The sequence below is a fragment of the Arenimonas metalli CF5-1 genome, from assembly GCF_000747155.1.
GTDB lineage: Bacteria > Pseudomonadota > Gammaproteobacteria > Xanthomonadales > Xanthomonadaceae > Arenimonas > Arenimonas metalli.
Map to the genome: position 1 here is coordinate 1 of NZ_AVCK01000024.1, position 41,054 is coordinate 41,054.

Below are 41,054 nucleotides of genomic sequence, written 5' to 3' on the forward strand. Positions count from 1 at the left end.
CGGGCCTGAAGGCCCTCCTACAGGGAAAGGTATAATCTCCGGCCCTTCCCCGAGACCCGCCTGCGCCCCGCGCGCGGCCAGCCCATGTCCGAGCACCTGCGCGAAACCCACCGCCGCCGCACCTTCGCCATCGTCAGCCACCCCGACGCCGGCAAGACCACGCTGACCGAGAAGCTGCTGCTGTTCGGCGGTGCGATCCAGATGGCCGGCTCGGTGAAGGGCCGCAAGGCCGCCCGCCACGCCACCTCCGACTGGATGGCGCTGGAGAAGGAGCGCGGCATCTCGGTCACGTCCTCGGTGATGCAGTTCCCGTACGAGGGCCACATCGTCAACCTGCTCGACACCCCGGGCCACGCCGACTTCGGCGAGGACACCTACCGCGTGCTTACCGCCGTGGACAGCGCGCTGATGGTGATCGACGTGGCCAAGGGCGTCGAGGAGCGCACCATCAAGCTGATGGAGGTCTGCCGCCTGCGCGACACGCCGATCATGGGCTTCATCAACAAGCTCGACCGCGAGGGCAAGGAGCCGATCGAGCTGCTGGACGAGATCGAGAGCGTGCTGGGCATCCAGTGCGCGCCGATCACCTGGCCGATCGGCATGGGCCAGCGCCTGCGCGGCGTCGTGCACCTGGTGAGCGGCGAAGTGCACCTGTACGAGCAGGGCCGCAACTTCACCCGCCAGGACTCCACCATCTTCCCGTCCATCGACGCGCCGGGCCTGGCCGAGCGCATCGGCGAGCAGATGCTGGCCGACCTGCGCGACGAGCTCGAGCTCGTGCAGGGCGCCTCGCATCCGTTCAACAAGGACGACTACCTGGCCGGCAAGCAGGCGCCGGTGTTCTTCGGCTCGGCGGTGAACAACTTCGGCGTGCAGCCGCTGCTCGACTTCTTCGTCGAGCACGCGCCGGGCCCGCAGCCGCGCGCCACGACCTCGCGCGAGATCGCGCCGGAAGAAGAAACCTTCTCCGGCTTCGTGTTCAAGATCCAGGCCAACATGGACCCGCAGCACCGCGACCGCGTCGCCTTCCTGCGCGTGTGCTCGGGCAAGTACGAGGCCGGCATGAAGTCCTTCCACGTGCGCCTGGGCAAGGAAGTGAAGCTGGCGAACGCGCTGACCTTCATGGCCAGCGACCGCGAAATCGTCGAGACCGCCTACCCCGGCGACGTGATCGGCCTGCACAACCACGGCACGATCTCGATCGGCGACACCTTCAGCGCGGGCGAATCGCTGGCCTTCACCGGCATCCCGAACTTCGCGCCGGAGCTGTTCCGCCGCGCCCGCCTGCGCGACCCGCTCAAGCTCAAGCAGCTGCAGAAGGGCCTGGCGCAGCTTTCCGAAGAGGGCGCGACGCAGTTCTTCCGCCCGCTGATGAGCAACGACCTGATCCTCGGCGCGGTCGGCACGCTGCAGTTCGACGTGGTGGCCTACCGGCTCAAGGACGAGTACTCGGTGGATGCGAGCTTCGAGCCGATCACCATCTCGACCGCGCGCTGGGTGAAGGGCGGCACGCCGAAGAAGCTCGAGGAGTTCCGCGAGAAAAACGCGATGAACCTGGGCCTGGACGCCGCCGGCCAGCTGGTCTACCTCGCGCCCTCGCGCGTGAACCTGCAGCTGACCATGGAGCGCTGGCCCGAGCTCGAATTCGCCGCCACCCGCGAACACGCCCAGACCCTCGCCCTCGAATAACCTGTAGGAGGGACTTCAGTCCCGAAGCCTTTCGCCGGAAAGCTTCGGGCCTGAAGGCCCTCCTACAGAAGGCGTACACCGATGACAGAGTACGAACACGACCACGAATCGCCGCGCGAGGAGCGCGCCAACGCCATCACCCACGGCATCGGCGCTTTGATGGCGCTGGTGGGCGGCACGGTGCTGGTGACCCTGTCGGCTACCTTCGGCAATGGCTGGCAGCTGGCCGGCGCGATCGTGTTCAGCGTGGCGCTGGTGCTGCTCTACAGCGCGTCCACGCTCTACCACGCCAGCCACGACCGCATCACCAAGGGCCGCTTCAAGGTCTTCGACCACTGCGCGATCTACGTGCTGATCGCCGGCACGTACACGCCGTTCACCCTGGTGGGCCTGCGCGAGGACGGCGGCTGGTGGCTGTTCGCGGCCATCTGGACCTTCGCGGTGGCGGGCGTGGTGTTCAAGCTGTTCTTCACCGGCCGCTTCAAGGGCCTGTCCACGCTGATCTACCTCGGCATGGGCTGGATGGTGGTGCTGGCGATCAAGCCCTTCCTGCGCCAGATCCCGATGGACACGCTGGCCTGGCTGCTCGGCGGCGGCCTGGCCTACACCGTCGGCACGATCTTCTACATGAGCCGCCGCATCCCCTTCGCCCACGCCATCTGGCACGCCTTCGTGCTGATCGGCAGCGCCTGCCACTTCGTCGCCGTCACCCACCAGGTCCTCCGCCCCTGAACCCCCATGTAGGAGGGACTTCAGTCCCGAAGCTTTTCGCCGGAAAGCTTCGGGACTGAAGTCACTCCTACATTCTTCACCTCCGAATTCCGAGGGATGGACCGCCCGGGGATCGCCATGCTTCGGGCATGCCTCCTCTTACCCACCGACATCGTCAGTCCGATCTTCGAAACGGCAGGCGCACCGAGCCGGGCCGGGCATACTTCCTCACCACAGTCACCCACACCCGCCTGGCGCTCTTCAGCGACTGGGAACCCGCAAGGCATATGAGCCGCTACCTGGCGGATCCCGGGGCATGGCCGGGGGCGGAGCTACTGTGTTGGGTGCTGATGCCTGACCATTGGCACGGACTGCTGATCATCGACGGAACGCGCACGCTGGCGAGTATCATGAAGGTCGCAAAAGGCGGTAGCGCTCGCAGCTTCAACCAAGCCATGGGAAGGACGGGCTCCGTCTGGGCCACAGCCTTCCACGATCATGCCGTGCGGCGCGAGGAGGACTTGCGCGAGGTTGCCCGCTACATCATCCGTAATCCAATTCGGGCCGGGCTCGTGAAATCTTGCGGCGACTACCCGTTCTGGGATGCCGCCTGGCTGAACCCATGGCCCGACATACTCTGAAGCTTGCATCTGTAGGAGGGACTTCAGTCCCGATGCTTTACGGCGAAGAGCTTCGGGACTGAAGTCCCTCCTACAGGGCTTATCGTCAGCTGGCGATGTATTGGTGGAGTTGGGCGATTTCCTGCTGCTGGTCTTCGATGACGGCCTTGACCAGGTCGCCGATGGAGACCATGCCGACCACGCGGCCGTCGTCGAGCACCGGCAGGTGGCGGATCTTGCGGGCGGTCATGATCTGCATGCAGGTGGCGGCGGTGTCGGTGGGCAGCACCGAGACCACGGGGCTGGACATGATCTGGCCCACCGGCGTGTCGGCCGAGGAGCGGCCCTGCAGGATGACCTTGCGGGCGTAGTCGCGCTCGGTGGCGATGCCGACCAGGTCGCTGCCCTGCATCACGAGCACGGAGCCGATGTGGTGTTCGGCCATCAGGCGGATGACCTCGAGCACCGGGGCTTCCCGCGGCACGGCGATGACGCCGCCGCTCCCCTTGTTCTCGAGGATCTGGTTCACGTTGCGCATGGGGCTGCCCTCCGGTGACCGTGGGAAGACTATAGACCCGCCCGGCCTGCGCTGCATCCCTGTGGGAGGGACTTCAGTCCCGATGCCCTTCGCCGGAAAGCATCGGGACTGAAGTCCCTCCCACAGGGGGCTGGCGCACGAAGGTGCGGATCAGGTACAGCGGCCGCTGCTTGGCTTCCATGTACAGCCGGCCGAGGTATTCGCCGATGATGCCCAGCGCCACCAGCTGCAGGCCGCCGAGGAAAAGGACGACGATCATCAGCGAGGGCCAGCCCTGCACCGGGTCGTCCCAGGCCAGGGTGCGGACGATGATCCACACGCCCCAGCCGAAGGCCGCCAGCGCGGTGAACAGGCCGAGGTAGGTGGCCAGCCGCAGCGGCACCGTCGAGAAACTGGTGATGCCCTCGAGCGCCAGGTTCCAGAGCTTCCAGTAGTTGAACGAGGTGCGGCCCGCCATGCGCGACTCGCGCTCGTACGGGAAGGACACCTGCCGGAAGCCCACCCAGGTGAACAGGCCCTTCATGAAGCGCTGCCGCTCGCGCAGGCCGCGCAGCGCGTCCAGCACCGGCCGCGACATCAGCCGGAAATCACCGGTGTCGCGCGGGATGTCGGTGCGCGACAGCCAGGCCATCACCCGGTAGAACGCCGCGGCGCTGAAGCGCTTGAACCAGGTCTCGCCGTCGCGCCGCGTGCGCGTGCCGTAGACCACGTCGTAGCCCTCGCGCCACTTCGCCACCAGCGCGGGGATCAGCTCCGGCGGATCCTGCCCGTCGGCGTCGAGCACCACCACGGCGTCGCCTTCGGCATGGTCGAGCCCGGCGGTGAGCGCCAGCTCCTTGCCGAAATTGCGGGCCAGGCCGATGACGCCCACGCGCGGGTCGGCCCCGGCGAAGGCCTGCAGCATCGCGAAGGTGCCGTCGCGGCTGCCGTCGTCCACGTAAAGCACGCGCGCCGCCAGGTCCAGGCCGTCGAGCACCTTCATCAGGCGCGGATGGAAGACCGGCAGCGCGGCCTCCTCGTTGTAGGCGGCGATGACGACGGTGATCGACTGCGGATTGGCCATGGCCCGAATGATAGTCCAGCCTCCCCCATGGGAGGGATGTGGGCGGGCCTTCGGGGGCTAGTCCAGATACGCGGGGCCGCCGAGGTTGCGGGCGTTGCGCTGGATCCAGGCCGCGCGGCGCTGCACGTAGGGCCCCGGGTTGCGGGCGCTGTATTTCTTCGGGTTGGGCAGTACCGCGGCCAGGCGGGCGCACTCGGCGGCGGTGAGCGCGCTGGCCGGCTTGCGGAAGAAGGCCTGCGCCGCGGCTTCCGCCCCATACACGCCGTCGCCGAACTCGGCGATGTTCACGTACACCTCGAGGATGCGCTGCTTGGGCCAGGTCAGCTCGATCAGCACCGTGTACCAGGCCTCCAGCGCCTTGCGGAAATAGCCGCCGCCGCTCCAAAGGTAAAGGTTCTTGGCCACCTGCTGGCTGATCGTGCTGCCGCCGCGCACGCGGCCGCCGCGGGCGTTGGCATCAAACGCCTTGTCGATGGCCTCGAGGTCGAAGCCGTGGTGCTCGGGGAATTTCTGGTCTTCGGCCGCCACCACCGAAATGGGAAGGTGCGAAGAAATCTGGCCGTAGTCGCGCCATTCCTGCCGCAGCTCGAAGCCCTTCTCGCCCAGGCCATCCACCTGCCGCCACAGCATGAAGGCGCTGGTGGGCGGGTCGATGAAGCGCAGCGGCGCCACCTGCAGGAAGGTGACGCCCACGAACAGCACCGGCAGCCACAGCAGCCGCCGAAGCCAGCGCCGCCGCGGCCGCGGTCGCGCCGAAGAGACCCGCACGGCCTGCGCCATGCTCAGCCGCCCGGCGCGGCCCCGGCGCCGCCCATGCGCTTGCGGGCGAAGTCGGCGAAGTGCTCGAAGCCCGGCTCGGCCAGCCACGCCGCCAGCAGCGCCGGCGCCGACTGCTTGCACAGCGCGGCGTCGGTGGCGCCGACCGGCGCCTGCCAGATCGCCACGCCCGCATCCATGTTCACGTCCCACTCGCCGGTGGTGGTGCGGATGCCGCCGCCGATCACCGGCACCGCGTTGCCCGGCAGCACCAGCACGTCCTCGGCGGTCACGGCCTCCTCGAACACGCTCTCGCCGCGCATGTCGCCCTTCACCCGCACGCAGGCCGACACGCCGCCGGTGTTGCGCACCAGGGCCAGGGCCAGGCCGGTCGACTTCTCGTCGAACACCACCAGCGGCACCGCGAACGCCTGGTCCAGGATCAGGCCCCAGCCGAGGTCGAGCTGCCGGCCGGTGAAATCCATCAGCTGCGCCATGTCGGACCGCGCCATGCCGCGCGCCACCAGTACGTTCTCCAGCGTCTCCTGCGCGGTCAGCGGCACCGGCCGCGCCTGCGCCGCGGGCGCCGCGGGCCGTGCAGAAGCCGCCTGCGCCGCCAGCGCCGATTCCGCCGAAACCAGCGCCAGCAAACCCAGCGCCAAACCCATCATCCCTCGTGCCATCGGTGCCGCCCTGCCTGAAAGTAAGGCGCCAACTGTACTGCCCCGGCGGGTTAAAATCGCGCCCATGGACAAACACCCCGACCGCGACACCCTCACCCGCTTCCTGCTCGAGCGCTCCGGCATCCGCGGCGTGGTGGTGCACCTGGACCAGACCTGGGCGGAGATCGCCGGCCGCGCCGAATACCCCGCGGCCATCGCCGCCCGCCTCGGCGAAACCTGCGCCGCCGCCGCACTGTTCACCGGCCACGCCAAGATCGACGGCCGCCTGAGCGTGCAGCTGCGCGGCACCGGCTGCCTGCGCACCCTGTTCGCCGAGTGCACCGCGGCGGGCACCCTGCGCGGCATCGCCCATTTCGAAGAACCCATCCCCAGCCCGCTGACCCCGCGCGCCTTCGGCCCGGGCTCGCTGCTGGCGATCACCATCGAATCCACCCCGCCCGGCGCCAGCGAGATGACCCGCTACCAGGGCCTGGTGGGCCTGGACGCCGACAGCCTGGCCGAGGCCTTCGAGGGCTACTTCCAGCAATCCGAGCAGCTGCCCACCCGCATGCTGCTGGCCAGCCAGGCCGAGCGCGCCGCCGGCCTGATCCTGCAGAAGCTGCCGGGCGCCGAGGGTGATACCGACGGCTGGGACCGGGTGAACGCCCTGTTCGAAACCCTGGGCCAGGACGAACTGGCCAGCCTGCCGGTGGACACGCTTCTCTGGCGCCTCTTCCACGAGGAAGGCGTGAAGCGGCTCGACCGCCGCCCCCTGCGCTTCGCCTGCAGCTGCTCGCGCGAGCGAGTGGAGGACATGCTGCGCAGCCTGGGCGCCGAAGAAGCCCGGGCCAGCCTCGAGGACGGCGTGGCCCAGGTGCACTGCGACTTCTGCGGCCGGGCCTACCGCTTCGAGGCTGAACAGATCGAGGCCCTGTTCAGCCTGGCCGTCCCCGCCCCCGGCTCCGACCGCCTCCAATAACCCTCCCACAGGGGGGGCTTCCCAGCCGGGCGACTCAAGCGTTAAATTCCTGTAAAATCCGCGTGCCACCCCCCACCCGGGAACTTCCCGGTCCGGCAAGGCTCCAACGGAGCCACGAGGAAAGAACATGAATCCGCTGCTGCGCCACGCCATCGTCCTGCTGCTCGCCCTATCGGGCGCGCAGGCGCTTGCGCAGGCGCCGTCGCCGCTCGTGGTTCCCGAGCAGGACGACGGCACCACCGCGCTGCCGATCATCCGCAACAACCAGGTGGAAGGCTTCCTGCTGATCGAGTCCGGCCTCGGCGCCGCCAACCCGGCGCGCAGCTCGCTAGATCGCCTGCTCGGCCGCAACGCCACGCCCAGCGTCGGCGCCGGCATCACCTTCCCGTTCGATGGTGGCCGCCGCCTGAGCACCAGCCTCGCGCTGGAAACCAACCCGACCATCGGCCTGCTGTGCAACGGCAACGCCGAGTCGCGCAGCTTCGGCGCACTGGCCCAGCACTGCATGGTGGCCAACCTCGCGCCCAGCCCCACCACGCCGATCGCGCTGGCCCGCCCCGGCGTGCGCGCCGAAGCGCGGCTGGACGGCAACGACGGCGCGCTCAGCGCCAGCCTCGGCCTCTCGCGCTTCGACGCCCAGGCGCCGCTGGCCCTGCCGGGCGCCGTGCCGCTGGCCGGCCGCGTCAGCACCGACCTGATGCTGTCGCTGCGCGGCAACGAATACGAACAGGAAGACATCGGCCTGCTGGGCGAACTCAAGGTCGGCGAAACCGGCTGGGTGAGCATCGGCGGCACCCTGGCCCGCGCCCGCATCGTGTCCGCGGCCCAGCTGCCCGGCGCACTGCCGCCGCAGTGGAACACCGGCACGCTCACCCTCAGTGGGGGGGTTGGCAACTTCGGTGGCGAAGTGATCGGCCGCGTGATCGAACTGCCCGGCACCAACACCCGCTACAGCGACGTGGGCCTGGGCGTCACCTGGCGCGCCCCGTGGCGCGGCCGCCTGAGCGTGGGCGCCGCCAACCTCAATGCCCAGGGCCAGAACCCCTTCTCGCTCGCGGACGAGGACCAGGAAGAATCCCGCGTCCCCTACATCCGCTACGAACAAGACCTCTAAGCGCCCCCCTGTAGAAGGGCCTTCAGGCCCGAACCCCTACTCCGGATAAGCCACCCAATTCCCGGCCTCCCGCACGAAGCGCACCTCCTGCGCCTCGTTGCTCTGCACCGCCTGCCCATCGACGGTGAACTTCACGTCCATCGCCACCGCGCACAGCACGCCCGGCCCTTTCCCGGGCTCGCGGCAATCGCTGAGGCTGAAGGCGGCGACCTCGGTCACCTTGATCTGCCGCGCCCCCGGCCGCTCCATCCGCACCACCAGCGCATCGCGCGCCTGGTCGGCCGTGGGCCAGGACGGCGCGCAGCCGGCCAGCAGGGCCAGGGGAACAAGGGCAAGGCAAGCAAGCAGGCGCATGGCGGACTCCTGAAGGGAGCCCGAGTGTAAAACGCTCAGTCCACCAGCCGCACGCGGAAACCCTGCGCCGCCAGCTGCCCGACCAGGGACACCATCTCCGCGCTCTCCACCCGCACTGACTGGCCGGACTTGAGCCGCGCGAAATACTCCTGCGCCCGCCCGGGGAAGAACACCTGCAGCGCCTGCAGCGTGCGCTCGGGCTTGTCGGCCAAGTGATAGTGGTCGAGCAATTCCACCGCCCGCGGCGATGCCTGCGGCGTGGCCGCGCGATAGTCATCCATGAATGAAACCCCTGTGAAGGCCGCCACCCTAAGCGCCTACACACCCCCCCACCACGCGAATCTTTCGCTCCCCCTGTGGGAGGGACTTCAGCCCCGATGCTTCAAACCTTGTAGTAATCCCGATACCAAGCCACGAACCGCCCCACCCCCTCCTCCACATTCACGGACGGCCGGTACCCCACGTTGGCAATCAGGTCCGACACATCCGCCTCGGTATCAGGCACGTCCCCCGCCTGCAGCGGCAGCAGCTGCAGCGTGGCCTTCTTGCCCAGGCACTGCTCCAGCACCTCGATATAGCGCAGCAGCTGCACCGGCTGTTCGTTGCCGATGTTGTAGATCCGGTACGGCGCCACGCCGCTGGTGGCCGGGTCCGGTGCCAGGCCGTTCCAGGCCGGCTCCTTGCCCGGCACGGTGTCGAGCGCGCGCACCACGCCTTCCACGATGTCGTCCACGTAGGTGAAGCTGCGCTTGTGGTGGCCGTGGTTGAAGACCTTTATCGGCTCGCCGGCCAGGATGGCCTTGGTGAATAGGAACAGCGCCATGTCCGGCCGGCCCCAGGGCCCGTACACGGTGAAGAAGCGCAGGCCGGTGGTGGGAATGCCGTAGAGGTGCGAATAGCTGTGCGCCATCTGCTCGTTGGCCTTCTTGGTGGCCGCGTACAGAGTGAGCGGGTGCTCGGTGGGCGAATGCTCCGAGAACGGCATCTTCAGGTTGGCGCCGTAGACCGAACTGGTCGAGGCGTAGACCAGGTGCTCAATGCCGTGGTGGCGGCAGCCTTCAAGCACGTGCAGGAAGCCGGTGACGTTGCTGGACACGTACACGTGCGGGTTCTCGGCCGCGTAGCGCACGCCCGCCTGAGCCGCCAGGTTCACCACGCGCTGCGGCTTGTACTTGGTAAAGACCGACTCGACCGCCGCCCGATCGGCCAGGTCGGCCGTGACGTGCGTGTAGCCCGGCAGCACCTGCAGGCGGGCCAGGCGGGCCTGCTTCAGGGTCGGGTCGTAGTAGTCGTTGAGGTTGTCGAAGCCGATAACCTCGTCGCCGCGGGCGAGGAGGACCTGGGCGACGTGGGAGCCGATGAAGCCGGCAGTGCCGGTGACAAGAACGGTCATGACTTATTGTTCAATCTAAGCTTCATGGAGAAAGCCCGGCCCGCACTTGTCCTAAAGTCGAGCATCGATCGCATCGCGCGGAAGGACGTGCTTGACATCATAAATCACGGAACCGGGCTTTCCGAATGCACGAATCCCATCAGCGCCGAGCAATCGGAACTGGTCATGCGCCACTGCCACGACGATCGCATCATAGGCCCCGGCTTCCGGCTTGGCCACAGGATTCAGACCGTACTCTTGCTTGGCCTGTTCAACGTCAACCCAAGGGTCGAAAACATCCACCTTGACGTTGTAGTCGACCAGCGTCTCGATGATGTCAACCACTCGCGAGTTTCGCAGATCGGAGCAGTTCTCTTTGAACGAAAGCCCCATGACCAATACCCTTGCGCGCACGGGATTCATCCCCTTGCGCAGCATGAGCTTGACAACCTGGTCAGCCACGTAGAAACCCATGGAATCGTTGGTGCGGCGGCCTGCAAGTATGACCTGCGGATGGTGCCCAATCTGCTGCGCTTTATGGGTCAAGTAGTACGGGTCGACACCAATGCAATGGCCGCCAACGAGTCCGGGGCGGAATGGCAGGAAATTCCATTTAGTCCCCGCTGCCTCCAGCACCTCGAGCGTGTCGATGCCCAGCTTGTTGAAAAGGATCGCCAAGTCATTGACGAGCGCAATATTCAGATCGCGCTGGGTGTTTTCGATCACCTTCGCGGCTTCTGCGACTTTCAAGCTGCTGGCCTTGTGAGTACCTGCCTTGATTATGCGGCGATACAATTCGTCCACGTAGTCGGCCGCCTGCGGCGTACTACCGCTTGTCACTTTCATAACGTCAGGCAGTCGATGGACCTTATCACCGGGATTAATACGCTCCGGACTGTACCCACAGAAGAAGTCCCGGTTGAATTCCAGACCCGATAGCGACTCCAGGATTGGTACACAAACCTCTTCGGTGCAGCCCGGATATACCGTGCTCTCGTAAACAACCACGTCACCCGGCTTCATTATCCGACCCACAGCCTCGCTTGCTCGCAAGAGCGGCCCCAAATCGGGACGCTTCGCAGAATCGATGGGCGTGGGTACGGTGACGATGTAGACATTACAATCCGCGATGTCAGTTAACAGCGCGGTGTAACGTAGGTGCGTACTGTCGGCCAATTCAGTGGCATCGCACTCTAAGGTACTGTCGCGACCTTTTTTCAGCTCGGTTACTCGGGATGCTTGGATGTCGTAGCCGACGGTCGGAAAATGCTTGCCGAACTCCACCGCGAGCGGCAGGCCGACGTATCCAAGGCCGATGACGGCGATTCGAACTTCTTGTGAATTGAACATGCCATGGGCACTCCGATCGAGGCCTACATGCTACTCTGAACCTGTTAGATACGGCCGCCCTGTGCCCCGACTTGCGGGGATCCCGTCGCGCCGCCAGGGTGCCGGCCGGAGGTTTCAGCCGTGCAACGCCTCAGACGCTGCGGCCGTAAACATCCTCGAACCGCACGATGTCGTCCTCGCCGAGATAGCTGCCCGACTGCACCTCGATCAGCTCCAGCGGAACCTTGCCCGGGTTCTCTAGGCGGTGCTTACTGCCCAGCGGGATGTAGGTGCTCTGGTTTTCGGCCAGCAGGAACACCTTGTCATCGCAGGTAACCCGGGCACTGCCGCTGACCACGATCCAGTGCTCGGCCCGGTGGTGGTGCATCTGCAGGCTGAGCGCGGCGCCGGGCTTGACCACGATGCGCTTGACCTGGAACCGGTCGCCGCTGTCGATGCCGTCGTAGCTGCCCCAGGGACGATACACCTTGCGGTGCACGCTGGCCTGCGGACGACCCTGCGATTTCAGGACTGAAACTATCTCCTTGACTTTCTGTACCTGGTCTTTCGCCGCGACCAGCAGTGCATCGTCGGTATCCACCACGATCACGTCCTGCAGGCCGAGCAGGCTGACCAGGCGGCGCCCGCCCCAGGCCAGCGTGTTGCGGCAGTCGATCGCGAGCACGTCGCCGTGGTGGGCATTGCCATCCGGATCCTGGTCGGCGATCTCCCAGAGCGCCGACCACGAGCCTACATCGCTCCAGCCGACGTCGATGGGCAGCACGGCGGCGTGCGAAGTTTTTTCCATCACCGCGTAATCGATGGAGTCGGACGGGCAGGCTTCGAAGGCCGCGCGGTCGAGCCGCAGGAAATCGGCATCGCGCTTCGCGCCGGCGAGCGCGGTCTTGGCGGCGGCGAGGATGGCGGGCGCGAAGGCGGCCAGTTCCTCGAGGTAGCGCGAGGCGCGGAACAGGAACATGCCCGAGTTCCAGAAGTAATCGCCGCTGGCGACGTAGGCCTGGGCCGTGGCCAGGTCCGGCTTCTCCACGAACCGCTCGACGACGCGAGCACCCCCTGTAGGAGGGACTTCAGTCCCGAAGCCCTTCGCTGAAAGCTTCGGGCCTGAAGGCCCTCCTACAGGGAGCGCGGCGGATTTGATGTAGCCGTAGCCGGTCTCCGGGCCCGTGGGCACGATGCCGAAGGTGACCAGCTTGCCGGCCTCGGCCGCGGGCGCGGCGGCCAGCACGGCGGCGCGGAAGCCGGCCTCGTCGCGGATCACGTGGTCCGACGGCAACACCAGCAGCAGCGGGTCGGCGCCGCCGGCCTGGGCCTGCATCGCGGCCGCGGCGATGGCCGGGGCGGTGTTGCGGCCCACGGGCTCGAGCAGCAGCGCGGCCGGGGTCACGCCCAGCTGGCGCAGCTGTTCGGCCACCATGAACCGGTGCTCTTCGTTCGCCACCACGATCGGCGCGGCCGCGCCGGGCATCCCGGCCAGGCGCCGCCAGGTCGCCTGCAACAGCGACTGCTCGCCCACCAGCGGCTGGAACTGCTTGGGGTGGGTCTCGCGCGACAGCGGCCAGAGCCGCGTGCCTGAACCGCCGGACAGAAGGACGGGGATGATCTGGGGCATGGGGATTTGCCGTGGAAAACACGCCTCCATGATGCCCTGCCCCGCCCGTTTGTAGGAGGGTCTTCAGGCCCGAAGCTTTACGCGAAGGGCTTCGGGCCTGAAGGCCCTCCTACAAGGTGTCCGCCGGGTGATAATCGCGGCATGACCCTGCCTACCCGCGACACCCTGCGCCTGGAGTGGACCCGCCAGGCCCTGGCCGATCCCGAAGCGAGCCTCGAGCGCGCCTCCAACGACGCCTCCTTCCGCAGCTACTGGCGCAGCCACTCCGCCGGCCGCAGCTGGATCGTGATGGACGCGCCGCCGGACCGCGAGGACATCCGCCCGTGGCTCGACGTGGCCTCGCGCCTGGCCCGCGCCGGCGTGCACGTGCCCGAGATCCAGGCGGCCGACCCGGAGCGCGGCTTCGTGGTGATGGAGGACCTGGGCGACCGCCTGTTCCTGCCCGAGCTCAACGAATCCACCGCCGACCGCCTCTACGGCGCCGCGCTCGATGCGCTGCTGGCGATGCAGCTGCGCGCCGACGCCGGCGACCTGCCCGCCTACGACGAGGCGCGCCTGGTCACCGAGATGGAGCTGATGCCCGAGTGGCTGCTCAAGCGCCACCTCGGCTACACGCCCGAGTGCGAGGAGTGGGACGTCATCGAATCCGCCTTCCGCGCGCTGGTGAACAACGCGCGCCTGCAGCCGCAGGTCTTCGTGCATCGCGACTACCACTCGCGCAACCTGCTGGTCACCGCGCGCGACAACCCGGGCGTGATCGATTTCCAGGACGCCGTGCGAGGCCCGGTCACCTACGACCTGGTGTCGCTGCTGCGCGACTGCTACATCGCCTGGCCCGAGGCGCGGATCAACGCCTGGGTCGAGGAGTACCGCCAGCGCCTCGTCGCCGAGGGCCTGACCACGGTGGACACCGCCACCTTCCTGCGCGCCTTCGATCTGATGGGCGTGCAGCGGCACCTGAAGGTGCTCGGCATCTTCTGCCGGCTCTGGTACCGCGACGGCAAGGCCGGCTACCTGCAGGACCTGCCGCTGGTGTGGCGCTACACCCGCGAGGTCGGCGCACGCTATCCGGAAACCGCGCCTCTGATCGCGTTGCTCGAGCGCATCATCGGCAACACCGAACTGACCCAGCCGCGCCCATGAAGGCGCTGGTATTCGCGGCAGGCAAGGGCGAGCGGATGCGGCCGCTGACCGACCACACGCCGAAGCCGCTGCTGCCGGTGCGCGGCAAGCCGCTGATCGCCTGGCACCTCGAGCGGCTCGCCGCGGCGGGCGTCCGCGACGTGGTGGTGAACATCGCCTGGCTGGCCGACTGCTTCGAGCCCGCGCTCGGCGACGGCTCGCGCTGGGGCCTGCGCCTGCACTATTCGCGCGAAGGCGCCGAACCGCTGGAAACCGGCGGTGGCATGCTGCAGGCGATGCCGCTGCTGGGCGACGCGCCCTTCCTCGCGGTGAACGGTGACATCTTCTGCGACTGCGATTTCGCCGCCTTGCCGCGCGAGCCGCACGGCCTCGCGCACCTGGTGATGGTGGACAACCCCGGGCACAACCCGCGCGGCGACTTCGCGCTCGATGCCGAAGGCCGGCTGCACGCCGACGGCGCCGCGCGCCTGACCTTCGCCGGCATCGGCGTGTACCGCCCCGCCCTGCTGGCGAACTGGCGCGACGTCATCGGCCCCGCCCCGGGCGCCGACGAGTCACCGCCGCGCTTCAAGCTCGCGCCCCTGCTACGCGCCGCCATGGCCCGCGGCGAGGTGGACGGCCGCCACCACCGCGGCGAATGGACCGACGTGGGCACCCCCGAGCGGCTCGCCGCGCTGGGCTGAGCGCTAGGCCGCGCCGTCCTGCAGCAGGGTGCGCAGGAAGGGAATGGTGATGCGGCGCTGCGCGGCCAGGCTGGCGCGATCGATCCGCTCCAGCAGTTTGGTCAGGCTGGCCAGATCGCGGTCGACGCGGCGCAGCAGGTAATCGAGCACTGCGTCGTCGAGCTCCAGTCCGCGGCGGAAGCCGCGCTGGCGCAGCACTTCGCGCCGGCCGGCGTCATCGAGCGGCTCGAGCGCGAAGCGCACGCACTGCCCCAGGCGCGTGACCAGATCCGGCAGCTGCAGGCCGAGCGCGGCCGGATTGCCGCGCGCGGCGTAGATCACCACGGCGCCGCTGGCGCGCGCGCGGTTGTGGAAATGGAACAGCGCTTCCTCGTCCTCGCGGCTGCCCGCGATGGCGTCGAGGCCATCGAGGCAGAGCAGCGCGCTGCCCTCCTGCGCGGCCAGGGCGTCGCCCAGTCGCCCGGCGAACGCGGCCAGCGGCAGGTAGGCGGCGCGCCGGCCGGCGGCGGTGGCTTCGGCGCAGGCGGCGAGCAGGAGATGCGTCTTGCCGCTGCCCGCCGGGCCCGCGAGGAACAGCCAGTCGCCCGCCTCGCCGCGCGCGCCGGCGCGCACCGCATCGCGCACGGCCGGCTGGCCATGGAAGGCATCGAACTGCTGGTCGGGCGGCGTGCGCAGCGACAGCGGAAGCTGCGGGGTACTCACGGCTCTTTGATGATCACCGACTCGTCGGCGCCGTAGAGCTGGCTGGCGGTGTAGCGCGCGTGGGCGTAGCGCAGCACCACCACCAGCACCGCCGCGAACGGCAGCGCCAGCAGCACGCCGAGGAAGCCGAAGAGCTGGCCGCCGGCCATGATCGCGAAGATCACCGCCACCGGATGCAGGCCGATCTTGTCGCCCACCAGCCACGGCGTCAGCCAGAAGCTCTCGAGCAGCTGGCCCAGGCCGAACACGCCCAGCACCAGCGCCAGGTGCATCAGGTCGCCGTGCTGCACCAGGGTGGCGATCACCGCCGCGCCCAGGCCCACGATGGCGCCCAGGTAAGGCACGAAGCTCACCAGGCCGGCGACGATGCCGATCAGGATGCCGAGGTCGACGCCGACCGCCGTCAGGCCGATCGCGTAGATCGCACCCAGCGCGATCATCACGCTGAGCTGGCCGCGGATGAAGCCGCCCAGCACCTGGTCGGACTCGTGCGTGAGCTGGGTCACCACCGGCTCGACCGGCCGCGGCAGCAGGTCGCGCACTTTCGCCAGCATGCCGGCGCCATCGCGCATGAAGTAGAAGGTCACCACCGGGATCAGCGCGAGGTTGGCGATCCAGCCCAGGATGGCCATGCCCGACTTCGACACGCCGCCGAACACCGTCGCCGCGACGCCGCCGGCTTCCTGCCAGTGCTGCTTGAGCAGTTCGATGATCGCGCTCGGATCGATGTAGCCGGCCAGCTCGATCTTGAAGCGCTGCTCGGCCCAGGGCACCGCGGTGCCGGTGAGCCAGGCCCCGAAACGCGGCAGCCAGTCGATGAACTTCGACACCTGGTTCTCGATCAGCGGGATCAGCAGCAGCACCGCAAGCACGATCACCAGCGTCATCAGCGAGAACACCAGCAGCACCGCGATCGAACGCGAGCGGCCGCCGCGCTCGAGGCGGCGCACCAGCGGCTCGCCCAGCCAGGCCAGCAGGGCCGACACCACGAACGGGGTGAGGATCGGCGCCAGCAGCCACACCAGCACGCCGACCGCGGCGGCCAGGGCCAGCCACTGCCAGCGGCGGCGGTCGCTGAACGGATCGGGCAGCGGTGCGGCGGGCGCGGTCACGGCAGCAGCCGGTAGGTGGGCACGCCGTCGGCAACGACGGGATCCCGGGCCAGCACGCTGCCGGCGGCCACGAAGCGGTCGAAGCCCTCCACGCCGACGGCCAGGTCGAGCTCCAGCGTCAGCGCATCGGCTTCGGCGCGCACCACGCGCAGGCCCTTCACCACCGCCAGCGTCTGCAGGTAGCCCATCGCGCGGGTGAAATCGGTGCCGTCGCGCAGGCCGGTCACGGCGACGGCGAGCTGGGTCGGCTCGCCGGCCTGCAGCGGCACGGCGTCGCGGCGGGCGATGGCGTCGGCGGCGCCGTCGGCGCCCGAGGCGATCGCGCGCTGCGGGCTGGCGTCGCTGAAGGACCAGCGCGAGAGCTCGGTCTCGCCGTCGCTCAGCACCCAGTCGGCGGTCCAGCCGGCGCCGGCGCGGTAAACGCGGCCCAGCAGCTGCACCTGCCCGCCGTAGCGCGCGGTCAGCGGCAGCATCGGCGCCGGGGTCTGGCTCCAGACGGTCTGCACCGCGGCCTGTTCGACCGCGCTGCCGGCCGGCATGCCGAAGCGCAGGCCGCGCTCGAGGCCGCGCTCGGCCAGCGGCTTCACCACCGCCAGCTGCTGGGCGTTGACCAGGCGCGCGCCGCGGCCGTCGTCGATCGCCAGCCACAGGATCGGCCGCGGGCGGCTGCCGCCCCAGTACTTCAGGCCGGCGGCGGCCACCAGCGCGTCCACGCCGTTGGGCTCGAAGGCGAAGCTCATCGTGGTCCGGTAGACCGGCACGCCGCCGATGGCGGTGTTGCCCTGCTGGTCGCTCGATTCGCGGGTGTCGCTGGTGGTGACGTAGGTCTGCGCGCTGGCCAGGGCCCGGCGCACCACCGGATGGTTGGCGGCCTGCGGGTCGCCGGTCAGCTTCACCACCACCTGGGCCAGGGCGCGGGCAGTGGCGGCGCGGCGCTCGCCGGCGCCCTGCGAGATCAGCGTCACCTGGCCCTGGTAAAGGCTCAGGTCGCGCTCGGCCGGCAGCCCGCCCGCCGGCGCATCGGCCAGCGGCCCCGCCACCGGCTCAGGCGCTGCCCCTTCCGTGGGAGGAACCGCGACCCCCACCGCAGCCCCTCCTGTGGGAGGGACTTCAGTCCCGATCGCCACGGCCGGCGCAAGCGCCACCAGGCAGGCCAACAGGCAGGTTTTGATCAGGCTCGTACGCATGGGGGGCTTCGCAGGAAACACAGGCCGCATGGTGCCGCATGGGGGGCTGGGGCGTCCAACCTCCGGGCGGGAAGCTTCGGGCCTGAAGGGCCTCCTACAGGGGCCGCGGGCCTGTAGGAGGGCCTTCAGGCCCGAACGCTCTTGCTAGAATGCCTCCCTTCCCCGCGCCCGGATGCCGCCCTTGACCACCCCCACCCCCCTCACCTACCGCGATGCGGGCGTTGATATCGACGCCGGCAACGAAGTCGTCGAGCGCATCAAGCCCCTGGTCAAGCGCACCTTCCGGCCCGAGGTGATGGGCGGGCTGGGCGGCTTCGGCGCCCTGTTCAACCTCTCCGGCAAGTACCGCGAGCCGGTGCTGGTCAGCGGCACCGACGGCGTCGGCACCAAGCTCAAGCTGGCCCAGCAGCTCAACCGCCACGACACCATCGGCATCGACCTGGTGGGCATGTGCGTCAACGACGTGCTGGTGCAGGGCGCCGAGCCGCTGTTCTTCCTCGACTATTTCGCCACCGGCAAGCTGCACGTGGACACCACGGTGTCGGTCGTCGGCGGCATCGCCAAGGGCTGCGAGCTGGCCGGCTGCGCCCTGATCGGCGGCGAGACCGCCGAAATGCCCGACATGTACCCGCCGGGCGAATACGACCTGGCCGGCTTCACCGTCGGCGCGGTGGAGAAGTCGATGCTGCTCGACGGCGCCAAGGTACGCGAGGGCGACGTGCTGCTGGGCATCGCCTCCTCCGGCCCGCATTCGAACGGCTACTCGCTGGTGCGCCGCATCTACGACCGCGCCGGCCGCCCGGCCGAGCTCGACGTCGGCGGCGTGAAGCTGGTGGACGCGCTGATGGCGCCGACCACGATCTACGTCAAGCCGATCCTGGAGCTGCTGGGCAAGCACGACCTGCACGCCATGGCCCACATCACCGGCGGCGGCCTGACCGAGAACATCATCCGCGTCATCCCGGACGGCCTGGGCCTGGACATCGAAGCCTCGGCGATCGCGCTGCCGCCGGTGTTCGAGTGGCTGCAGCGCGAAGGCGCGGTGCCGAACCCGGAGATGTGGCGCACCTTCAACTGCGGCGTCGGCTTCGTGCTGGTGCTGGCCCCGGGCGACGTGGCGGCGGTCTCGGCCGACCTGCAGCGCCTCGGCCTCGCCCACCGCGCCATCGGCCAGGTCGTCAAGGCCCGCGGCGAAGAGCGCGTCCACATCGGCTGACCCGCTGGAATGGCATCACTGCCGGACTTGCAGGCGGGCTGATGGAAGCTCTTTTTTGGCCACTGATGAACACTGATAAACACTGATAAACACTGATAAACACCGATAAAGCGTCTTTCAGTTGGGCACGGCGAGCGCGGAATGGCCGGGGCGTGCCACGGGGCAATCCAGGTTCTTTGCTCTATCCGTGTTCATCTGTGTTCATCAGTGGCAAAAAAAGCCTTCCACCTGATTCACCGCCGAGGGAATGAAGTTGCGCCCAGACGGTAAGCCAACCGAGGAATACAGGATCGCCGTACTGGCCTCGGGCCGCGGCAGCAACCTGCAGGCGTTGCTGGACGCGATCGAGGGTGGCTCGCTGCCGGCGCGCGTGGTCGGCGTGTTCTCGGACAAACCCAACTGCGGCGCGATCGCGCTGGCGCGGGAGGCGGGCATCGCCACCGTCGCGCTGCGGCCGCGCGACTTCGCCGATCGGGATGCGCACGATGAAGCGCTGTTCAGCGCCGTGGCGGCTGTTCAGCCCGACCTCATCGTGTGTGCGGGATACCTGCGCATCATCAGCGCCGCTTCGGTGCGACGATTCGAGGGCCGCATGATCAACATCCATCCGTCGCTGCTGCCCAAATACCCCGGGCTCGACACCCACGCGCGCGCACTCGCCGCCGGCGACGCCGAGCATGGCGCCAGCGTGCACGTGGTGGTGCCCGAGCTCGATGCCGGCCCGCGGCTGGCGCAGGTGCGCATCCCGGTGTTGCCGGGCGACGATGCCGCCGGCCTGGCCGCACGCCTGCTGCCGCGCGAACACGCGCTGCTCGCCGCCACTTGCAGCCTGCTGGCGACGCGGCGGCTGGATATCGGCGGCGGGCGCGTGCGCTTCGACGGCCGCGACCTGGCGGCACCACTTCAGCTCGACGCCCACGACCAGCTCCAGGAGGCCTGACCCATGCGCCTGTTCGCGATCGCCCTCGCCCTGCTGCTGCCCGCGGCCGCAGCCACCGCCGCCGCGCCGCCGGCCCCGTTCAGCGCCGACTACGCGGTGTACCAGGACGGCCAGCCGATCGGCACCGGCCGCATCACGCTGCACCGCCTGCCCGATGGCCGCTGGGAAATGGTGACGCGCAGCGAGGCCACCCAGGGCGTGGCCGCGCTGGCTGGCGTGCGCCGCGAGGAAACCTCGGTGCTGGCCTGGGGCACGGGCGGCCCGCAGTCCTTGTCCTACGACATGCGCCAGAAGGCCGCCTGGAACGAGCGTCGCGAAACCCTGCGCGTTGACCCGGCGCGCCGCACCGCCACCGCCACCTACAAGGACCAGCGCACCGACCTGCCCTGGCGTGCCGACCTGCTCGACCGCCACGCGGTCACCGCCGCGCTGATGGCGGAACTCACGGCGGGCCGCCGCGGGGAAATGGAGTTCGCGGTCGCCGACCGCCGCGGCGTGGAAACCCAGCGCTACCGCACCGCCGCCAACGTGCGCCTCAAGACCGCGCTGGGCACCGAACGCGCGATCCGCATCGAGCGCCTGCGGGACGACGACAGCGGCCGCGTGACCAAGATCTGGTTCGCCCGCAACCGCGGCTGGCTGCCCCTGCGCATCAAGCAATACGAATCCGACGGCAGCACCCTCGACCTCCGCATCACCGCGGTGCGCTGACCCGGGGCAAGGCTTTTTCGGATTGACAAGCCAAGGCGGTTTGCTACCGTCCCGCAACAGGGGCCTGCGTGGCATCGGATCGCGATCCACGCCGGAAGTCAGAGTTGCAATAAGTCCAGGGGCGGCAGTGACCACCGAATTTTCCGAGGCTGCAAGCCAGTCCACCGAAACCAATCCGCTTCGTGTCTCCAACTTCTTCCATCTAGGCCTCGGCGCTTTCAACCTGCTGGCGGGGGGCGTGCTCGCCTTCCTGCTCTCCAGGGAAGTCGAGGCGCTCAGGATCCAGATCTTCCCGATGGTTGGCATCGCCGGCGCGCTGCTGGTGCTGGGCCTCACGCAGGTTGGGCGTGCCTGGCGAGACGAGAAGTTCCGGTTCCACCCGGACGACATCGGCAAGTTCGCCATCACCGGAAAGGTGGCCAAGAGCGCCAGTCCCGACCAAGCCAGTTACGTCATCGACGTCCTCAACAACGGGGTGCTGCCGGAACCGACGCCGGACAACGCCCTGCTTAACAAGCTCTACAGCTGGCTGCCGAAACTCGAACTGGCGCCGCTGCTGATCCGCTGGCATGCCGAGACCCAGTCGCTCCGCATCGTCAACCTTGTCGTGGCCACGACGGGCTTCATCCTGACCTGGATCTTCGCCCGGCCCGAGGTGTTCGCATGGCTGGTGCCGGCCTACCTGCTGCTGGCGATTGACCCGCTGTCGGTCTGGCGAAACCTCACCAGTGGCGTCGCCGGGGCAAGGCAACTGGACCGCCCCGCCGCGCCCACGCCACACCGCTCGGTTGCCATCCTGCTGTCGTCGGTCTTCGTGCCGATCCTGCTCGGGCTGCTTCCGCCGGGCAGCCTGCCCCCGGCGCCCTGGGCCACATCGACCTTCGTCATCCCGACGGTATGCGCGATGGCGGTGCTGCTGGTCGCCAGCACGCTGTTCGTTTTCTCGCTGAAGTCGCAGACGCGTGACCTGAGGACCTCAGGCGTGGGCCATGACGTCCGCAAGGACCTGGACATCCCAAACCTCGGGACCGGCCTGATTGACCGTCTTGAGAACGACCTTCCGTTCCCGCGCTCGGTCCTGTCCCGCAACACAGGCTGGCAGAAGGACGGGAATTTCGGCGGCCATTTGCTCGTCGAGGCGCGGCAGCGCCTGAACGCCGTGGGCAGCGTCGGCACGCCGCTGGCTGCTCTGCGGGGCGCATGGAAGGACCCGGAGCAGAAGCCGCTGGTCGCGCTCGGCGCCTTCGGCGTCGCCACCGGGATCGCCGCCACGGTGCTGGCCTTCGTCGCGACCCGCACCGGGATCGGCCTGACCCCGATGCTGACGGCCCTGTCCCTATTCGCGGCGTCCCAGTTTTCGCTCCTGGCGGCGCGCGGCCTCTGGAACCGGGTTGACTTCACTTCGACCGTCTATCGCATTTTCTTCAAGGGCAGCTACGACCAGGCGCAGCGGGTGGCGGGCAACACCATCACCGGCGACGGCTCGCTGACCGAGAAGGCGATCCGCATCGAGCACGTGGAGTTCTGGGTTGCCGTGGCCAGGGTGGAAAGCGTCGCCTTCTCGCGCAAGGGCGACCGCTACATCCAAAGCCTGGACCGCCTTCCGGATGAGTGCGCCACGCAGTTCTCGCGCATCGTGGATTTCCACGAGGACCTGACGCGACGAAAGGTCAACAACTACTTGCAGGAAGGCGCAGTGCGGCAGCTCGTGCAGGGAGCAGGATCCGCGACACAGACGCTGCCTGCCGGGGCGAACACGCTGCTGGCCATGGCGGGCCAGCCCAGCCCGGCAACCGGCGACACTTCGGCTGGGCCGGACTGATCAAAGAACCGTGGGGTCGGCTGGCTCTCACCAAGCCGCTGGCCTTGCCCGCCTCAGCCACGCCCCTCCCTCGCCGGGACGGGCGAAATCAGCCCGGCAGGCGCCGGATCTTGGCGCCGAGGGTGCCGAGCTTTTCTTCGATGTTCTCGTAGCCGCGGTCGATGTGGTAGATGCGGTCCACGACGGTTTCGCCGTGGGCGACGAGGCCGGCCAGCACCAGCGAGGCCGAGGCGCGCAGGTCGGTGGCCATGATCGGCGCGCCCGTCATGCGCTCGACGCCACGGATGATCGCGGTGTTGCCCTCGACCCGGATGTCGGCGCCCAGGCGCTGCAACTCGTTGAGGTGCATGAAGCGGTTCTCGAAGATCGTCTCGGTGATCACGCCCACGCCCTCGGCCACCGTATTGAGCGCCGCGAACTGCGCCTGCATGTCGGTCGGGAACGCCGGGTACGGCGCCGTGGTCAGGTTCACCGCCTTCGGGCGGCGGCCGCGCATGTCCACTTCGATCATGTCGTCGCGGGTGTTGATGTGCGCGCCGGACTCCTCCAGCTTCACCAGGATCGCGTCCATGGTGTCGGCGCGCGCGCGGCGCACCGTGACCTTGCCGCCGGTCATCGCGCCGGCGACCAGGAAGGTGCCGGCCTCGATGCGGTCGGGCAGCACGTCGTAGTGGATGCCGGCCAGGCGGTCGACGCCGTGCACGACGATGCGGTTGCTGCCGGCGCCCTCGATGTGGGCGCCCATCGCGATCAGGCAGTTGGCCAGGTCCACCACCTCGGGCTCCTGCGCGCAGTTCTCGAGCACCGTGGTGCCCTTGGCCAGCGCCGCCGCCATCAGCACGTTCTCGGTGCCGGTGACGGTGATCATGTCGAACACGTAGCGGCCGCCGCGCAGGCGCTCGGCCCGGGCCTTGATGAAGCCATTCTCGACCGTGACCTCGGCGCCCAGCGCCTGCAGGCCGCGGATGTGCTGCTCCACAGGGCGCGAACCGATCGCGCAGCCGCCGGGCAGCGAGACCTCGGCGTGGCCGAAGCGCGCCAGCAGCGGGCCCAGCACCAGGATCGAGGCGCGCATGGTCTTCACCAGCTCGTAGGGCGCCACGGTGGAGGTGATGAAGCGCGGGTCGGCGGTGATGGTGAGCTTCTCGTCCACCATCAGCTGCACGCCCATCGCGCCCAGCAGCTCCATGGTGGTGGTGACGTCGTGCAGGTGCGGCACGTTGCCGATCGAGATCGGGCCGTCGGCCAGCAAGGTCGCGGCCAGGATCGGCAGCACGGCGTTCTTCGCGCCGGAGATCTGCACTTCGCCGTTCAGCGGCTCGCCGCCCGTAATCACAATCTTGGCCATGTTCTTCTTCTTGTGTTCTTTGTAGGAGGGACTTCAGTCCCGAAGCTTTTCGCCGAGAAGCTTCGGGACTGAAGTCCCTCCTACAGGGTGGGGGCGCGGGTCAGGCGGCTTCTTCGGGAGTCAGCGTACGCAGGGCCAGCGCGTGGATCTCGCCGCCCATGCGCTCGCCGAGGGTGGCGTAGACCATGCGGTGGCGGGCCAGCGGCAGCTTGCCGCGGAAGGCCTCGCTGACCACGGTGGCTTCGAAATGCACGCCGTCGTCGCCCACGACTCGGGCGCGGGCGCCGGGCAGGCCGGTTTCGATCAGGTTCTGGATGATGTCGGGGGTCATGGGAGACGGGGGCGCGGCTGGCGCGCAGGCCTTACAATGAGGCCCCGCATCATACCCCCAACGCCCCAGGCATGAACGATCCCACGCAGGCCCCGACCGTCACCGATGCCGCCTTGGCCGCCAGCGGCCGCGCCGTGATCGCCGTCGAGGCCGAGGCCCTGGCCGCGCTGCAGGCCCGGATCGGCGCTGACTTCGCCGCCGCCTGCCGGCTGATGCTGGGCTGCCGCGGCCGGGTGGTCTGCACCGGCATGGGCAAGTCCGGCCATATCGCCAAGAAGATCGCCGCCACCCTGGCCTCCACCGGCACCCCGGCCTTCTTCATGCACCCGGGCGAAGCCAGCCACGGCGACCTGGGCATGGTCACCGACGCCGACCTGGTGCTGGCCCTGTCCAATTCCGGCGAATCCGACGAAATCCTGGCCATCGTCCCGGCGCTCAAGCGCCAGGGCAACCTGATGATCGCCATGACCGGCCGCCCCGCCTCCAGCCTGGGCCGGCTGGCCGAGGTGCACCTCGACGCCAGCGTCCCGGCCGAAGCCTGCCCGCTGGGCCTGGCGCCCACCTCCAGCACCACCGCGGCGCTGGTGCTCGGCGACGCGCTGGCGGTGGCTCTGCTCGAGGCCCGCGGCTTCACCGCCGAGGACTTCGCCCGCTCGCACCCGGCCGGCAGCCTCGGCCGCAAGCTGCTGCTGCACATACGCGACATCATGCACACCGGCGACGCCGTGCCGGTGGTGCCGGCCGACGCCAGCACCACCGCGGCCCTGCTGGAAATGACCCGCAAACGCCTCGGCATGACCGCCGTGGTCGATGCCGACGGCGTGCTGCAGGGCGTCTTCACCGACGGCGACCTGCGCCGCGCGCTCGACGACGAACAGACCGACCTGCACGCCACCCCGGTGTCGAAGCTGATGGGCCGCACGCCCAAGACCATCGGCGCCGACGCGCTGGCGGTCGAGGCCGCGCACCTGATGGAAGAGTTCAAGATCAGCTCGCTGGTCGTGGTGGATGCGCAGCGCAAGGTCGTCGGCGCCCTGAACATTCATGACCTGTTGCGCGCACGCGTGGTCTGATCCGGCCATGATCCTCTCCGACAGCGACCTCCGCGCCCGCGCCGCCGGCATCCGCCTGGCCTGCTTCGACGTCGACGGCACGCTCACCGATGGCCGCCTGCATTACGACGCCGACGGCAAGGAATCCAAGGCCTTCCACGTGCTCGACGGCCAAGGCCTGCGCCTGCTCGAGGACCACGGCATCGCCGTCGCGCTCGTCACCGCGCGCGAAAGCGCCGCCGTGCTGGCCCGCGCCCGCGACCTGCGCATCGCCCACGTGCACACCGGCGTGAAGGACAAGGCCGCCACCCTGCGCATGCTCTGCGCGCAGCTCGGCATCGGGGCGCTGGAAACCGCGCACATGGGCGACGACCTGCCCGACCTGCCGGCGCTGGCGCTGGCTGGGCTGGCCGTGGCCCCGGCCAATGCCCATCCCTGGGTCGCCGAACGCGTGCACTGGCAGACCCGCGCCCGCGGCGGCGAAGGCGCGGTGCGCGAGCTCTGCGACCTGCTGCTCGAGGCGCGCGGCCTGCGCGCCGCCGTGCTCGCCCGCTTCGGCATCGAATGAGCCGCGCCTGGCTCAACGGCGTGCTCGGCCTGCTGGCGCTGGTGCTGGTGAGCCTGGCCGTGTGGCAGTGGAGCCAGCGCCAGCGGCCGCCGGTGGAGGTGCCGCAGCGCTCCGACTACATCCTGCGCGACTACGAACTGACCACGCTCGACAAGGAGGGCCGCGAGTCCTTCACGGTGCGCGGTCCCTACCTGCAGCGCGACGTCGGCGGCAAGAGCCTGAGCCTGGTCGAGCCGCGCTTCTCCTTTCCGGCCTCGCAGGGCGGGCGCTGGCAGGCCAGCTCCGAGGCCGCCTGGGTCAGCCCGGGCGCCGACCAGGTGCACCTGCTGCGCCAGGTCGAGATGGTCGGCCCGCCGTCCGAGGCCGGCCTGCGCGTGCGCTTCGCCACCGACCGCCTGCGGGTGCTGCCGGACGTGGACCGGGCCGACGCCGCCGGGCCCGTGACCGTCACCCACGGCGACTCTATACTCGTGGGCACCGGCCTCGACGTGGACATGTCGGCCAAGCGTTTCCAGCTGCTGAACGATGTCAAAGGACACTATGCGCCCCGCCGCAACTAGCCTGCTGATCCTCTGCCTCGCCGCCACCGGCCCGGCCTTCGCCCGGTCCACCGACCGCAGCCAGCCGATGGACATCGATGCCGACAGCACCGACGCGCTGCTCGGCGACGATGCCGTGACCACGATGAACGGGAACGTCCGCATCCGCCAGGGCACGCTCGAGGTGGACGCCGACCGCGCCGAGATCCATCGCGCCGGCGGCGACATCTCGCAGATCGTGCTCACCGGCGCGCCGGCGCGGCTGCGCCAGGTGTCCGATACCGGCGAGCCGATGGACGCCCGCGCCCAGCGCGTCGTCTACGACCGAACCAGCGAGATCATGGTGCTTACCGGCGCCGTGCTGATCGAGCAGCCGCGCGGCAGCGTGCGCGGCGAGACCCTGAAGTACAACCTCGACACCGGCCGCATCGAAGGTGGCGGCGACGGTCAGGGTATTTCCATGCGCATCCTGCCCAAGACCGCGCCGGCCAACTGATGCTGACCGCGGCGGGGCTGGCCAAGAGCTACAAATCGCGCCAGGTCGTGCACGACTTCGGGCTGTCGCTGCGCCCGGGCGAAGTGGTCGGCCTGCTCGGCCCCAACGGCGCCGGCAAGACCACCTGCTTCTACATGATCGTCGGCCTGGTCGCGACCGATTCCGGCCAGATCCTGCTCGACGGCAACGACATCACCGCACTGCCGATGCACGAGCGTGCGCGCCGCGGCCTGGGCTACCTGCCGCAGGAAGCTTCGGTGTTCCGCAAGCTGTCGGTGGCCGACAACATCAGCGCCGTGCTCGAACTGCGGCCCGAGCTAAACGCCGCCGCGCGCGAGCGCGAACTCGGCGCGTTGCTCGAGGAGCTGCAGGTCAGCCACGTCGCCGGCCAGCCCGGCGCCAGCCTGTCGGGCGGCGAGCGCCGACGCGTCGAGATCGCGCGCGCACTCGCGGCTGCACCGCGCTTCATGCTGCTCGACGAACCCTTCGCCGGCGTCGACCCGATCTCGGTCGGCGAGATCCAGCGCATCGTCCGCCACCTCAAGCAGCGCGGCATCGGCGTGCTGATCACCGACCACAACGTGCGCGAGACCTTGGGCATTTGCGACCGGGCGTATATCCTCAATGCCGGCCGGGTGCTCGCGCAGGGTTCGCCCGACGAGGTCCTGGCCAACGCCGACGTGCGTCGCGTCTATCTGGGCGATTCCTTCCGCCTCTGAGTGCCGCGCGCGTTCCGTCCCCCCGCGGAGTGCCATGAAGCCCACCCTCCAGACCCGGCTCGGCCAGCAGCTGTCCCTGACGCCCCAGCTGCGCCAGGCGATCCGGCTGCTGCAGCTGTCGGCGATGGAGCTCGAGGCCGAGCTCAACCAGGCGCTGGACGCCAACCCCCTGCTCGAGCGTGAGGAAGACGCCGAACCCGCCTTCACGCCGCCCGACGGCGACCGGCCCACCGACGCGCCCTCGGGCGAGGACGCCGGCGACAGCCCCGACAGCGGCGACTTCGACCCCGGCGAGCAGCCCGACTGGTTCGAGTCCAGCGCCGGCGGCAGCGAGCGCCGCGGCCAGGGCGACGACGACCACGACGAGTTCACGGCCGCCGCCCCGGTGGGTCTCCACGACCACCTGCTCTGGCAGCTCCAGCTCAGCCACCTGGGCCCGCGCGACATCGCCATCGGCCAGGCCCTGGTCGAGGCGATCAACGACGACGGCTACCTCGAGGGCCCGCTGGCGGACATCCAGGCCGCGCTTTTGCCGGAGATCACCGCCAGTGAGGCGGAGATCGAAACCGTTCTCCACATCATCCAGCACTTCGACCCGGTCGGCGCGGGCGCCCGCAGCCTGTCCGAATGCCTGTGCGTGCAGCTGCGCCTGCTCAGCGAGGACACCCCGGGCCTGGCCCTGGCCCGCGAGGTCTGCAGCCGGCACCTGGACGGCCTGGCGAGGCTGGGTGCGGGTAAGCTGGCGGCCCAGCTGCAGCAGCCGGCCGAGGCCATGGACCAGGCCGTGGCCTTGCTGCGCTCGCTCGACCCCAAGCCCGGCGCACAGATCGGCGGCGGTGATGCCGAATACATCGCCCCCGACGTGATCGCGTACCGCCAGGGCGGCGTCTGGAAGGTGGCCCTGGCCCCGGGCAGCCAGCCCCGCCTGGGCATCAACCGCCACTACGAGCGCCTGATCGGCAAGGCCAGCCGCGAGGACGACAGCTACCTGCGCGGCCAGCTGCAGGAGGCCCGCTGGCTGATCAAGAGCCTCGAGACCCGGGCCGACACCCTTACCCGGGTGGCCAAGGCCATCGTCCGCCAGCAGAGCGGCTTCCTGGACCACGGCAGCGTGGCCATGCGCCCGCTCACCCTGCGCCAGGTGGCCGAGGAGATGGGGCTGCACGAATCCACCATTTCACGCGCCACCACCCGCAAATACCTGCGCACCCCCCGCGGCACCTTCGAGTTCAAGCATTTCTTCAGCTCCGGCATCGCCACCGAGCACGGCGGCACGGCCTCGGCCACGGCCATCCAGGCCATGCTGCGCAAGCTGATCGACGCCGAGAACCCGCGCTCCCCGCTGTCCGACCAGCGCCTGGCCGAGATACTGAAGGGCGAAGGCATCCCCGTCGCCCGGCGAACCGTGGCAAAATACCGCGAAGCGATGAACATCTCCGCCTCCAACGAACGGCAGCGCCTGGCCTGAGGCCCCCCTCCGATGGCGATTGCCCGTCCACGCCCCCGCGGCGAAAAGTTCCCCACCCCTTTTGACATCGGTCACGGCGCGTTGCCCGTGGCCGTGTTTAGCTGTGCGTGACAACAACAGGAGGATCGTGATCATGCGGATCGACATCAGCGGCCACCAGATCGACGTTACCCCGGCCCTGCGCGACTACGTGCAGGACAAGCTCGCGCGCGTCGCGCGGCATTTCGACCACCACCTCGAAACCCGGGTCGTCCTCTCCGTCGACAAGCTCGACCAGAAGGCCGAGGCCACGCTCTCCACTCCCGGCAAGACCCTGCACGCCGAGGCCGTGGCGCCGGACATGTACGCCGCCATTGACCTGCTGGCCGACAAGCTCGACCGCCTGGTGATCAAGCAGAAAGAGAAGATGACCGACCACCACCGCGGCGAATCCGCCGCCCGTTCGGACAGCTTCGGCTGACATCGCCATGCACCTGCTGGACCTGCTCTCCCCGGCCCGCGTCAAGGCCAACGTCACCACCAGCGGCAAGAAGCGCCTGCTGGAGCAACTGGCGGCGCTGTTGGCCAACGGCGCCGACGGGGAGAGCGAACGCGGCATCTACGACGGCCTCTGCGGCCGTGAACGACTCGGCAGCACCGGCCTGGGCCACGGCGTCGCGATCCCGCACGGTCGCAGCGCCCGCCTGGCCAGCGCCACCGGCACCTTCCTCCGCCTGGCCGAACCCGTGGACTTCAATGCCCCGGACGGCCAGCCGGTGGACCTGGTGTTCGCGCTGGTGGTGCCCGAGCATTTCGCCACGCAGCACCTGATGCTGCTGGCCAACCTCGCCGAGATGTTCGGCGACGGCGATTTCCGCCAGCGCCTGCGCCAGGCGCCCGATTCGGCCGCGCTGTACGCGCTGCTCTCGGAGTGGCAGGCAGCGCACCCGGCGGCCGCCTGACATGACCGACCGGCTGCGCGCCCGCGAGCTGTTCGACGAACTGGGCGAGCGGCTGGAGCTGCGGTGGCTGGCCGGACAGCGCGGCGCCACCCGCGTGCTCGAGCGCGGCGAGCACCTCTCGCGCCGGCCCTCGCTGGCGGGCTACCTGAACGTCATCCACCCCAACAAGGTGCAGATCATCGGTTCGGCCGAACTCGCCTGGCTCGACGGCCTCGATGCCCGCAACCGCTGGGAAGTGCTGCAGAAGATCATGGACGCGCGCCCGCTGGCCATGGTCATCACCCAGAACCAGACCTGCCCCACCGACCTGCGCGACGCCGCCGAGGAGTCCGACACCCCGCTGTGGACCTCGCCGCGCCGCGGCTACGAGCTGCTGAACCTGCTGCAGTACCACCTTGCGCGCGCGCTGGCGCCGCGGGTCACGCTGCACGGCGTGTTCATGGAGATCTACTCGATCGGCGTGCTGGTCACCGGCGATTCCGGGCTGGGCAAGAGCGAGCTCGCGCTCGAACTGATCAGCCGCGGCCACCGCCTGGTCGCCGACGACGCGCCCGAGTTCACCCAGATCGCGCCCGACGTGCTCGACGGCACCTGCCCGGACCTGCTGCAGGACCTGCTGGAAGTGCGTGGCCTCGGGGTCATGAACATCCGCCAGATGTTCGGCGACACCGCGGTGAAGAAGAACAAGTACCTGCGCCTGATCGTGCACCTGGTGCGCGCGCAGGACCCGTCGGCCGAGGCGATGGCGCGCATCACCGGCGAATCCACCAGCCGCAAGGTGCTCGACCTCGAGGTGCCGGTGGTCGAGCTGCCGGTGGCCGCCGGCCGCAACCTGGCGGTGCTGGCCGAGGCCGCGGTGCGCCTGCACCTGCTGCGCAGCAAGGGCATGGACCCGGCCGCGGCCTTCCTGGCCCGGCACAGCGAGTTCCTGCTGCAGGGCGAAGCGCCGTGAGCGAGGCTGCGCGCCCGCTGCTCATCGTCGTCAGCGGCATGTCCGGCTCGGGCAAGTCGGTGGCGTTGAACACCCTCGAGGACCTCGACTTCTTCTGCACCGACAACCTGCCGGCCGAGCTGCTGCCGCGCTTCGTGCGCTCGGTGGCCAGCGACAACCGCGGCCGCCACCGGCTGGCGGTGGGCATCGACGTGCGCAACCGCACGCCCGACCTCACCCGCATCCCGGAGTGGCTGTCGGAAGTGGGCGACCTGGGCTTCGACCACAAGCTGGTTTATTTCGACACCCGGGACGAGGTGCTGCTCAAGCGCTATTCCGACACCCGCCGCAAGCATCCGCTCAGCCACGAGGGCCTGCCGCTGGCCGACGCGATCGTGCTCGAGCGCAAGCGCATGCGCCCGCTGCGGGCGATCGCCGACCTGGTGATGGACACGTCCGAGATGAACGTGCACCAGATGCGCCGGCAGGTGATCACCGAGCTGGGCGTCGGCGCGCACCAGGGCCTGTCGCTGCTGTTCGAGTCCTTCGCCTACAAGCGCGGGCTGCCGGCCGACGCCGATTTCGTGTTCGACGCGCGCGCCCTGCCCAACCCGCACTGGGACGCGCGCCTGCGCCCGCTTTCGGGCCGGGACGCCGCCGTGCGTGAGCACCTGGACCGGGATGCGCTGGTGCAGGAGTTCCGCGGCCAGGTCACCGCCTTCCTCGACACCTGGATACCGCGCTTCGAAGCCGAGACCCGCAGCTACCTCACCGTGGCTTTCGGCTGCACCGGCGGCCGCCACCGCTCGGTCTACCTGGCTGAATCCCTGGCCCGCCACTTCCGCGACCAGGGCCGCGAAGGCGTCGTCACCTTCCACCGCGAACTCGAGTAAGCCCCCCTGTGGGAGGGACTTCAGTCCCGAGGCTTCTCGTTCGAACGCGGATCAAGGCGGATGGACGCGGATAAAAGCGGATAAGACAAAGACTTGGGATTGGGCCGCGGCGAGACCAGCCCTTCAGTGTCTCTCTGCGTTTTTCTGGATTCATCCGCTTTTATCCGCGCCCATCCGCCTTGATCCGCGTTTAAACACGATCGATTTGTAGGACCCCGGCCGTCTGGTAATGTTCAGGCATGCCCGTCGGAATCCTCATGGTCAGCCACGAAGGCGTCGCCAGCCCCTTGCTGGCGGCCGCGCGGCGGCTCGTGGGTGCGATGCCGCTGGCGGTGGAGGCCTTCGACGTGCCGTGGGATGCCGATGCCGACACCGTGCTGCCCGGCGCCAGCGCGGCGCTGCGCAAGGTCGATGGCGGCGACGGCGTGCTGCTGCTGGTTGATCTTTATGGCGCCACCCCGGCCCGCGTGGCGGAACGACTTTCCCGGCTCGGAACGCCCTGCCACCGCATCAGCGGCCTGTCGCTGCCGATGCTGCTGCGCGCGCTCAACTATCCCGAGCAGGGCCTGGATGAACTCGCGCGCACGGCGGCCGCCGGCGCGCGCAATGGCGTGGTGATCGACGATGCTTGAACGTGAACTCAAGGTGGTGAACCGGCTGGGCCTGCACGCGCGCGCGGCGGCCAAGCTGGTGCAGCTGCTGTCCGGCTTCCAGTGCCAGGCCTCGTTGGTCGGCCGTGGCCGCGAGGTCAACGCCAAGTCCATCATGGGCGTGCTGCTGCTGGCCGCCGCGCCCGGCGCCAGCCTGGTGCTGCGCGTGGACGGCGACGACGAGGCGGCGGCGATGGAAGCGGCCGTGGCGCTGTTCGAGCGCCGGTTCGACGAGGACGGCTGATGCGGCGCGCCCTGCGCGGCCAGCCGGCATCCCGGGGCATCGCGCTCGGGCGGGTCCGCGTCCGGCATCCGCAGGCGCTGGTGGTCAGCGAACAGCGCATCCGCGCCGAGGACGTGCCTGGCGAGATCCTGCGGCTGCACCGCGCGCTCGATGCGGCCCGCGCCGAACTGCATGGCCTGCGCGAGCGCCTGCACGGCGCGCTGGCGCAGGAGGTGGGCGAGTTCCTCGACCTGCACGCGATGATCCTGGACGACCCGGAGCTGCTGCACGGCCTTGATGATCTGGTCAGCACCGGCCGCTATTCCGCCGACTACGCCCTGAAGCTGCAGCGCGACCGCCTGGCCGCGGTGTTCGAGGGCATGCACGACGACTACTTCCGCAGTCGGCGCGAGGACCTGGACCACGTGATCGGCCGCGTGCACGCGGCCCTGCAGCGGCGCGGCGACGACGCCACCACCGGTCTGTCCGGCGAGATCCTGGTGTGCGACGCGGTCGCGCCGCAGGAGCTGGCCGAGCTGCAGGCGCAGGGCGTGGTGGCGGTGGTCGCCGCCAGCGGCAGCCCGCTCTCGCACAGCGCGATCCTGGCGCGCAGCCTGCACCTGCCGCTGGTGCTGGGTGCCGGCGAGCTGCTGGCGCTGGCCAACGACGGCGACGCCCTGATGGTGGACGCCGCCACCGGCGAGCTGGTGCTCGAGCCCGGCCCGGCCGACCTCAAGCGCTACCACCGCCGCGCCGCCGAGCTCGGCAAGGAGCAGGCGCAGCTGACGCGCCTGCGTCGCCAGCCCACGCGCACGCAGGACGGCGTCGACATCCGCCTGTACGCCAACGCCGAATCGCGCGAGGACGTCGCCGAGGCGCATTCCCTCGGCGCCGACGGCATTGGCCTCTACCGCACCGAGTTCCTGTTCCTGCAGCGGCGCGAGCTGCCGACCGAGGACGAACAGTTCCTCGCCTACCGCGACCTGGTGCTGGGCATGGCCGGCCGCGTGGTCACCATCCGCACGCTCGACCTGGGCGCCGACAAGGCCGACCACAGCGGCCTCGCCCTGCGCACCGAGCCCAACCCGGCCCTGGGCCTGCGCGGCGTGCGGCTCTCGCTCGCCCACGAGGCGCTGTTCCTGACCCAGCTGCGCGCCATCCTGCGCGCCTCGGCCTACGGCCCGGTGCGCATCCTGGTGCCGATGATCTGCTGCCGCGAGGAAATGCAGGCGGTGATCGCCCTGCTGGAAGCCGCGCGCGCCTCGTTGCTGGCGGAAAGTGCGCCGACCGGCCCGTTCGTCGAACTGGGCGCGATGATCGAAGTGCCGGCGGCGGCGCTGGGCCTGCCCGACTTCATCGACCTGGTGGACTTCGTGTCGGTGGGCACCAACGACCTGGTGCAGTACCTGCTGGCCGTCGACCGCAACCACGAATCGCTCGCCTCGCTGTACACGCCGCGGCATCCGGCGATGCTGCGGCTGCTGGCCGAGGTCTTCAGCTACGGCCGCCGCAACGGCATCCCGGTGGCGGTCTGCGGCGAAATGGCCGGCGAGGCCGCCAACGTGCCGCTGCTGCTGGCCCTGGGCCTGCGCGACTTCAGCCTGCACCCGTCGACGCTGCTGGAGGTCCGCCGCGCCATCCGCGACGCCGACCACGCCAGCCTCCGCCGCCGCGCCCAGTCCCTCCTCCGCGCCCATGATCGTCTTGCCATCGAAAAATGGCTGGCGCGGTGAAGCTGGAGAGAGGTTTCAGCCACGGATAAAAGCGAATGAACACAGATGAACACGGATAGAGCAAGAGCTGATTAGAGGGGGTCTTCGCCAGACGGTTTGGTTAGCGTCGAACCACTACCGCTGTTGCTTTATCCGTGTTCATCTGTGTTCATCCGCTTTTATCCGTGGCAAACAAAAAACAAACCCCCCGCCATGAAGACGGGGGTTCGAGCGGACGCACCAACGCGGGATTTCAGTCGCCGAACTTTTCGTCGAAGAAGGAATCCATGGCGGCGTAGGCGCGCTTGGCGGCGCGGGGCTCGTAGAGGCAGCCCGGGCTGTTGGCGTCGGCTTCGGCGAAGCAGTGGACGGCGCCGGAGTAGTTGACGAACTGCCAGTCGGCCTTGGCGTCGGTCATTTCCTTCTGGAAGGTCGCGATCTGCTCGGCCGGCACGTAGGTGTCGTCGGCGCCGTTGAGCACCAGCAGGCTGGCCTTGACGTCGCCGGCCTGGGCCGGGATCGAGGTCGAGAGGTTGCCGTGGAAGCTGACCACGCCGGCCACGTCGGCGCCGCTGCGGGCCAGGTCCAGCACCACCGCGCCGCCGAAGCAGAAGCCGATGCCGCCGAGCTGGGTGGCGTCCAGTGGCGCCTTGGCCGCGGACGACTTCAGCACGCCCAGCGCGGCATTGATGCGGCCGCGCAGGGCCTCGCGGTCGGCGTACACGGCGCCGGCGGCCTTGCCGGCCTCGTCGGCGTTGGCCGGGCGCACGCCCTTGCCGTACATGTCAACCAGCAGGATGACGTAGTCGTCGGCGGCCAGCTGCTTGGCCTTCTCGACCGCGGCGTCGGTGACGCCCATCCAGTTCGGCACCATCAGCAGGCCGGGGCGGCGGTCATCCTCGGCCTTGTCGTAGACCAGATAGCCGTCGAAGGTGGTGCCGCCGTGGGTCCAGCTGACCGGTTCGGCGACGGGCTGGGCGACGGCGGTGGTGCCCAGGCTGAGCAGGGCGAGGGCGAGCAGGGAGCGCATGGCGTGTCCTCCGTGGGAAGTGGCGGGATGATAATCCCGGCGCCTCGCCGCGGGGTAAGCGCCGCGTGAGCGTCAGGAAACGCCGAGGCCCGGGATGGCGCTGATCTGGTCCGGGTCGAAACCGGCGGCCTTGGCGAAGTGCCGGCCGCGGGCGACGTAGTCGAGGTAGCGCGGGAAGCTGGGCGCGCCGGGCGAGAGCAGCAGCACGCCGTCGGTGCCCAGGGCCTGCAGGCCCAGCTTCACCGCCTCCTCCATCTCGCCGGCCTCGGCCAGCACCATGCGGTCGCCCAGCGCCAGCGTGCGCAGCTTCTCGTAAACGCGCGGGCCGTTCTGGCCCATCGTGATCACCGCGGCCACCGGCTCGGCGGCGATGCGCTCGACGAACACGCCCCAATCGAGCCCGCGGTCATAGCCACCGACCAGGATGGCCACGCGCCGGCCGCGGAAGCAGTCGAGCGCCGCGATGGACGCATGCGGCGTGGTGGCGATCGAATCATTCACCGCCTCGACGCCGTTGCGCGTGCCCAGCGTCTGCAGCCGGTGCGGCAGCGGGCGGAAGGACAGCGCGGCCGGCGCCAGCTTCACCGCGTCCACGCCCAGGGCCTCGATCGCGGCCAGCGCCGCGCACAGGTTCAACCGGTTGTGGCGGCCGGGCAGCGGCAGGCTGCGGGCGTCGAGCACCGCGCGCTCGCCGCGGTACACGCTGCCCTCGCGCAGGTGCCAGCCGTCGGCCAGGTTGAACCAGGCCACGCGGGTGGTGGGCGGCACTTCCAGCTCGGCCAGCACCGGGTCGGCGGCGTTGAACACGGCGACGCGCGGCGCGCCCTTCGTCACCAGCAACAGCTTGTCGGCGTAGTAGCGGGCCTCGTTGCCGTGCCAGTCCAGGTGCTCGGGGAACAGGTTGAGCACCACCGCCACGTCGACCGCGCTGGCTTCGCCGGTCTGGTAGCTCGAGAGTTCGATCGCCCAGACATCGGGCGGCGGCTGCACGTCCAGCAGCTCCAGCAGCGGCAGGCCGATGTTGCCGGCCAGGGCCGTGCGCTGGCCGGCGGCGCGCAGCAGGTGGGCGATCAGCGCGGTGGTGGTGGACTTGCCCTTGGTGCCGGTGACGGCCACGCGCTTGCCGGCCACGGGCTCGGCGAACCACAGGCCGCTGCCGCCGACGAAGCGCACGCCGCGCAGGGCGGCGTCGGCCGCGGGCGAGGCGTAGGGGCTGATGCCGGGCGACTTGATCACCACCTCGTGTTCGCACAGGGCATCCGCGTCCACGGCGATCTCGATGCGCAGCGCCGGGTCCTGCATCTCGCGCAGCGGCTCGGCCTCTTCGGGCGAGCAGAACACCGTCACCGGCTGGCTCGGCAGCCGCCAGCGCAGCGCGGCCAGGGCGGCCCGGCCTTCGCGGCCGTAGCCCCAGATCGCGACCCGCTTGCCCTCAAGCTCCGAAATGCGCACGCAGCGGTCCCCACAGCTCGCCAGGAATGCCGTGATCATCCGAGGCTTCGAGCAGCGGCGCCAGCCCCCGCGCTTCCGGCGCCAGCTGCGGCCGGATCTCGCGGGCGTAGCGCTTCACCAGCGCGTCCTCGCGCCAGGCCGGGCTGTCGGCCAGCACGTCCATGGCGGCGCGCGATTCGCGGCCCTCGCCCACGCACTCGAAGGGCTTGTGGTCGCGGAACTCGAGCAGCGCGTCGTAGCCCGGCGCCTGCTCGGGCTCGTCGAGCAGGTTGCGGCCGAAGATGCCCATCAGCCGCGGCTTGGGCATGAACGGCGCCAGCGCCAGGAACACGAAGTGGCACTTCGGGCAGACGCCGCACCAGCGCTGCGCCGGGCGCTCGCCGAGGATGTGGAAGTTGCGGTTGCAGCTGGAAAAATGCTGGTCGTAGCGGTCGAGCCGCGCGAACTGGCGCGCCACCGCCAGCTCGGAGAACGGCCGCAGCAGCGAGTAGTAGCGCAGGTCGCCCGCGACATGGCTGCGCAGGTAGGCGGCAAAATCGCGCTCGAAGTCCCAGCCCTTGGACCACTGGTGGTTCACTTCGCCCGTCCCGGGGATCAGGCTGCCGTAGCTGGCCGAGCGTTCGTTCGAGAACACAACCTGGTCCTGGCCCTGCAGCAGCGCGGCCAGCGCGAGGATGGCCGAGTTCACCGCCGTGACCGGGATGTGGCCGTTGAGCGCGCCCTGGCGGTTGAGCTCGAACAAGTGCGGCGACAGCGTGCGCGTGACGTTGAGCAGCGGCAGCCCCGTGCGCTCGGCGCAGGCGCGGATCAGCGGCGAACTGCCGATCCAGGCCACGGTCTGGTCGATGCCCAGCGCCCGCAGCGCCTCGATCGACACCAGCGAATCCTTGCCGCCGCCGATGGCGACGATGGCCCGCCCTTGTGGGAGGGAATTCATTCCCGATGGCTTTTCGGCAGAAGGCATCGGGACTGAAGTCCCTCCCACAGGGAAGTGGATCTTGCCGCGCAGCTGCAGGCCGTTGCGGTAGGCGAACTCGCCGAGCCCGTTCTCGTAGATCGAGGTGAGCAGCGCCGCGGTGGCGGCATCGATGCCCTCGCCTTCGATCACGATCCGAGGCGGCACCGCGGCCTTGTAATAGCTCACGCCGGCGACGAGATGCAGCAGCCGCAGCGCGCGCTGCACAGCCTCCGCACGCGTACCCTCCAGCGCGAACGGCGCGCCGGGGAAGCGCACGACCTCCTCCATCACCGGGCCGTCGTCGAAGGCGTAGCCCAGCCGCGCCTCGCCCGTGGCCGGGTCGAACTGGCAGCCGGTGAAGCGGAAGGCGCGGATGGCGCCGCGGTCGAACTCAGTCATCGATCACGTCCTCCTGCGGCAGTTCGCGCAGGTTGTAGCGGTTGGCCATCACGGCCCCGTAGGCGCCGGCGTGGCCGACCAGCAGCACGTCACCCTCGGCGGTCGCCTCGGGCAGGCGGCGCTGGCGGCCGATCACGTCGCCGGTCTCGCAGATCGGGCCGACCACGTCGCAGGCGTCGCCGGCGGGGTCGTCGAGCCGCGTGAGGTTCACGATCTCGTGCCAGGCGTTGTACAGCGCGGGGCGCAGCAGCGCGTTCATGCCGCCGTCGGCGCCGACGCGGCGCAGGCCCTGCTTGCGCGTGACCTGGGTGACGCCCAGCAGCAGCACGCCGCACTCGGCGACGAGGTAGCGGCCCGGCTCGACCCACAGCGCGTACTGCGGGTAGGCCGCCTTCACTTCGGCCAGCGCGGCCGCGTAGGCGGCAACGTCGAAGGGCTCGGCCTCGGGGTCGTAGGCCACGCCCAGGCCACCGCCCACGTCGATGAAGCCGACCGTGCCGATGCCCTCGGCCAGCGACGCCAGCTGGGCGTACACCGTGTGCCAGTGGCGCGCGTCGTGGATGCCGCTGCCGATGTGCGCGTGCAGGCCGATGATTCGGGCGCCGGCGGCGCGCGCGGCGTCCAGGAACTCGGGCAGCGCCTCGGCGGCCAGGCCGAACTTGGCGTCCTTGCCGCCGGTGCGCACCTTTTCGTGGTGCCCGTGGCCGAAGCCGGGGTCGAGCCGCAGCACGACGTCGCGGCCGCGGAACAACTCCGGCCACTGCCGCAGCGGCGTGGCCGAATCGATGGTGACGAACACGCCCTTGTCGAGCGCGGCCGCGTACTCGCCGCGCGGCGCGAAGCTCGGCGTGAACAGCACGCGGTCCGGCGCCAGCGACGGCAGCACGCGGTAGAGATGCTCCAGCTCGCCGCGCGACACGCACTCGAAGCCGAAGCCTTCGGCCTCGAGCGCCTGCAGCACGCGCGGATGCGGGTTGGCCTTGAGGGCGAAGAAGCGGCGGTCGATCGCGGCCACGCCGGCGATTTCGCGCGCCCGCTCGCGCACCGTGGGCAGGTGGTAGACGTAGCGCGGCGTGCCGGCTTGGGCCAGGTGCAGCAGGCGGCCCGACTGCCGCTGCCACCACGTGGGCGGGCGCAGCGTGGCGGGCTGGTCGATGCGGCGCCAGCTCGGGCCGAACACCGCGGCCTCGCTCACCGGCATCGCCCCCGACTGCGCCAGCAGCGCGTGCAGGCGCGGCAGCATGCCTTCGGCCAGGCCCTCGTCCACGACGAAGGTGAGGTTGAGGTCGTTGGAGGACTGCGAGATCAGGTGCACGCGCTCGCGGCCGAACTCGGCCCAGACGTCGGACAGCTTGTGCAGCATCGAGCGCATGCCGCGCCCGACCAGGGTGATCGCCGCGCAGGGCGCGATCACCTTCACCCGGCACACCTGCGCCAGGTCGGCGCAGAGCGCGTCGAGCACGTTGGTGCTGACCAGGTTGTCGCTGGGGTCGAGCGAGACGGTGACGTTGGCCTCGGACGAACCGATCAAATCGATCGACAGCCCGTGCGCCTTGAAGCGCTCGAACACGTCGGACAGGAAGCCGACCTGCTGCCACATGCCGATGGTTTCCATCGACACCAGCACGATGCCGCGGCGCGAGCTGATCGCCTTGACGCCCGGGATCGTGGTGGCCGAGGAGTCGATGACCGTGCCCGGCATGTCCGGCCGCTCGGTGTCGCGGATCCACAGCGGCACCCGCGCCTCGCGGCAGGGATGGATGCAGCGCGGGTGCAGCACCTTGGCGCCGGTGGTGGCGATTTCCTGCGCTTCCTCGTAGTCCAGGCGCGACAGCAGGCGCGCATCGGGCACGGCGCGCGGGTTGGCGCTGAACATGCCCGGCACGTCGGTCCAGATCTCGACGCGGCGGGCGCCGAGCAGCGCGCCGAAATACGCCGCCGAGGTATCGGAACCGCCGCGCCCGAGGATGGCGGTGCCGCCGTCCGGCGCGCGGGCGATGAAGCCCTGGGCGATGCGCAGCGCCGGGCCCGCCGCGGCGAAGCGCGCGCGCAGGCCGGCGTCGCCGGTGTAATCACAGCTGGCCGAGAGGCGCTTGGCCCAGTCGGTCTGGTTCGGCAGCGGGCGCGCGTGGATCCACTCGCGCGAATCGGTCCAGCCGACGTCCAGTCCCTGCGTGCGCAGGTAGGCGACGCCGAGCGTGGACGAAAGCAGCTCGCCCTGCGCCAGCACCTCGGCCTGCCAGTCCAGCGCGCCGGCGTCGGCGCGCGGGTCGTCGCCCAGCGTCACCAGCGTGGCCAGGCGCTCGGTGAGTTCCGGCGAGGTGACGCCCAGCTCCGTCGCGAAGTCCTCATGGCGATGCACCAGCGCCGCGATCCGCGCGTGGCGGGCGGCCCGGTCGGCGGGGGAATCGCAGATCGCCTGCAGCTCGTTGGTGACACCGGACAGCGCCGACACCACCACCAGCACGCGGGCGCCCTCCTCCTCGACCCGGCGTTTCATCAGGCGGCCGATGGTGTCCCAGCGATGGCGTCGGGACACGGACGTGCCTCCGAACTTCAGGACGATCCAATCCGGTGCGTCGGCACCGGCGGCGGGCGCGGATGGGCTCATGGTTCCAGGTTTAAGATGAGGGGACGCGGCGCTTGCGCGCGGCGCGTGCCAGTGTAAACGAAGGCGCCGCCGCCACGACCCGCCGGCCTCCCCCCGATGCAGAACGGAGCTTCCCCCATGCGCCGCCGTGAATTCCTCCAGCTCGACGTCTTCGCCGACCGGCCCGGGGCCGGCAACCCCTTGGCCGTGGTGCTCGACGCCCGCGACCTCGACACCGCGGCGATGCAGGCCTTCGCGAACTGGACCAACCTGTCCGAGACCACTTTCGTGCTGCCGCCGGTCGAAGCCGGCGCCAGCTACCGCGTGCGCATCTTCACCCCGCGCCAGGAGCTGCCCTTCGCCGGCCACCCCAGCATCGGCACCGCCCACGCCGTGCTCGAGGCCGGGCTGGCCGAGCCGG

The 41,054-nt window shown here is 69.7% G+C and carries 43 protein-coding genes; 25 read left to right on the forward strand and 18 right to left on the reverse strand.

The features are described from left to right. Positions 1-84: 84 nt before the first annotated feature. The 3 genes from N787_RS09035 to N787_RS09045 all read left to right on the forward strand — a co-directional run bounded on the left by N787_RS09035 (position 85) and on the right by N787_RS09045 (position 3,041). Positions 85-1,689 (forward strand): peptide chain release factor 3, encoded by a 1,605-nt coding sequence (locus tag N787_RS09035; protein WP_034212903.1) that lies wholly within the window; start codon positions 85-87, stop codon positions 1,687-1,689. Between the two features lie 81 nt (positions 1,690-1,770). After that, positions 1,771-2,421 carry a PAQR family membrane homeostasis protein TrhA gene (gene trhA / locus N787_RS09040; RefSeq protein ID WP_034212905.1) on the forward strand — a complete coding sequence of 217 codons (651 nt, stop codon included), beginning with the start codon at positions 1,771-1,773 and terminating at the stop codon, positions 2,419-2,421. 128 nt (positions 2,422-2,549) lie between these two features. After that, complete coding sequence (locus N787_RS09045) at positions 2,550-3,041, forward strand: REP-associated tyrosine transposase (RefSeq protein WP_034212906.1); 492 nt, start codon at positions 2,550-2,552, stop codon at positions 3,039-3,041. Positions 3,042-3,126: 85 nt separating this feature from the next. On the opposite strand, the gene N787_RS09050 is transcribed toward N787_RS09045, so the two are convergent. The 4 genes from N787_RS09050 to N787_RS09065 form a co-directional block, all read right to left on the reverse strand. Further along, positions 3,127-3,558, reverse strand: a complete 432-nt coding sequence (locus N787_RS09050) for a CBS domain-containing protein (protein WP_034212908.1) — start codon at positions 3,556-3,558, stop codon at positions 3,127-3,129. A gap of 73 nt (positions 3,559-3,631) precedes the next feature. Continuing rightward, positions 3,632-4,621 carry a glycosyltransferase family 2 protein gene (locus N787_RS09055; RefSeq protein WP_052575324.1) on the reverse strand — a complete coding sequence of 330 codons (990 nt, stop codon included), beginning with the start codon at positions 4,619-4,621 and terminating at the stop codon, positions 3,632-3,634. A gap of 57 nt (positions 4,622-4,678) precedes the next feature. Then, positions 4,679-5,401 carry a monofunctional biosynthetic peptidoglycan transglycosylase gene (mtgA, locus tag N787_RS09060; protein ID WP_034212910.1) on the reverse strand — a complete coding sequence of 241 codons (723 nt, stop codon included), beginning with the start codon at positions 5,399-5,401 and terminating at the stop codon, positions 4,679-4,681. A gap of 2 nt (positions 5,402-5,403) precedes the next feature. Continuing rightward, entirely contained in the window at positions 5,404-6,060 is a 657-nt protein-coding gene (locus N787_RS09065) for a hypothetical protein (RefSeq protein WP_169742300.1), read from the reverse strand. Positions 6,061-6,124: 64 nt separating this feature from the next. Between N787_RS09065 and hslO the strand changes: the two genes are divergently transcribed. Together hslO and N787_RS09075 are read left to right on the forward strand one after the other, a co-directional pair. Further along, entirely contained in the window at positions 6,125-7,018 is an 894-nt protein-coding gene (gene hslO, locus N787_RS09070) for an Hsp33 family molecular chaperone HslO (protein ID WP_034212914.1), read from the forward strand. A gap of 127 nt (positions 7,019-7,145) precedes the next feature. Further along, positions 7,146-8,132: a hypothetical protein gene (locus tag N787_RS09075; protein WP_034212916.1), complete on the forward strand. Its 987-nt coding sequence runs from the start codon at positions 7,146-7,148 to the stop codon at positions 8,130-8,132. A gap of 36 nt (positions 8,133-8,168) precedes the next feature. On the opposite strand, the gene N787_RS09080 is transcribed toward N787_RS09075, so the two are convergent. The 5 genes from N787_RS09080 to N787_RS09100 form a co-directional block, all read right to left on the reverse strand. Further along, a complete protein-coding gene (locus N787_RS09080) occupies positions 8,169-8,486 on the reverse strand; it encodes a hypothetical protein (protein ID WP_034212918.1) in 318 nt (105 codons plus the stop codon). A 35-nt stretch (positions 8,487-8,521) separates the two neighbouring features. Continuing rightward, a complete protein-coding gene (locus N787_RS09085; protein WP_034212920.1) occupies positions 8,522-8,767 on the reverse strand; it encodes a hypothetical protein in 246 nt (81 codons plus the stop codon). A 101-nt stretch (positions 8,768-8,868) separates the two neighbouring features. After that, the gene (locus N787_RS09090; RefSeq protein ID WP_034212922.1) at positions 8,869-9,879 is read right to left on the reverse strand and encodes an NAD-dependent epimerase; all 1,011 of its coding nucleotides are present in this window, start codon (positions 9,877-9,879) and stop codon (positions 8,869-8,871) included. Between the two features lie 51 nt (positions 9,880-9,930). Then, entirely contained in the window at positions 9,931-11,208 is a 1,278-nt protein-coding gene (tviB, locus tag N787_RS09095) for a Vi polysaccharide biosynthesis UDP-N-acetylglucosamine C-6 dehydrogenase TviB (RefSeq protein ID WP_034212924.1), read from the reverse strand. A gap of 130 nt (positions 11,209-11,338) precedes the next feature. Further along, positions 11,339-12,817 carry a mannose-1-phosphate guanylyltransferase/mannose-6-phosphate isomerase gene (locus tag N787_RS09100; RefSeq protein WP_034212926.1) on the reverse strand — a complete coding sequence of 493 codons (1,479 nt, stop codon included), beginning with the start codon at positions 12,815-12,817 and terminating at the stop codon, positions 11,339-11,341. A 141-nt stretch (positions 12,818-12,958) separates the two neighbouring features. Between N787_RS09100 and N787_RS09105 the strand changes: the two genes are divergently transcribed. Beyond that, the gene (locus N787_RS09105) at positions 12,959-13,960 is read left to right on the forward strand and encodes an aminoglycoside phosphotransferase family protein (RefSeq protein WP_034212928.1); all 1,002 of its coding nucleotides are present in this window, start codon (positions 12,959-12,961) and stop codon (positions 13,958-13,960) included. Next, positions 13,957-14,643 (forward strand): N-acetylmuramate alpha-1-phosphate uridylyltransferase MurU, encoded by a 687-nt coding sequence (gene murU / locus N787_RS09110; RefSeq protein WP_034212930.1) that lies wholly within the window; start codon positions 13,957-13,959, stop codon positions 14,641-14,643. The genes N787_RS09105 and murU overlap by 4 nt, the downstream gene beginning before the upstream one ends. A 3-nt stretch (positions 14,644-14,646) precedes the next feature. On the opposite strand, the gene hda is transcribed toward murU, so the two are convergent. Genes hda through N787_RS09125 form a run of 3 tightly spaced genes read right to left on the reverse strand, consistent with a single transcriptional unit; the run spans position 14,647 to position 17,644 of the window. Then, positions 14,647-15,345, reverse strand: a complete 699-nt coding sequence (gene hda / locus N787_RS09115) for a DnaA regulatory inactivator Hda (protein ID WP_034212932.1) — start codon at positions 15,343-15,345, stop codon at positions 14,647-14,649. Further along, on the reverse strand, positions 15,342-16,457 hold the full coding sequence (locus N787_RS09120) for an AI-2E family transporter (RefSeq protein WP_245593992.1): 1,116 nt from the start codon (positions 16,455-16,457) through the stop codon (positions 15,342-15,344). The genes hda and N787_RS09120 overlap by 4 nt, the downstream gene beginning before the upstream one ends. Further along, positions 16,454-17,644, reverse strand: coding sequence for a DUF2066 domain-containing protein (locus N787_RS09125; protein ID WP_156968970.1), 1,191 nt, complete (start codon positions 17,642-17,644; stop codon positions 16,454-16,456). The genes N787_RS09120 and N787_RS09125 overlap by 4 nt, the downstream gene beginning before the upstream one ends. A gap of 172 nt (positions 17,645-17,816) precedes the next feature. Here N787_RS09125 and purM point away from each other — a divergent pair, with 172 nt between their 5' ends. The 4 genes from purM to N787_RS09145 all read left to right on the forward strand — a co-directional run bounded on the left by purM (position 17,817) and on the right by N787_RS09145 (position 22,333). Continuing rightward, positions 17,817-18,860, forward strand: a complete 1,044-nt coding sequence (gene purM, locus N787_RS09130; RefSeq protein ID WP_034212934.1) for a phosphoribosylformylglycinamidine cyclo-ligase — start codon at positions 17,817-17,819, stop codon at positions 18,858-18,860. 247 nt (positions 18,861-19,107) lie between these two features. Further along, on the forward strand, positions 19,108-19,800 hold the full coding sequence (purN, locus tag N787_RS09135) for a phosphoribosylglycinamide formyltransferase (RefSeq protein WP_052575326.1): 693 nt from the start codon (positions 19,108-19,110) through the stop codon (positions 19,798-19,800). Positions 19,801-19,803: 3 nt separating this feature from the next. Next, the gene (locus N787_RS09140) at positions 19,804-20,511 is read left to right on the forward strand and encodes a DUF3108 domain-containing protein (RefSeq protein ID WP_034212936.1); all 708 of its coding nucleotides are present in this window, start codon (positions 19,804-19,806) and stop codon (positions 20,509-20,511) included. 127 nt (positions 20,512-20,638) lie between these two features. Continuing rightward, complete coding sequence (locus N787_RS09145) at positions 20,639-22,333, forward strand: hypothetical protein (RefSeq protein WP_034212938.1); 1,695 nt, start codon at positions 20,639-20,641, stop codon at positions 22,331-22,333. 88 nt (positions 22,334-22,421) lie between these two features. Here N787_RS09145 and murA read toward each other — a convergent pair whose 3' ends face one another. Further along, entirely contained in the window at positions 22,422-23,681 is a 1,260-nt protein-coding gene (gene murA / locus N787_RS09150; protein WP_034212940.1) for a UDP-N-acetylglucosamine 1-carboxyvinyltransferase, read from the reverse strand. A gap of 100 nt (positions 23,682-23,781) precedes the next feature. After that, the gene (locus N787_RS09155; protein ID WP_034212942.1) at positions 23,782-24,012 is read right to left on the reverse strand and encodes a BolA family protein; all 231 of its coding nucleotides are present in this window, start codon (positions 24,010-24,012) and stop codon (positions 23,782-23,784) included. Positions 24,013-24,083: 71 nt separating this feature from the next. Between N787_RS09155 and N787_RS09160 the strand changes: the two genes are divergently transcribed. The 13 genes from N787_RS09160 to ptsP all read left to right on the forward strand — a co-directional run bounded on the left by N787_RS09160 (position 24,084) and on the right by ptsP (position 34,225). Next, on the forward strand, positions 24,084-25,085 hold the full coding sequence (locus tag N787_RS09160) for a KpsF/GutQ family sugar-phosphate isomerase (protein ID WP_034212944.1): 1,002 nt from the start codon (positions 24,084-24,086) through the stop codon (positions 25,083-25,085). A gap of 7 nt (positions 25,086-25,092) precedes the next feature. Continuing rightward, complete coding sequence (locus tag N787_RS09165) at positions 25,093-25,632, forward strand: KdsC family phosphatase (RefSeq protein WP_034212946.1); 540 nt, start codon at positions 25,093-25,095, stop codon at positions 25,630-25,632. Continuing rightward, on the forward strand, positions 25,629-26,192 hold the full coding sequence (gene lptC, locus N787_RS09170; protein WP_034212948.1) for an LPS export ABC transporter periplasmic protein LptC: 564 nt from the start codon (positions 25,629-25,631) through the stop codon (positions 26,190-26,192). The genes N787_RS09165 and lptC overlap by 4 nt, the downstream gene beginning before the upstream one ends. After that, the gene (gene lptA / locus N787_RS09175; protein ID WP_084590729.1) at positions 26,158-26,667 is read left to right on the forward strand and encodes a lipopolysaccharide transport periplasmic protein LptA; all 510 of its coding nucleotides are present in this window, start codon (positions 26,158-26,160) and stop codon (positions 26,665-26,667) included. The genes lptC and lptA overlap by 35 nt, the downstream gene beginning before the upstream one ends. After that, positions 26,667-27,386 (forward strand): LPS export ABC transporter ATP-binding protein, encoded by a 720-nt coding sequence (lptB, locus tag N787_RS09180; protein WP_034212952.1) that lies wholly within the window; start codon positions 26,667-26,669, stop codon positions 27,384-27,386. Before lptA ends, lptB begins: the two co-directional genes overlap by 1 nt. 34 nt (positions 27,387-27,420) lie before the next feature. Next, the gene (locus N787_RS09185) at positions 27,421-28,854 is read left to right on the forward strand and encodes an RNA polymerase factor sigma-54 (protein ID WP_034212954.1); all 1,434 of its coding nucleotides are present in this window, start codon (positions 27,421-27,423) and stop codon (positions 28,852-28,854) included. 133 nt (positions 28,855-28,987) lie between these two features. Beyond that, positions 28,988-29,314: a ribosome hibernation-promoting factor, HPF/YfiA family gene (gene hpf, locus N787_RS09190; protein WP_034212956.1), complete on the forward strand. Its 327-nt coding sequence runs from the start codon at positions 28,988-28,990 to the stop codon at positions 29,312-29,314. Between the two features lie 7 nt (positions 29,315-29,321). Further along, positions 29,322-29,795, forward strand: a complete 474-nt coding sequence (locus tag N787_RS09195; RefSeq protein ID WP_034212958.1) for a PTS sugar transporter subunit IIA — start codon at positions 29,322-29,324, stop codon at positions 29,793-29,795. 1 nt (position 29,796) lies between these two features. Beyond that, on the forward strand, positions 29,797-30,747 hold the full coding sequence (hprK, locus tag N787_RS09200; protein ID WP_034212959.1) for an HPr(Ser) kinase/phosphatase: 951 nt from the start codon (positions 29,797-29,799) through the stop codon (positions 30,745-30,747). A 23-nt stretch (positions 30,748-30,770) separates the two neighbouring features. Further along, on the forward strand, positions 30,771-31,619 hold the full coding sequence (rapZ, locus tag N787_RS09205; protein ID WP_084590730.1) for an RNase adapter RapZ: 849 nt from the start codon (positions 30,771-30,773) through the stop codon (positions 31,617-31,619). A gap of 239 nt (positions 31,620-31,858) precedes the next feature. Continuing rightward, complete coding sequence (locus tag N787_RS09210) at positions 31,859-32,251, forward strand: PTS sugar transporter subunit IIA (RefSeq protein ID WP_034212964.1); 393 nt, start codon at positions 31,859-31,861, stop codon at positions 32,249-32,251. Next, complete coding sequence (locus N787_RS09215; protein WP_034212966.1) at positions 32,244-32,513, forward strand: HPr family phosphocarrier protein; 270 nt, start codon at positions 32,244-32,246, stop codon at positions 32,511-32,513. Before N787_RS09210 ends, N787_RS09215 begins: the two co-directional genes overlap by 8 nt. Further along, the gene (gene ptsP, locus N787_RS09220; protein ID WP_034212968.1) at positions 32,513-34,225 is read left to right on the forward strand and encodes a phosphoenolpyruvate--protein phosphotransferase; all 1,713 of its coding nucleotides are present in this window, start codon (positions 32,513-32,515) and stop codon (positions 34,223-34,225) included. The genes N787_RS09215 and ptsP overlap by 1 nt, the downstream gene beginning before the upstream one ends. Before the next feature lie 232 nt (positions 34,226-34,457). On the opposite strand, the gene N787_RS09225 is transcribed toward ptsP, so the two are convergent. The 4 genes from N787_RS09225 to N787_RS09240 all read right to left on the reverse strand — a co-directional run bounded on the left by N787_RS09225 (position 34,458) and on the right by N787_RS09240 (position 40,654). Then, positions 34,458-35,234, reverse strand: a complete 777-nt coding sequence (locus tag N787_RS09225; RefSeq protein WP_034212970.1) for a dienelactone hydrolase family protein — start codon at positions 35,232-35,234, stop codon at positions 34,458-34,460. A 72-nt stretch (positions 35,235-35,306) separates the two neighbouring features. Then, positions 35,307-36,686 carry a UDP-N-acetylmuramoyl-L-alanine--D-glutamate ligase gene (murD, locus tag N787_RS09230; RefSeq protein WP_034212972.1) on the reverse strand — a complete coding sequence of 460 codons (1,380 nt, stop codon included), beginning with the start codon at positions 36,684-36,686 and terminating at the stop codon, positions 35,307-35,309. Next, positions 36,667-38,043 (reverse strand): UDP-N-acetyl-alpha-D-muramoyl-L-alanyl-L-glutamate epimerase, encoded by a 1,377-nt coding sequence (gene murL / locus N787_RS09235; RefSeq protein WP_034212974.1) that lies wholly within the window; start codon positions 38,041-38,043, stop codon positions 36,667-36,669. Before murL ends, murD begins: the two co-directional genes overlap by 20 nt. Beyond that, complete coding sequence (locus tag N787_RS09240; RefSeq protein ID WP_052575327.1) at positions 38,036-40,654, reverse strand: bifunctional aspartate kinase/diaminopimelate decarboxylase; 2,619 nt, start codon at positions 40,652-40,654, stop codon at positions 38,036-38,038. The genes murL and N787_RS09240 overlap by 8 nt, the downstream gene beginning before the upstream one ends. Before the next feature lie 117 nt (positions 40,655-40,771). Between N787_RS09240 and N787_RS09245 the strand changes: the two genes are divergently transcribed. Continuing rightward, positions 40,772-41,054, forward strand: a 283-nt coding sequence (locus tag N787_RS09245; RefSeq protein WP_034212976.1) for a PhzF family phenazine biosynthesis protein, incomplete at its 3' end; no start/stop codon positions are given.

What these genes read in the sequence shown, in the direction of transcription:
- N787_RS09035 (WP_034212903.1), top strand. Translation starts at nt 85, where the DNA reads ATGTCCGAGCACCTGCGCGAAACCCACCGCCGCCGCACCTTCGCCATC.
- trhA (WP_034212905.1), top strand. Translation starts at nt 1,771, where the DNA reads ATGACAGAGTACGAACACGACCACGAATCGCCGCGCGAGGAGCGCGCC.
- N787_RS09045 (WP_034212906.1), top strand. Translation starts at nt 2,550, where the DNA reads ATGCCTCCTCTTACCCACCGACATCGTCAGTCCGATCTTCGAAACGGC.
- N787_RS09050 (WP_034212908.1), bottom strand. Translation starts at nt 3,558, where the DNA reads ATGCGCAACGTGAACCAGATCCTCGAGAACAAGGGGAGCGGCGGCGTC.
- N787_RS09055 (WP_052575324.1), bottom strand. Translation starts at nt 4,621, where the DNA reads ATGGCCAATCCGCAGTCGATCACCGTCGTCATCGCCGCCTACAACGAG.
- mtgA (WP_034212910.1), bottom strand. Translation starts at nt 5,401, where the DNA reads ATGGCGCAGGCCGTGCGGGTCTCTTCGGCGCGACCGCGGCCGCGGCGG.
- N787_RS09065 (WP_169742300.1), bottom strand. Translation starts at nt 6,060, where the DNA reads ATGGCACGAGGGATGATGGGTTTGGCGCTGGGTTTGCTGGCGCTGGTT.
- hslO (WP_034212914.1), top strand. Translation starts at nt 6,125, where the DNA reads ATGGACAAACACCCCGACCGCGACACCCTCACCCGCTTCCTGCTCGAG.
- N787_RS09075 (WP_034212916.1), top strand. Translation starts at nt 7,146, where the DNA reads ATGAATCCGCTGCTGCGCCACGCCATCGTCCTGCTGCTCGCCCTATCG.
- N787_RS09080 (WP_034212918.1), bottom strand. Translation starts at nt 8,486, where the DNA reads ATGCGCCTGCTTGCTTGCCTTGCCCTTGTTCCCCTGGCCCTGCTGGCC.
- N787_RS09085 (WP_034212920.1), bottom strand. Translation starts at nt 8,767, where the DNA reads ATGGATGACTATCGCGCGGCCACGCCGCAGGCATCGCCGCGGGCGGTG.
- N787_RS09090 (WP_034212922.1), bottom strand. Translation starts at nt 9,879, where the DNA reads ATGACCGTTCTTGTCACCGGCACTGCCGGCTTCATCGGCTCCCACGTC.
- tviB (WP_034212924.1), bottom strand. Translation starts at nt 11,208, where the DNA reads ATGTTCAATTCACAAGAAGTTCGAATCGCCGTCATCGGCCTTGGATAC.
- N787_RS09100 (WP_034212926.1), bottom strand. Translation starts at nt 12,817, where the DNA reads ATGCCCCAGATCATCCCCGTCCTTCTGTCCGGCGGTTCAGGCACGCGG.
- N787_RS09105 (WP_034212928.1), top strand. Translation starts at nt 12,959, where the DNA reads ATGACCCTGCCTACCCGCGACACCCTGCGCCTGGAGTGGACCCGCCAG.
- murU (WP_034212930.1), top strand. Translation starts at nt 13,957, where the DNA reads ATGAAGGCGCTGGTATTCGCGGCAGGCAAGGGCGAGCGGATGCGGCCG.
- N787_RS09125 (WP_156968970.1), bottom strand. Translation starts at nt 17,644, where the DNA reads ATGCGTACGAGCCTGATCAAAACCTGCCTGTTGGCCTGCCTGGTGGCG.
- purM (WP_034212934.1), top strand. Translation starts at nt 17,817, where the DNA reads ATGCCGCCCTTGACCACCCCCACCCCCCTCACCTACCGCGATGCGGGC.
- purN (WP_052575326.1), top strand. Translation starts at nt 19,108, where the DNA reads ATGAAGTTGCGCCCAGACGGTAAGCCAACCGAGGAATACAGGATCGCC.
- N787_RS09140 (WP_034212936.1), top strand. Translation starts at nt 19,804, where the DNA reads ATGCGCCTGTTCGCGATCGCCCTCGCCCTGCTGCTGCCCGCGGCCGCA.
- murA (WP_034212940.1), bottom strand. Translation starts at nt 23,681, where the DNA reads ATGGCCAAGATTGTGATTACGGGCGGCGAGCCGCTGAACGGCGAAGTG.
- N787_RS09155 (WP_034212942.1), bottom strand. Translation starts at nt 24,012, where the DNA reads ATGACCCCCGACATCATCCAGAACCTGATCGAAACCGGCCTGCCCGGC.
- N787_RS09160 (WP_034212944.1), top strand. Translation starts at nt 24,084, where the DNA reads ATGAACGATCCCACGCAGGCCCCGACCGTCACCGATGCCGCCTTGGCC.
- N787_RS09165 (WP_034212946.1), top strand. Translation starts at nt 25,093, where the DNA reads ATGATCCTCTCCGACAGCGACCTCCGCGCCCGCGCCGCCGGCATCCGC.
- lptC (WP_034212948.1), top strand. Translation starts at nt 25,629, where the DNA reads ATGAGCCGCGCCTGGCTCAACGGCGTGCTCGGCCTGCTGGCGCTGGTG.
- lptA (WP_084590729.1), top strand. Translation starts at nt 26,158, where the DNA reads ATGTCAAAGGACACTATGCGCCCCGCCGCAACTAGCCTGCTGATCCTC.
- lptB (WP_034212952.1), top strand. Translation starts at nt 26,667, where the DNA reads ATGCTGACCGCGGCGGGGCTGGCCAAGAGCTACAAATCGCGCCAGGTC.
- N787_RS09185 (WP_034212954.1), top strand. Translation starts at nt 27,421, where the DNA reads ATGAAGCCCACCCTCCAGACCCGGCTCGGCCAGCAGCTGTCCCTGACG.
- hpf (WP_034212956.1), top strand. Translation starts at nt 28,988, where the DNA reads ATGCGGATCGACATCAGCGGCCACCAGATCGACGTTACCCCGGCCCTG.
- N787_RS09195 (WP_034212958.1), top strand. Translation starts at nt 29,322, where the DNA reads ATGCACCTGCTGGACCTGCTCTCCCCGGCCCGCGTCAAGGCCAACGTC.
- hprK (WP_034212959.1), top strand. Translation starts at nt 29,797, where the DNA reads ATGACCGACCGGCTGCGCGCCCGCGAGCTGTTCGACGAACTGGGCGAG.
- N787_RS09210 (WP_034212964.1), top strand. Translation starts at nt 31,859, where the DNA reads ATGCCCGTCGGAATCCTCATGGTCAGCCACGAAGGCGTCGCCAGCCCC.
- N787_RS09215 (WP_034212966.1), top strand. Translation starts at nt 32,244, where the DNA reads ATGCTTGAACGTGAACTCAAGGTGGTGAACCGGCTGGGCCTGCACGCG.
- ptsP (WP_034212968.1), top strand. Translation starts at nt 32,513, where the DNA reads ATGCGGCGCGCCCTGCGCGGCCAGCCGGCATCCCGGGGCATCGCGCTC.
- N787_RS09225 (WP_034212970.1), bottom strand. Translation starts at nt 35,234, where the DNA reads ATGCGCTCCCTGCTCGCCCTCGCCCTGCTCAGCCTGGGCACCACCGCC.
- murL (WP_034212974.1), bottom strand. Translation starts at nt 38,043, where the DNA reads ATGACTGAGTTCGACCGCGGCGCCATCCGCGCCTTCCGCTTCACCGGC.
- N787_RS09240 (WP_052575327.1), bottom strand. Translation starts at nt 40,654, where the DNA reads ATGAGCCCATCCGCGCCCGCCGCCGGTGCCGACGCACCGGATTGGATC.